Consider the following 55,461-nt stretch of genomic DNA (forward strand, 5'->3'; position numbering starts at 1 on the left):
TGCGAAACGATTTCGCCGGCGGTGCTGAACCAGCGCCTGAAAGAACTGCAGGCCGCCCGCTTCGTCGAAAAAACGCCGCAGGGTTATGCGGCCACCAACCTTGGACTGAGCGTCCAGAAACAACTCGTGCCATTGCGCGAGATCGCGAACCTTTGGGCGAGAGCGCTGGAGAGTGAAGACCGCGCGCGCGTGCAAGGCTGACCAAGCCTCTATCGCAGACGCATCGTCAAATATTGCGGACGATTGGTCATTCCTGAATCGTCGCTGCGCCGGCACTCATGATTGGAGAAGCGTGCATGAGCACGCGTCATGAGGAAACGTGATGTCCAACGACAAACAGGGTCTGATCGCCACTGGCGCAGCATTGTTCACATTCGCGGCCAGTGCGGCCTTCAATCCCGCACCGGCGCAGGTCGTTGGATCCGACCAGGAAAATCCTCGACCCGTGAACATCTCCCTCACGAGCTTCAATCTCACGCCTGATGCTCTGCATTTGAAAGCTGGTCAGCCCATCCTTCTTCGCATCGCGAACGACAGCGGCCTTGCACATGATTTGACTGCTCCGGAGTTCTTCCGTGCCGCGGCGATGCGCCCGGTCGACGCAGAGCGCTTTGTCGGCGGAAAGATCGCGCTCGCTCCGCATCAGAACGTGGTGGTTGCGATGATTCCCACGGCAGGCCGCTTCCCGATGAAATGCAGCCACGCGTTCCACAGAATGCTCGGAATGAGCGGAACAATCCTGGTGGATTCATAAACTCCGCGCGCAAAGACGCGCCCCTCTAACCCGACATCATGTCCTTCTCGAGCCGCGCGCGCTGCGCGCCGGCAGAGCTGTTCTTGCGCGTATTCCCTCGTCCTCCTGGAGAATCCCAATGCCGTCCAAATTCAATCTTTCATTGCTCGCCACCGCAAGCGCCTTCGCTCTGGCGGCTGCCTCGCCAGCCACCGCCGGCCCTACCGCGACTTGTGTCGTGGGCGCAGGAGCCAACTCGACCGAATGCGGCGTTAATTCAGCGGCGGGCGGAGCCGGCGCTACGGCGGCGGGTGACACTGCCAATGCAAGCGGCGATGCTTCGACCGCGCTCGGGGCCAACTCGGCTTCGGCGGGCTCTTCATCCACCGCTGTTGGCGACGGTTCCGTAGCATCCCAGGACAATACGACAGTCGTCGGCGCGAATTCCGATGCCGCAGGCCTGGACAGCACCGTTGTCGGCGAGAATTCCGCTGCGAAGGGCGATGAATCGACTGCTGTCGGAAGATCCGCTGACGCATCGGGCTCGTCATCGACGGTACTCGGCGCCAACTCGGCTGCATCCGGCGACAGCTCGACGGCGCTCGGCGCTTCGTCGAACGCAACCGCCATTGGTAGCACGTCGGTGGGTGTCAGCTCAGCGGCCTCCGGGGATAATTCGACGGCCGTTGGCATCAACGCGAACGCTTCCGGTCTGACGTCCGTTGCCGTTGGTGACAACACCGTTGCCACCAACGAAGACTCGGTCGCTGTCGGTGACCAAGCGAAGGCAACCGCCTTTCACTCCACAGCAATCGGTGGAGAATCGATCGCGTCGGGTGCCGGTTCGCAGGCATTCGGCTGGAGAGCGGACGCGCTCGGTTCGCAGTCCGTTGCTGTAGGTAACCAGACAGTCGCCTCGGGTGTGAACGCTTCCGCGCTAGGCAACGGCGCCCTCGCGTCTGGAACAAATGCTAGTGCTCTTGGACGGCTCTCGGTTGCCAGCGGCGCCCACACCACTGCCGTTGGGACTGGTGCTCAGGCGACCGGCGATGCTTCTACAGCGATCGGCGACTCCGCACTCGCTTCCGGCGTCAATGCGACTGCCGCGGGACAGAACGCGAAAGCTTCGGGCGCAAGCTCATCCGCGTTCGGCATTAATGCCGTTGCTTCCGGCCTGACCTCGATCGCGCTCGGCGACAATACGCAGGCCACCAACGAGGATTCGGTTGCCCTTGGCGATCAGGCACAGGCGACGGCATTCCACTCTACCGCCGTCGGCGGGGAGTCGATCGCCTCAGGTGCAGGAGCGCAGGCGTTCGGCTGGAGAGCGGATGCGCTTGGCACACAGTCGGTCGCGGTCGGAAACCAGACGCAGGCGACCGGCAACGCATCGGTCGGGCTCGGCAACCTTGCTCAGGCGACCGGGTTGAACTCTACCGCGCTCGGCAACAGCTCGGTGGCCAACTCAGTGAACGCGACTGCTATGGGCCAAAATTCCCATGCCACCGCCGCCGGTGCGACCGCGCTCGGTGCCCAGGCCAATGCCACGTTCGTCGGTTCAACTGCGGTCGGCGCCGGAGCGAACACCACCGCTGCCAACCAGGTGACGCTTGGCGGTGGTGGAAGCTCGGTTCGCATCGGCGACGCCGCCGCCAGCACCGCGGCACAGGACACCGCTTCGACCAATCTTGCAACGATGGACGCGAATGGTGTTCTTGGCCGCGGCAATATCAGCCTGGCAAGCATCGGCGCCCTGCAGAACTCGTTCGCAACCGCGGAAGGGCAGATCGGTCTGCTGTTCGACTTGAGCAAGCAGAACCAAAAAGACATCCGCCAGGCCGACGAGGGCGTCGCAATGGCGATGGCGATGGAAACTCCGGCGATCCCCTCGGGAGCGCGTTACGCGATCTCGGGCGGCGTTGGTTACTTCAAGAATAAGATGGCGCTGGCCACGGCCATTTCTGCGGCCGTGGGTGAGATGTCGCAGGTGTCGGCCGGCGTTTCGTACGGCTTTGACAGCCAGAAGCTCGGTGCGCGCGCCGGCTTCCAGTTCGCGTTCAAGTAATCCCGAAAGGATCTCGCCGGTTGTTCCTCTCCGGCGGGATCTTGTGGAGGCCCCGCCGGCAGCAGTACCCCCTCGCCGGCGGGGTTTCCTTTGTTTCAAGCCGTCCCCCGGGAACCCCGTCGGTAATCAAAGCCGGCGGGATTCTTGGCTCACCGCCAATGGCGGGAATGGATCGAAAGCTGCCATTGCGTGGGTCCGCTTTGGCTGGAAAAGCGGACATAGAACCGAGCCTCGGTTCAGTGCGGCAAAATGAAGGACAAAGCGCCGGACAGCAGATAATCCCCAATCGATAGGGTGAGCAGGATGCTGCTGCTGAGCCTAGCCTGGCGACCAATCATGTGGAGGCTGACAGCTTCGCCGCTTCCTTCTTGCAATCGTAAGGCTGGTCGGGATCCTTGAAGCAGAAGTCCGGCCAGTGCCCGCTCTTGGTCCAGTAGTCCACGAGCCCCATCCGCTTCGCAACGGCCATGAACCGCGGATCCTGCCGGAATTTGCGCAGGGCAGGGCGAAATACCACCCCCGCGAGCATACTGATGTCTTCGCCAGGCGCGACCTGGGCAATCATGTCATAGATTCCATTTTCCCGATGAAGTTCGCCGTAAGCTTGGGCGTGGCCCGCCACATCCTCACCGTGAACGCCCCGCCGCTTGTGCAGTCTGTCGAGTGCATCGATGAACCGATCGATGCTGGTCGTTGTCGGGTCTGCCCGCGCGAGATAATACAACTGCGCAATCGGGGGGCTTTTCTTGAAGTCTTCCGTGTTCAGCAGCGCCTTGGGATCGCCGAACCGTAGCTGAAAACGGTCCCCTATGTCCTTCAGCATTCCAGTACCGGCCCATAGACTCTCCGCGCGCTGCAATTGCTCCCGGGCAGCCTCGATGCGGCCAGAATAAGCGAGGGCCAAAACGTAATTTCCGAGGGCAAAGGGGGACGTAGGGTCCAACTGGGTAGCTTGCTGCGCATCGGCAATGGCCTCGTCCAGTCGACCGACGGTCGCCAGTTCCGACGAGCGATAGTCCAAGACCGGGGCGCTCTCCGGATTGTTGGCGTGAGCTTCATCGAGGAGTTGGAGCACCTCGCCATACTCCCGTGTCGGCAGCAGTTGCGATTGGGCGATCGCGATTTCGGGCATCTTCGGATCGAGCTGCCGCGCCCGTTTGATGTCTTGTTGTAGTTGCCGCCGTCTCGCGCTCGTGAGATCCTGCAAGGCGGACGGATCAGCACTTTCGGCGAGCAGCAAATTTGCCCAGCCACGTTTGAACTCCGGCGCGTCTTTGACCACTTGGCGCAGGCCCACCGACGTTCCTTCGTCTGGTCCAGTTTGGGAACAGCCCGTTATATACAGTTTCAACGTCTCTCGCCGAAGGGCCTTGCCGCCGCCAGGCTTCAGCCCTTCGCCGGCGCAAGTGATGGCGCGCGCGGCGGTCAGGGACGCTTGCTGCTGAATATCCGTCGTGGGCCGTCGGGGAAAGTCGAAGCCACGGAGCCACAACACGCTGCTGTCCTTGCCGTCGAGGAGCCTGAGCGTCGCTTTGACCTGGCTAGCTGAACTCGCATCCGCGAGCTGGATTATTAGGTCGGTTCGCTGCGCGGCGTCACCGCCGGCAACAAGTTGCCACTTGCCGGAGCCCGCATCGTCAAGCTCGCCCAGCTTCGACGAGACGGACTGTGCCAGGGCTCGCGAGGCCGCCGAACTGTCTGCGGTGCTAATCGATACGGTTGGGACGGCCGCGGATGTCCGCTCCCAAGGGTGACCAATAAGTAACCCGACGCTGACGAGAAACAGTCCGACGGCGACACCAATGATTGCGGATGTGTTGAGCGCCCGTCCGCTGCGCCGCCGCACGGGAAGAGTTCGGACTGCCGCTGGAATGCCCGGCTCTTTCGTTTGGCGCTCGATCGCGTCGAGGATGTCGGCGAGGCGAGGGGCTTTGCCGCGCCCCGACCAGCGCCCAAGGTCGATCGATTGGAACTGGCGAAAGCCGAGCGGCGGCCGGGTACCGCCAAGCGACAGGGGCACTAGGCGGCCTTTGTCGCGGCCCGAGCCAGCCTCGTCGCGTACCCAAGGGCTTTCGACCGACGAATTCGTCCACAGGACCACGACAGCATCGGCCTTGTCGAGCGCCTGCTCGATTTCCTTGGCAAATTGGGAACCTCCGCCGATGTGCTTGTCCCACCAAACGGAATGGCCCGCCTTTTCGAGCGCTGCGGCTAAGGGGCGGGCTTGCGCGCTGTCGTCACGGTCGTAACTCAGGAACAAGTTGGCCATGCGCAGCCCCCCGGGAAGGCAATGCTGCCCTTAAACTGCTGCGTGGGCAACTAATCCAAGACCAAGTGCCAGTAGAGCAACCTACACGCACCAATCAGTCACGGCTAATGGCCGGAATGGGTCGAAAGCAGACATCCGCCCTCCAAGCCGAATGGAACATATTTGGAGATCATGGGTCCGAAGCTGCACGAGGACTGTTGACGCGCTGTGTCGGACCCCAAAAAGCGCGCTGAGCGGCGAGAGCAGCACACGGCAGAGATCGAGGCAAGCCAGGATATCCTTCGGAAAAGCATCGCGGAGACTGAGCGTCTTGTCGGAGAATCCGATGCGATGCTGCGACGTCACCGCCAAGAATGCGACGACGATGATGCCTAGATTATCGATCCCACAGTCTGCCCGTCCTTGAGCACGTCGCAGATCGGGCAGTCTTCACTATCGGCAGCTCTTTGCACCGCCTCCCTGTCCGATGCAGCGAGTACGTCTTTCTTTTTGACGACAGCACCCCCCGGCCGAGTGAGCTTGTTGATGCGGTACAGTTTCACATAGCCCTCCCGAGTCCCAGCGGCCCCGACCCAAGCACCAATGTTACCCGACAGCAATGCAGAATGACCAGTTTGGGTGGAAGTCCGCGAATGTCTTCAAGGGGTGGAGAGCAGACATCGGACCTCCGGGCTTTCATTGATATTTTAGACTAAGGCATTAACGCAGTCATTTGCTCAGAATTGCGTTACGGAGCCTGTCGCGTGCCTTCACTGTCTACGGCTGGTCGAGCCGCAGCTCGTCCACCGCTGCGCGACTTGGCCATTGTCATCGCTGCCGCGTTAGCAATCCTCTCGCCCGAACTCGTGACTGGCCTGACCGTCACCGACAATTTTCGTTTCAATTTGTTGTGGCCACAACAGTTCGCGGAGCTCTTTCGCGGAGGTCTTTTGTATCCGCGGTGGCTTCCGTCGTCGTGGCACGGGCTCGGAAGCCCCAACTTTTACTTCTATCCTCCTTTATTCTTCTGGGTAACAGCGGTCGTCGATAGTGCAACCGGCGGCACGCTTCCTGCGGAGCGCTTTGTTCCGTTTGCTTCGCTTGTCATTCTTATCGCATCGGGCCTTTCAATGCGCTGCTGGCTGCTCACCAAAGTGAGCTCGCGACGCGCAAGCGTAGGTGCGATCGCCTACATGCTTGCACCCTATCATCTCTACGATCTTTACGGGCGCGGAGCGTTGGCGGAGGCCAGCGCCTATGCATCTGTGCCGGTCATCATGCTCGCACTTGCGCGACTGGGCGATAATCGAACCGCATATCTGCCAGTATTGGCGATTGGCTATTGCGCATTGCTGTTGTCGAATTTGCCAGCCGCGTTGCTCGCCAGTGTGTTCCTGATTCCAGCCTATGTCCTGTTTGTTGCGGGAAGAAGCGCTTCACCTTTCCGGTTTGTCACTCAGGCGCTCATCGGTGGCATTCTGGGGCTATCGCTTGCTGCGATCTATCTCGTGCCGGCGATAATGCTGCTCCCTTATGTTTCATCCCAGGCGCTGAGCGGGAGCTTCTACCGGCCCGAGAACTGGTTCTTCTGGCACCTACATGCTGGAACGATGGCGGGACGGATGTATCTCATCGTCCCGATCTGCGTCGCTGCATCGTTGCTCGCCGGGGCCACGATAGTGGGGGCTCGCTTCGGCCGCGCGCATCGGGAACCGTTCTTTTGGGCAGGCCTAACACTGATCCTTGTCGCGGTGATCGCCGGCCTAGTTCCATGCATCTGGAAGCTTCCCGGATTGAGGTTCGTTCAGTTTCCGTGGCGCATGCTGTTCATCGTCGAATTTGCCGTGGTGACTATGCTGCCCATGGGAGTGAGCAAGCCAAGGAACATTCTAGTCCTCGCCGGCTTGGCGACCCTTGGCTTCGCTTACGCCGTGCTCGGCTTCATCGCTTCGCACATGATCGGGCGAACCTGGGATCACCGACCACAAATCGCGGCCGAAATTCGCTCTGGGTTTCTCGACGCACCAGAATATCTGCCAGCTGGAACTCGGATCGAACAAGGACAAGGCCCGGATGATGTCCGTATCGGACTGCCGAGACTGCCATTCGTCGCTGCAGCTGAAAATGGGGCGCGACTAGCGGTCTCTGAAGGCAAAGACGGGGGTTTGGCCGTTAAGGTCGACAGCCCCGCCCCGACACGACTGACACTCCGACGATCCTATTTTCCTCATTGGCAGCTTCACGACGGGCGGGGCCAGGTGGTGCCGATTACGCCGGAACGTCGCATGAGGGTCGTAACCTTCGTGGTTCCGGCTGGAGCGTCCAGCTTCCGCCTCAAGGTCGGCCCGGCGCCCTACGAGAGAGCCGGTGAGCTGATCACCTTGGCGGCAACCGCCTGTCTCATGCTGACGCTCGCAACTCTTCGAATGCGGAACGGTCCGAAACTGCGGCCGGCCCGGATTGAGAGCAGGAGCTCTAATCTTCGCAATGGGTCGATGCAGACCCTCCGCTAATGGCAGCTTTGGGTGGTAAGCTGACATTGGGTGTCGCGCGCCTCCAGGTCGCTAACTTTGTTCGTGCTTTATTTTTTGTAGCTCCATAAAATAACTTGAATCGTTCATTTATTGGAGTTACATAAATCCATGCCCACAGAGTGGGATGAAGCGAAGAACGAGGCGAATTTTGCTAAGCACGGTTTGTGGTTCGAGAGCTTCGAAGGATTCGACGCCGAGCCGGTAGTGTTGATCGATAGCCGTAAGGATTATGGCGAGGTGCGCTTTCGTGCGTTTGGACGGATTGATGGGGAAGCCCATTCAATCGCTTACACGATCCGCGGGGGCAATTTGCGGCTAATCAGCTTTCGCCGTGCGCACGAGAAGGAGGTGAGTCGCTATGAGTGACAAGAAGCTGATCGATCGCAAAGCGAGGAAGGAAGATCTCGACAATCCAGAGTGGACGACCGGGGACTTCGCGCGTGCTCGCCCGGCGTCTGAAATCCATGGACGCTCGATCGCGAGTAGCCTTGTGCGCAAGCGCGGGCGCCCACCGAAGCCGGATGACGAGCGCAAGAAGCAGGTGACCTTGCGCCTGTCGCAAGACGTCCTGTCAGCAGCGCGAGAGACGGGTTCTGGTTGGCAGGCGAGAGTTGATGATGTCCTTCGCGCCGCCTTCACGCGAAATCGCACTGTATCCATGGCGGACCTTGGGGCCGCGATCGTCGAGAGCACTAAGGGCGATAGCCGGCGCAAAACTCCGCGGGCGAGTCCTCACGAAGCTGTTCGCACTAGTAACGAGCCCCATCGAAACAACCACAAAAAGCGCGCCTGAAGTATATCGAACCCCGCTAATGGCAGGAATGGGTCGAAAGCAGACCTAAGCGGCTAATGTCTGGAATGGTTATCCGCTAGATGAGCAGACACTCGGTCGGTACGCCCGAACGGTGGCTGTCATGAACCCTATGCCGTTCATGGTCTTCGACCCGGGACCGGCGCCAGATTGTGCTTTTGCCAGACACACCCGTGACACGATCGATCGGCAGTTACCGTGCCGGGAGGGCGGATGCTGGCAGGGGTCGAAAGAAGCTTATGATCGAGCGCCTTTCAAAAAGCCCACTGGCAGCGGAGTTCCCTAGCGTCAGCTTTGGGTCGAAGATTGCCACACTAGCGGTCGAGCAGCTTGATACGCTCGGCCAGCCTCCGGTCGAGGAGGTCGAACAGCTCGAGGCGGGTAAGATAGACGTCGACGGTCGATCGGTGTTGGCTCAGCTCACGTTCGAGCGACGGGTCGGCGCGCAGCCTCTCAGCGGTTCTCGTGGCCAGGACGGGCTCGATTGCGATCGGGCAGGTCGCGGGGAGGACCACGGTGACGCCGTCTCTTTTGATGATGTCGCCGCAATTCTTGCGGATGTCCTGCTGAATCGAGTCCGGGATCATCTCGCGCACATGGTCGCGATACCGCGTCTCCATCGCGCGAGTGTTGATGGTACTATAATCGAAGGTCATCAGCCGAGTGAGTGTCTGGCGGATCTGCGGATCCGGAATCTTGCGCAAATCGCTTGCGCCGAACACCAAAGCCCAGCTCGCGCCATTATTGTTGAACCCGAGAATTTGGCTCGCTTGGTAAGCGGCGATAACGAAATCCGCGTCGCTGACCTTCGGGTCGCGACGCCATCCGGCAAACGCGACTTCGGCATAACGGCCGGCGCTTGCGTAATAATGCCGGGCGCTGCTTGAAAAGGCTTCGAGCTGGTCGAGCTCAGGCTCTAGCTGGAGCAAAGTTTGCCGGGTCTCGTTGCGCTCTGATCGTTCTTGGTTCCAGTTGGCGACCCAAATGCCGATGAACACGCCGATGATGACGATCGCGAGTTCGATCGCAATCGCCAGCCAATCCTGCGCCCGAAGTCTGGCCACGGCGCGCTTGAAAATCATCGAGCTGCCCCTTCTAACCCCGGATCATCGCTTCCTTCGCTAGTGTCTGCAATGGGTCGAAAACCGATGCTTCGCTAATGGCAGGAATGGGTCGAAAGCGTACACTCCTGGACTACTGTGGTAAGCGCTCGTGTCGGCAGAGCCTCAGCGGAGGTCAAGCAATGAAAAATCACATATCCCCGGATCATATTCTGCAGATTGGCTTTGGTTTTTGGGCCTCAAAAACATTGCTCAGCGCTGTAGAGCTTGCAGTCTTCTCACAGCTCGCAGACAGTCCAAAATCCGGGCCGGAACTCCAGAGAACCTTGGGTCTGCATCCCCGCGCCACCTTCGATTTTCTGGATACGCTCGTTGCCCTTGGACTGCTGGAACGAGAAGGCTCTGGCGAGACCGCGCGCTATGCCAATACGCCGGCGACAGCTCTGTTCCTCGTCAAGTCTAGCCCCCAATACCTTGGCGGAATCCTCGAGATGGCAAATGCACGTCTGTACCGGTTCTGGGCCGACCTCACGACAGCGCTCCAGACCGGGCTGCCACAGAACGAGATCAAAGAAACCGGCAAGTCGATGTTTGAAGCCGTATACGCCGATCCTGCGCGTCTGGAGCAGTTCATGGAGGCAATGAGCGGTATCTCGATGGGTAATTTCATCGCCTTCGCTGAAAAGTTTGACTTCTCCAACTACAAGACCTTGGCAGACATTGGCGGCGCGACGGGCCAGTTGTCGACGATTGTCGCCGCGCGCCATCCGCATCTGCGCTGCCAGAGTTGCGATCTTCCCGAAGTTCAGCCGATTGCGGAACGCCGGGTGCGCGCGCAAAATCTCGATGGTCGAGTGACAGCCCAGACGATCGACTTTTTCGCTGATGAGTTCCCCAAAGCAGACATCATCACGATGGGAATGATCCTACATGATTGGAACCTCGAAAATAAGAAAATGCTGATCGCCAAAGCCTTCCGTGCCTTGCCACCAGGCGGAGCTTTTGTCGCAATCGAGAACATCATCGACAACGAGCGTTGCAAAAATGCCTTCGGCCTAATGATGTCCCTGAATATGCTCATAGAGTTTGGTGAGGCTTTCGACTTTACGGGCGCGCAGTTCGCCACGTGGTGCCAAGAGGCTGGCTTTAGTCGCTGCGAGATTATCCCACTTGCCGGCCCGGCCAGCGCCGCGGTCGCTTACAAATAGCATTGCGATTACGATCTGGGTCAGATCGTGTGCCGGTCAATGTCTGCTTTGGGTCGAAAGCAGACGTTCGAGTAACGGCCCGTTTGCGTGGAAAGCGGACCTAATACCGAGGTTGATCTGGGCGTCAGACAACCTTGTGTGCGATGCTGTTTTAGCGCAGCTTGAACCGCGCGGGAGCTGCCGATGGCAAGCGTCTTCTTGAGCTATAATCGCTACGACGACGGTAAAGCACGACGCATGGCAAGGGCCATGGAAAAGGCCGGCCATTCCGTTTGGTGGGACCTGCATGTGCGAGGTGGAGCGCAATTCTCGAAGGCCATCGAGGATGCTCTCCAAGCTGCCGACGTCGTGGTCGTGCTTTGGTCCAAGAGTTCCGTCGATTCCGCGTGGGTTCGGGACGAAGCTGCCGCGGGACGAGACAGTGGGCGTCTGATTCCGCTCTCGCTTGACGGCACCTCGCCGCCTTTGGGCTTCCGCCAATTTCAGACATTGAACTTTTCGAGATGGACCGGAAGCGGAAGAGCGATCGAGTTTCAAACGCTTCTGGCAGCCATCGGGGCCTTCGAGTCAAACAAAGACAAAAGAAACTTAGAGGCCCACCCTCCGCCTACAGCGGGGCACCATATCGATCTGCGGCAATCTTGGCTCATCGCAGTCACTGTCGCCGTCTTGGTCGTGGTATTCGGCCTCTCGCTGGCATTCTGGCGGCCCTGGAACCGGCCGGGACCTGCGGTTGTGGCCGTTCGTGCTTCTGCTCAGGATGCCGCATCGCAAGCCCTCGCGCGCGACCTCGCCGTCCAGCTGGGCTCGCTTCGTTCAGTACTCTCGAACTCAATGCAATTAGCAAATCCCAACTCCAGAAAGTCGGAGAGACCGGATCTCATCTTTCAAACCGCGGCGCTCGCGACTGGCGAGGGCGCCAACCTGGTGCTTTCTAATGCCAAAGATGAGGTGCTTTGGTCGAAGCAATTCGACGATCCCAAGACCGACGCTGCAGATCGCCGTCAACAAATTGCGTACGCAGCAGCCGGTGTCTTACGCTGTGCTCTTCAGGAGTCCTCGGGCAAATACGGTCGCCTTCCGAGCGACATGCGCCAGGCGTACCTCGACGCCTGCGCCGCATTTGCGGATATCAACTGGGATACGCGGTCACTGATCCAGCCCTTGCGTCATGTGACCGAGGCAGCGCCCAACTTTCGGCCAGCCTGGGCGAAGTTATTGATGGCTGAAATCGGCGCTGCGAGTTTCCCGGATAATGTCAACGCAGCCGATACGAAGCGGGCTCTTCGTCTAGACCTCATTCGTGCGCGCAAGCTCTTTCCTGACATGGCAGAAGCTACCGTGGCCGAGTACCGGGCGGCTTCCAATCCAGGCTTCTCGGATGGCATCGCCCTGCTCGACAAGGCAAAGGCGCAAGATCCTGACAATCCCGACGTGCTGACGGAGCACTCGCTTCTCATGGTGTCCGTCGGACGGATCGCAGATTCACTCGATGATCTTCAGCGCGCCGCGCAGCTTGATCCTCTATCCCCCGTTACCCAGTCATTCCTGATCAGGGGGCTGGCCTATGCCGGACGCACCGGAGAAGCGAGGGCAGCCTTGACGCGCGCGGAACAGCTCTGGCCTGGGACGGACACTGTTAGGCAGGCGAAGGGCACTATTGATCTTAGGTATGGCGATTTCGAAAAGGTGCTGCACGAAAATGGCGATTACGAACTTCCGGGAATGGCTCTGTATGTGGCCGCACGAAAGAACCCGACCGATGCGAACGTGGCGCAATTCATGGATTTTCTCTCCAAGAGCCGCGGCGACAGCGACCGTCTATCCTTTGGCATCCAGGGGCTGGGAGAGATGAATCGCGTCAAAGAGATCTATGATCTTCTTGCTGCCGCGCCAGTCGAAACCGCCTTGAAGACTAACACCTACGTGCTCTTCCGGCCTTGGCTCGCCAGAGCGCGAAGTGACCCGCGTTTCATGACGATCGCCGAGCGCCTCGGCCTGATGAGCTACTGGCAGGACTCCGGCCACTGGCCAGACTTCTGTTCGGATCCGGGGCTCGGATACGACTGCAAGGCCCAGGCCGCGAAGGTCCGCGCTAGCTCTCAGGCGTCGTAATGATCGGGCAGCTTTGGATGGAAAGCTGACACAACCGCTCCACTGCTTGCAATCTTTTCCCGTTGAGCGGTCGATGGCGCCTCGCTGAATGCTCGAACGGAAGAGGGGGTCCGCTGAAACCAGCGGACCCCTCCTAAACGAGACCTAAGAGGCTCAGGGGGCAACTCCCAGCCGGTTATGCCTCGCTTAGCGCGAACAGCGACCGGCAGTTGCGATCAAGCGATCTGCAGCAGCCCTTGTTTCCGGCGGCGACGAATGGCCATGCCGATGCCGCCGAAGCCGACAAGCATCAGTGCCCAGGTCGCGGGCTCAGGAACCGATCCGCTGTCGAAGAGATCAACGTGCGAAATGCCGGGATTGTTAAAATATAGGCTCAGGTCGAACGTGCCAGATGTGAACCCGTCCGGGTTATAGAAGAGCTGGTAAGTGTTGTGGCACTCAGTGCAGTTCAACCCGGAGCCGCCGTTGAAAATCCCGAAGAAGTGGGCGATTTCCGAGCCAGTGTAATTGTAGGTCAAGATCTCGCCAGAAAGGCTGTCGGTGAAACCGGTTGTGCTGCCCGTCCCGTCAAGCCCGAGTATCCCCGGAGAACCGGGGACCGGAGTTCCGTTAGGTCCTACTTGAGTGAGCGTACCGCTCATCGCGGTGAAGCCGGCCGCGTAACAGGTGGTGATAGGTCCGCCGGTGCACTGGTTGCCGCTGAATGTTCCCACCAGTGTGATTGTCGCTTGTGCGGGAACGCTCGGAACCGCGGTAGCAGCTGCACCAACCAGTGCCATCATTAGGAGGCGTCGCATAACTGTTCCCTTCCGTTACTCTGAAGGGGGTTTGCCAGCACTTCGAATAGGGTGACCGGCGCGCCCTTGCCACATGTCCTTGTTGCTCATCAGCAACGAGGACTTTGCCGCTTTTTCAGCCGGTTAACCGACTCGGCCGAAGTGTTGTAAACTCTTTGTTAACCATAATCTACGGGGTGCGTAGCGATCCAAAGAGACAGCCTTGGGACGAAAGCTGACGTTAGCCTGCTATCCGCGCAGCAATTGCAAAGAGTGTCGGCAAAGCGACGACGCCTGCCGCCACCCGCAGAGATTTGCGCAAGATAACCGCGCCACTCTCTCTCAGCTCGCCTGATACCAGCACCATCGCCAGCGCCGCGCCGGTAATTGTCCAGATGTGATAGCGCATGCCTGTCGCAACGCCGAAAATCAGATATCCCGACCCGTACAACGTGGCCGAGGCGGCTATCGCAATCACGGGGGCGCTGAGCTCGGCCCAAACCGCGGTCACGAACGCGGCGAGCCCGACCGTGATCCAGAAAGCTGGCCAGCCGATTGGTGTTAATGCGGTAAAGTCGGCGATTGCCGTAATCGCAGACAGGACAGCGTTCTGGCGTACTCGGTACCCCCATGGGTTGGGGACCGATTGCGACCAGGCGGGGAACTTCGGGTTTTCACCCACCAGGAACCAGGTCGAGACATTGAAATGCGTCAGGCGATGCTCCGCGTAAGCGAGCGGATGGTCACGTATTGCCTTGAGCCACACCAACCTCGCATCGAATTCGTCGTTGTCGATCCTGGCCTGGAAGGCATCGAAACTAAGCGGGCAGGGCGTCTTAGCCCAGCTCGAGTAGCCGTCCCACTGGTGAGCGTCATAGCAGCGCCGATTGACGGCGACTGGATTAGTCACCCCGATGTCGGGAAAGACGCTCACACCGCTATGCTCAGTAATGCCCCCGAGGTCGAAGATGATCAGCGACAGCTCAGCGTCTGTCTTCTCGGCCTGCACCAGCGCGTTGACGACGGGTCCAACGAGCAAAAATGGAACGGCCGCGCATAGCGCCGACAGGAACAACCTGAGCTTCGTTTTCGTCAGGAACCGCGGGAGAGCAGCAAGGGCAAGTGGTACGCAGGCGACAAAGGCATTGATGCGCAGTGCTGCGGCAAGCAGCAGAGCGACCAGGACACCGCCGGAGAGCGCCAGGCGAGAGACGCGATCGCTTGCAATTCCGCGCCAAAGCAAGAGCCCTGATGCGCATCCAAGCAACCCCGCCATCAGGCAATCTTTGGTGATCGTTCCGGTCAGCGCCAGCGGTATCGGAAGCCAGCCGGCGCAGGCCACCACCACCGCCAGGACTGGGCGTCCGCGCCTGTACGCCCATGATGCGATAAGGCCGATTGCGAGCCAGTAGAAAACGAGCTGGAGCAGCAACATCGGCGCCGGTCCGGGCTCAATGAACATGAGCCGCCGCCAGACCCATGCCATCAATGGCGGGTGCCAGTCTTCATAGGCGTTGTCGACCGCCTGCTGATATTGCCAGCGGGCGTCGTCGATCATGATTCCGGGCCAGTAGCCGTACGCAATGAGACCGAAGCCGACGATCACGATCCCGAAGATCGCCGCAAGGCAAACGCGGCGCGACACCATCGAACGCCGTGGGAATGGCTTCATAGGCGTCTACCAGCCAAACGAATTGATACGGTGCAGGTTCTTCACCCCAGCGCTGCATTTCGCAGCGCGGATTAAAGAAGGACGCTTTTTGGGCATCATTCGCTCCTTCACTGATTTGTATCCATCCGTACGGGTTTCCGGGACCCCGAATAGATGTCGATTTGCATTTCCGGGGCGTCGATTAGCTCATTCAGGTGATGGCAGGAACGGCTCGAGGCGGCCGCTTCCGCGAATGTCTGGAATTACTGTGCACCAGAGGCGTGAGCGCTTCCAAGGTCTGGAATGGGTGGAAAGCGGACATTCGACATTGCACCAGATGGATGAGAAGGCTTGTCCTCCGACGCGGAGGATTGGCCTTTGACAATTTCACGGCGAGCTTTTGTGGCCGGTGCAATCGTCTCGGCCATGCCCTTTCGCGCCTCGGTGCGAGCGGCGCCGCCCGCGACGAGAGTAGTCTTGCTTGGCACGAAGGGCGGGCCGACCCCTTCAGCCTTTCGCGCACCCGCGTCCGTTGCGATCGTGACGGGCGGACGGCTTTACCTAATAGATTGTCCGAACGGAGTGGCTGGACAGCTGGCCAAGGCGGCGATCAGATTGGATCAGCTGTCGCACGTCTTCGTCACTCACAATCATTCTGACCATGTCGTGGATGCCGGGAGCCTGCTTGTGCTGGCCTGGGGGTCTGGCCTCAAATCATCAGTGACGCTGCACGGACCCCCTCCGCTGAGGCAGATTGTCGACCTGTCGCTTGCCGCATCAAGCTACGACATTGCGGTGCGCACGAGAGAGGAAGGGCGTCCGCCACTCCTTCCGTTGATCCAGGTTCAAGAGCGAACCGCCGCGGGACTGGTCCATCAAGACGGGCAAGTCAGGGTGACCAGTGCCGCTGTTGACCATTACACAGTCAAGCCCGCATTCGCCTATCGGTTCGAGACGCCGACCCGATCCGTCGTAATATCAGGCGATACAACATACAGTGAAAATCTCGTCAGGCTTGCGCGCGGCGCGGACCTGCTCATCCACGAGGCGATGTACCTTCCCGGCGTCGACCAGCTTGCAGGCGACAATGCCAGCCTCAAGCAACATTTGTTCCGCAGCCATTCGACAACGGAACAGGTCGGTCTAGTGGCCGCGCGTGCCGGCGTGAAAAAACTGGTCCTATCTCATCTCGTTCCGGCTTTTCCCTCGATCACGGATGACATGTGGCTTGAAGGTGTGCGCAAGAACTTCAGTGGCGAAGCGATCGTGGGACGCGATCTTCAGGAGGTCTGAACCGTAAGGGCGTTCAACTGTCTGCTTCGGGTCGAAAGCAGACGGCAGCCTTGGTTCGAAAAGGAGAGCCTCAGGCTAATCTTTGAACATAGTCTCGGATCGCGTCCCTGCGCGCAATCGCTGCACGGCCGGCGGGCGTGCGGTTGAGGTAGTTAAGCTGCCCCCAAAGCGCGAAGTCGCAAAGGTAAGGCTTGTCACCGAGGACGTAAGGACCAGGCGCCAAGAGCCGCTCCATGGCCTCGAGATTCCGCTCGAGGTCGCGCTGCACGTGCGCTGGACTCTTGCGTGATGTTCCCTGGCTACGAAGCTGGTTGAGGATTCGACGCAAATAGAAGCGATAAGCCACCTTGCCCTTGAACGTGTTCCCGAACACGCCCGCGATTGGCTTACGTCCTTCCGCTTCGAACCAGCGGTAGTAAAGGCCAATGAAGTAGAGCGATTCATCGGCCCACTCCTCGATGGCATGGACGAGGCCGCGCTCGCGGGAATCGGTAGGAAGCAGCGGGGGCTCGGGAAAGCGCTGGTCGAGTGCAAGAGCGATATCGGTGGAATCCGTGATGAAGATGCCATCGATCTCGACTGCAGGCACCTTGCCAGTCCCGCGTCGCCTGAGCGTGCCGCGTGCCCGGAGCGGGTTCACGCTTTCATAGGTCAGTTGCTTGTAATCCAGGATTGCCCGCACCTTCATGCAGAAGGGTGAATAGGGCCAGTCGTAGAAGACGATCTTGCAGCTCGCTCCCATACGAAACGATTCTGACGATTTGATGAGTGAACCGCAATCCAGGCTCTGGCTGCAAAACCGACATCAGGACGAGTGTCGGGCCTTTCCTAGCTCAGCGAGGCAGGTGTTCCTTGCACGTCGCAACGCCGGGCTTCTGACGGCCTTTACGGCCGGCAAAACGACCCTGAAATATGCGCGTGTCTCTTGGCTCGTCGGCTCAATCATCGGATAGCTGCAAGCAATTCGCCACGAGGGCTTGCGGGTGACGAGACCCAGGACTCCGGACGGGTTCTTCGGCAAAGCCTTGGCAACGGCAATGCGTAGCGCTTCTGCTGTTCCGGCATCCGTTCCCGGTTCCAATTTCGGTACCAGTGCCAGCCACCGGGCAGCTCCTGATGCTATTCCATCGAGCACATTGTCATAGTCACCAAAACCCGAGCGAGTGTGATTAGGCGCGGCATTGGCGAGTTTGTCGACAGCTCGCCTGGCGCCGTATCTTTCGATCAGCCGCTCCACCGTCCTGGGAGTAATTGCGGGCGCTGCTTGGCTCGCCAATAGCACAGCGCTCAGGAGCGTAATCAACAATGCCAGCCTCGCGCTGTCGGACCCGAGCGGGAGTGATGATGCCCAGTTCGTCCAAAGTCTGCAATTGCGGGTCGTTGAACTGTCGCAGTTCGCCGTTTAGCGCGGCCTTGTGAAACCCAAGCTTCTCACCACCATCGGCGATTATTCATGGAGGCTCTTTGCCAGCGATGCGCTCGCCGGCATCACCGTCGCGCTGGTCCCTCTTCCCTTGAGCATCGCCATCGCGATCGCCTCGGGTGCCACGCCGAGGGCAGGGTTGGTCACGGCTATCATTGGCGGCTTTCTCATCTCGCTTCTCGGCGGAAGCCGGGTTCAGATCGGCGGTCCGACCGGCGCATTCATCGTCGTCGTGGCCGGCGTCACCGAGCAATATGGCTTTGACGGACTGCTGATCGCCACGTTGCTCGCTGGGATCATCCTCGTCGCGGGAGGGCTAGTGAGGGCAGGGCGGTTCATTGCCCTCGTTCCAGAGCCGGTCATCGAAGGGTTCACCGTTGGGATCGCACTGATCATCGCGGTCAGCCAGTTGAAGGACCTGTTCGGAATGTCGGCTGCGCACGTTTCGGCCGATCTCGTGCATGGCTTGCCTGCGCTGTGGAGCGCAAGGAGCAGCATCAACCCCTATGCGCTCGCAGTCGGCTTTGCCTCGATCGCGGGCATCGCCTTGCTCCGGCGCTTCCTGCCATGGTTTCCAGGTTCCCTGCTGGTCATTGCCGCCGCCTCCGCGGCCGTCGCGCTGGTGCCTCTTCCCGTAGATACGATCTACTCGCGGTTCGGTGCGCTCCCCGGCGGACTGCCGGCCCCTTCTATTCCTCACGTCAGCATTGCAAGGATCAGCGAACTCCTGCCGTCGGCTTTCGTGATCGCGTTCCTCGCAGCAGTGGAATCGCTTCTTTCCGCGATCGTTGCGGATCGCATGATCGGGGGGAAGCACAGGTCCGGCGCAGAGCTTCTCGCACAGGGTGCCGCGAATATCGTCTCACCGCTCTTCGGGGGCCTGCCCGCAACGGGCGCGATCGCGCGGACGGCGACCAATGTGCGCGCGGGCGGGCGCACGCCCGTTGCCGGGATCGTGCACGCTCTTGCGATCCTTGTCTTTACTCTCGCTGCCTCCTCAATCGCGAACTATCTCGCAATGCCCGCGCTCGCCGCCTTGCTGATCGTCACGGCATGGCTGATGAGCGAGCCGACCCGCTGGAAGGAGCGCATGCGACTGCGGGCCGACGATCGCGCGCTGTTTTTCATGACGATGATTTTGACGGTGGTCAGCAATCTCACGATCGCCATCGCGGTCGGCACGGGTGCCGGCCTGGCGTTGCGGGTCTTGCGAAAGGACGTCGAACCGGAGGAGTGGACTCCGGCGGATCGCTCGAAGCTCTAGAAAAGCCGCGTTCGGCTCGCGCCGACCATCCCTTAGTCCACCACGCTTTCTTTCCGCCGTCCGCGGTCAGTTCGCTCAGCTGACCGGCTTCAACCTGGCGCCAAAGCCCCAATCGTCGTCGCGAGCGGGGGTCATGTCGGTCAGTCCGCCCGGCCCCACGGTCAGGAGATCGGCATGGCCGAAGCCCTTTGAATAATCGAGGATCGTGATGACCTCCGGGTTGGCACGCATTATCGCCGAATGGCCGGGCTCCGGCCGCTCGAGCTTTTGAAGGCCCGGGTGCCGCTCGAGCAGCAGCTTGACGGCGCGCTGGCGCTGCTGGGGATCGCGCACCTCGGACGCTCGCGCGGCGATCGAGACTGCCCTGATTGTCGAGGGGTCGTGGAAGTCGCGGCCGATGACCAGCGACACGCGATCATCGCGCTCAATGTTGGCGAACTTCTGGCTCTGCCGCGACACGATGAAGTAGAGGAGGATGTCCTCGTTGGCGTAGCTGACCATCGTCGTCTGTGGCCAGCCATCCGGGCGCAGAGTCGAGATCGCCATCAGCCGGTTGTCCTGGAGGATGTCGATCGCCTTCTGCTTCATCAGACTTCTCCGGGCGCTGTTCAGGAGAGCGCGCCTACTCCTTCGCGGCGATCCCCATATGCTCGCGGTCGAAAACCTCGACCGTGGCGGGATTGTTGCGCTCCAGCTTTCCGGGCCGGACCTGCGGTCTCAATCCCATCAGCATCTGGACGACGGGCGCTGCTCGGGGGATGTTTCTCGTCTGGGTCATCTTAAGACTCCTTGACCGGACAGTCACTGGTTTGGCGCAGCGGCTCGGTCGGTACCATAAGGAGACCTACTTAGTGACATGGCGTGCAAGGCCGTGGATGTTGAACTCGAGGGGAAGTTTCGGATGGAACAGCCTGCGATCACAATCCTCAATTCGAACAGGATCATGACAATCGCCACCGTCCGCCCCGACGGTTGGCCGCAGACCACGATGGTCGGCTATGCGAACGAGGGCTGGCGCATCTATTTCCTGATTTACCGGTCCAGCCAGAAGTTCGAGAACATCAGCAAGGACAACAGGGTTTCGGTCTCGGTCGGGCACGAGCCCGGCTCCTTGCGCGACATCAAGGCGGTCTATGCCGGCTGCAATGCCGAAGAAGTCACCGATCTTGCGGAGAAGAATCTTGCCTGGAAGCTCCTTGCCGAGCGGCATCCCAACCTCACCGACCTTGCACCGCCCGGCAAGGACGAAGTCGCGACCATGCGGGCAGACTGCAAGCATGTGTCAATGCTCGATTACAGCCAGGGCCTCGGGCACACGGAAGCGCTGACGCTTTAGCTGGCGCCGGAACCCGGCCAGGGCCTTGGCCTCGTTCCGATAGCGGGCATCTGGCTGGAGGCCTTAGGAAGTATGGCTTCGAAGGCGGCCGCATGCGGTTACGCGGCAGCCGATTAACATCCGTTCACTACACCTGCGTTCAAACGATGTGTTATGCGTCGCACTTGCCGCCGTGCGAACGGACGGTGGCGATCACGGATTAAGGGGGCGCCGTGGTTCGCAGTGCGTGGCTTTTGCCGAGCCTGGTCTTCTTGCTCATCTGGTGGGTCGCCGAGCCCGCATCCGCACAAGGCGGCCCTCCAGGGCAGCCTGCTTCGACCTCGTCAGCTGCGCCCGACCCGGCGGCGCCTCAGGGGATCGCCGAGATCGTGATCACGGCACGCAAGCGGCTTGAACCGGCGCAGCGCGTTCCGATCAGCGTTTCGGTGCTCAACAGCCAGACGCTCGCGACCAAGGGCATCAAGGACCTTTTCCAGGCCGTGACCCTGGTCCCGGGAGCCGTGTTTTCGCGGGCCCCGGACGATGGTCTCGCGCTGACGTTCAGGGGGCTTGGAACCGCCGCCCGCTCGCAGGCCTTCGAGCAATCGATCGCCGTTTTCACGGACGGTGTATTCTTGGGGAAGGGCCGTCTCTACTCGATCGGCCTGTTCGACCTGGACCGCATCGAATTCATCCAGGGAACGCAATCGACGCTGGTCGGCAAGAACGCGAGCCTCGGGGCGATCAGCATCATCAGCCGCCAGCCAGGCGACAGATTGTCTTTTGAAGGAAGGGCTGGCTACGAGCTCGCCGACGGCGGCTACCAGCTCGATGCCGCGAGCGACCTTCCCCTCGCTCGCGAAGCGTCGCTGCGCCTTGCTGCGCATTACAATGATCTCAACGGCTGGGTGCGCAACGACATCACTGGCCACAAGGGGCCCGAGCACAAGGATCTTGGGCTTCGCGCGACGTTGCGCGCTGACCTTAGCGACCGTCTCAAGGTGGGCGCGGCCTACCAATATTCGGACAACCGGCAGATCGGCGCCAGTTATCAACTCGTGGGCGGCGATCTTCCGCCGATCTATGGTGATCACCGGCTCGACGACCACACGTCTCAATTCACTCTTGCTACGCCCAGCGGCGAAACGGTGCACCGGACGCGCTCGCACGTCGCTTCCCTGAAAGCGGAGCTCCAGATCGGCACGCACACGCTGGTCTCGCAAAGCGCTTACGTCGCGTACCGGCTGCACAACCTCGACGATTTCGATTTTTCGCCCGACGACAGCAACAATTTCGATCGGCACGAGAAGTATCACCAGTTCACGCAGGAAATCCGCATCCAGTCACCGCCTGGCGGCCGTTTCGACTATATGGCGGGACTGTTTTTCCTGAAGAGCCACTGGAATTCGCTCGAAACGCAAGATTGGCATGTCGCGGGATTTCCGCCGGTCGGCGCGCCGGGACCCGGCCAGCTGTTCAATGGTCCGTTCGGAAATGATTTCATCCAGGACCTGACGGCCTATTCGGCCTTCGGCTCGGGAACCTTGCACCTCTCGAAGGCGCTGCGCCTCACCGGCGGATTGCGCTACACGCGCGAGACCAAGCATGTGCTGTTCGGCCGAACGGCCTTGCCGCCTTTCACGGTGTGGAACACGATTGCAAACCCGCCCTTCGATCCGACGCCGCTCAGGCACCGGTCGAGGTTCCTCGACGGCAACGTCAGCCTCCAGTACGATATTGCCCGTAATGTCATGGCCTATGGCTCGTTCGGGCATGGCAGCAAATCCGGCGGCTATGTCGAGACGAACACGATTGCCGTACCCCCGCCGCTTCTGGTCAATGGAAAGGTGCCGCCCGGCCTCGTTGCCGCTGGCGCGCTCGTCAAGGACGAGAAGGTCAAGAGCTTTGAACTGGGGATCAAGTCGAACCTGTTCTCAAGGCGGGTGCGGCTCAACCTTGCGGCGTTCTGGACGCAGAGCGGGACCTTTCAGGACACGGTCTTCACCGGCGGCACACTGGGCTTCATAACCTTCAATGGTCCGGTCAGGAGCCACGGCGTCGAAGCCGACAGCACGTTTCTCCTGACCCCCCGGCTGCGCCTCGATGGAAGCATCACCTATGCGGATGCGACGGGGATCATTCAGCCGATCGATCCAGCAACTAACGCGCCTCAAATCGACGTGAGCGGCAATCCCGTCTTCCGCCGCTATCGCCGCTCGCAGGCGCCGAGGCTCATCTTCAACCTCGGTCCCAGTTACGATGCACCGCTCGATGCCAAGTACAATTGGCACATCGGCGCGAGCGTCCGCCACCGCAGCATGATGTTCAACCAGCGGCAGGAGCAGTTCCCCTCCAAGGCGCTCACAACGCTCGATCTCTGGGCCGGGATTGAAATGCGCAACGGTCGCTGGGGCATCGACCTCGTTGCCAGGAACGTGACCAATGCCATCTCCGAGGATTTTGCCAGTCCTTCGGTCGATCCCCGTTTCTCCGCTTATTACGGAAGCTATCTTGCCGGGCCCAATCCCCTCAGAACAGTGATGATCTCCGTTCATGCGAGTTATTGAGGGGCTCCGGGCGGACTTTCCGGTGCGGATGGCCCCCGAGTTTCTTGTATTGGAGCTTTGATGTAAGGACGCGGGCACGCGGTCGTGCGGGAGACAGCGTGCATGTCTGGCATCTCGGAATGGCTGGCAGGGCAGGGACTTGAGCGATACGCCCCGGCGTTCCACGAGGCGGAGATCGATGTCTCGACGCTCGACCTTCTCACCGACGAGGATCTTCGCGAACTAGGGATACCCCTCGGACCGCGCCGCAAGATCCTCGCCAGCCGGGAAGCTGCAGGATCCGCCGAGGCGAACGGCGAGCTGGCCGGCGAACGGCGGCAGATCACCGTCATGTTCGTGGACCTTGTCGGTTCGACAAACCTTTCGACCCGGGTCGATCCGGAAATCATGGGCGAACTCCTGGCGAGCTACAAGGCGGCGGTTGCCGAGGAGGTCGTCGAAGCCGGAGGAACCGTCGCCAAGTATCTGGGCGATGGGGTGCTCGCTTATTTTGGATGGCCCAAAGCGCGCGAGGATGCTGCAGAACGGGCGATCCATTGCGCGTTTGGAGTCCGGGATCGGGCGAGGCAGATCCGTGACCCTTCGGGCGAACCGCTCCAGTGTCGGACCGGGATCGCGACCGGACTGGTGGTCGTCGGCGGCACGACCGGCAGCGGCAACGCCCGGGAAGACACGGTGGCGGGCGAAGTCCTCAATCTTGCAGCAAGGCTTCAGGGTCTTGCCGAGCCTGGCGGCATCTGCGTCTCGCGGCGGGTGCATGAGCTTGTTGGCCAGCTGTTCGACTTCGAGTTTGCGGGCGAGCACGAGCTGAGGGGTTTCGACGAAAAGATTTCGGCCTGGAGCCCGCTTCGCGAAGCGCAGCACGCGAACCGCTTTGCGGCAAAGCGCGCGGTGAGGAGAAGCCTGGTCGGGCGCGACCGGGAACTGGCGATGCTCACTGAGCAATGGGCCGACGTGGTCGCGGGCGACGGACGGGCCGCCCTGATCCTGGGCGAAGCCGGCATCGGAAAATCGCGCCTGCTTGAGGAATTGCACGCAGCGATCGGGGAAGCGCCCCACGCGTTCGTTTCGTGGCAATGCTCCGCCTTTCACCAGACCAAGCCCTTGTACCCAGTCATCGAACGTATCACGCGGGCGGCCGAGATCGTCGACGGTGACGACGGGCCGGCACGCCTCGCCAAGCTGAGGACCTTGCTGGGTGCCGCCGACATGCCTGTTGAAAGCGCCCTCCCGCTTTTCGCCGAGCTGCTGTCGCTGCCGCCCGAGGCGGGCTATTCCCCGCTCGAACTAACCCCCGCTCAGCGCAGATCCGCGATGATCGGCGCGATTGGCGACTGGATCCGGCGGATTGCCGAGGAAAGGCCCATGCTCCTCAACCTCGAGGACGCGCACTGGGCGGACGCGACGACCCTTGAGGTCGCGAACCTCCTCATCAACGGACTGGCAGGTCTGCCGCTGATGGCCATCGTCACCGGGAGACCGGAATTCGCGGCGCCCTGGAGCGGACGAGCCAAGGTTACCGTCATCGGCCTTGATCGCCTGAACGACCGCGAATGCGAAAGCCTGATCCGCGAGATCATCAGCGCGGACGACGTCGCGGATGCGACGATCAGGCAGATTCTCGAACATAGCGACGGCAATCCGCTGTTCGTCGAGGAGCTGAGCGCGGCCTTCGCGCAATCTGGCACCAAGGCCCGCGCCGCCATCCCCGACACTCTCCAGGGTTCGCTGCTGGCTCGTCTCGATCAGCTCGGCGATGCCAAGCGCACGGCGCAGCTCTGCTCGGTCCTTGGACGACATTTCGCGCGACCGCTCCTCGCCCAGATTTACGAGGGCGCTCCCGCAATGCTCGACACCAACCTCTCGTTGCTGGTGGCCAATGACGTTCTCCATCCGCTCGGGCGTGCAAACGAGGGTCGCTATCAGTTCAAGCACGCGCTGCTGCGCGATGCCGCGTACGAAAGCCTGTTGCTGGCAGAACGGCGGCGGCTGCACGAACGGTGCGGACGGCAGCTCGAGCGCGAATTTCCCGAGGCAGTCGAAGCCGAGCCCGAGTTGCTCGCACATCACTTCCGGCAGGCGGGGCTGGCCTCTGAGGCTGCACACTATCTGGAACGCGGCGGAGACCGGGCGTCGGCGAGCGCCGGCTATATCGAGGCCATTGCAAGCTACCGCGACGCTCTGCAGCAATTGGGCGAGTTGCCCAAGGGCGAAGAGCGCGACCGCCGCGAACTGGGCATATTGCTGAAGCTCGGACCGGCGCTCACCATTATCGATGGCGCCCAGAGCGCCACCGTTCGGGACGTCTATGGCGCGGCCGAGAATCTCGGGCGCTCGGTCAATGACCTCGACGGGCGGTTCAAGGCGCTCTGGGGTCTCTGGTACAATTCGAACGTCGGGCGCGACTATTCGACCGCGAGCAAGTTTGCCGAGGAGCTGGTGCTGCTGAGCGAGCAGTCCCACGATGATGCGCACGTTCTCGAGGCGCTTCACTGCCGCTGGTCATCGGCGATGTTCCGCGGCGAATGCGCGGCCTCCATCAGTGACGCAAGGCGCGGGGTCGAGCTCTACCGCAAGGACGATCATCATCGCCTCGCCGCGATCTTCGGCGGTCACGACCCCGGCGTTTGCGCGCATGGTGTTGCAGGCTCGGCTCAGGTGACTGCGGGCCAGTTCGAGACTGCCATCCAGAATATCACGGATGCCGTTGCTCTTGCCGAGCATCTCGATCATCCGCACAGCATCGCGCACGCGCTGATGACCGGACTTTCCGTTGCTTCGGCAGCTGCCGACTACCGCCATTTGGAGAAGTGGGCGAAAGACCTCGAGCGGGTCGCCGAAACCTACAACTTCCCGCCGCAGCGCGCGGTTGCCGCGTTCTTCCTCGAGTGGGGCAAGGCGCAGAGAGGCCAGCTGGACATCGGGCAGCTGCGCTCGACCTTCAACCAGGTCGTTGCGATCGGCCCTCTGACACTGGTCTATGTCGCACTCTTTGCCGAGGAATTGCTGAAGGCCGGAGAAGCCGCCGAAGCGCTCATGGTCATCGACCATTTCGTCGGCACATTGAAATTCCCGTTCGGTTATTTCCTGCCTGACGTCTACCGCGTCCGCGGCGAATGCCTGGCTGCGCTTGGCCGGACTGACGAAGCGATTGCCGAACTGGAACATGCGGGGCAGATGGCCAGCGACCAGGGATCGGAACTCTTCGCCTTGCGGGCCGCAATAGCCCGGGCCCGCTGCTGCGCGGACGGCGAGGAGAGAGCTTCGGCGATCATGGCAGTCGAGAAATCACTCGACATCATCGGGTCGACCCCCTGGCCGGAGATCACGGCTGCGCGCACTCTCGCCGCGGCGAGATAACCCTGGAAAAAGCCGGGTTTCGACGATCGGGCGTCCTGCGTTCTTGTCCAGAGGGGGAACGTCGGCCGCTCTAGTCGCCGCCAGGGCTCACGCGATGTGTCCACGGATCGTTACGGCTGCTGAACGCGTTAGCCCCCTTCAAATCTTGGAGCGAACTTGTGACCGACCTTGGTGAAAAGGCCCAATTCGGCATTGTGGGACTTGATGACATTACGGCCGGCGGGCTTGCCCGCGGCCGATTGTTCCTGCTCGAAGGCAGCCCCGGCACCGGCAAGACGACGATTGCGACCCAGTTCCTGATGGCGGGAGCTGCCGCGGGCGAGCGCGCGCTCTACATCACCCTCTCGGAAACCGAAGACGAACTGAGGGCAGGCGCGCAGTCGCACGGCTGGTCGCTAGAAGGCATCGACATTTTCGAGCTTGTCCCTCCTGAAAGCCTGCTCGACGAACAGCAACAGCAGAGCCTTCTTTATTCCTCCGACCTGGAGCTTGGAGAAACGACCAAGCGCATCTTCGAGGCTTTCGAGAGGGTGAAGCCGCAGCGCGTCGTTCTCGACAGCCTGTCCGAGATCCGGCTGCTGGCGCAGTCCTCGCTCCGCTATCGCCGCCAGATCCTGGCGCTGAAACACTATCTCGCGCGGAGCGGCGCGACCGTATTGATGCTCGATGATCTTTCAAGCGAAGCCAATGACAAGACGATGCACAGCATCGCGCACGGGGTCATTCGCCTCGAGGAACTGTTTCCCGAATATGGCGCCGAGCGGCGCCGGCTGCGGATCATCAAGTATCGCGGGCAATCCTACCGGGGGGGCCATCACGACATGGTCATCGAAACCGGCGGTGTACGGGTTTTTCCGCGTCTCGTTTCCGCCGAGCACCGCAAGCCGTTCGATCGGGAGATACTGAAAACGGAATCGCCCGAGCTCAATGCCCTGCTCGGGGGCGGGATCGACCGCGGGTCCAGCGTTCTCATCCTGGGGCCCGCAGGGACCGGAAAATCGCTGCTGGCGCTGACTTTCGTCGCCGGGGCCGTCAATCGCGGGGAGCGGGCAGCGATGTTCGTTTTCGACGAGGAACTCGGTCTTCTCATGGAACGGGCGAAGGGCCTCGGCATCGACCTTCAGAAGATGATCGACGACGAGCGCCTGGTGATCGAGCAGATCGACGCTGCCGAACTGACGCCCGGGGAGCTTTCGGAACGCGTGCGCCGCTGTGTCGAGGAGAATAACGCCCGAACCGTCGTGATCGACAGCCTCAACGGCTACCAGGCGTCCATGCCAGGCGAGCAGGCACTGGTTCTCCACATGCACGAGTTGCTTCAATATCTGAACCGCCGCGGAGCCTCGACCTTCCTGACGGTTGCCCAGCACGGCCTCGTCGGCGACATGAGGGCACCGGTCGACGTGACCTATCTTGCAGATACGGTCGTTCTTCTTCGATACTTCGAGGCGTTCGGGCGGGTGCGCCGCGCGATCTCGATCATCAAGAAGCGTACGGGCGCCCACGAGGACACGATCCGGGAGTATCGGATAGACAAGCGGGGAATTACGCTGGGCGAGCCGCTCATGGGCTTTCAAGGCGTGCTGCGCGGCGTTCCTGAACTCGTTGAGGATAAGCCCAGCCTGCTCGAGGCGTCTCCCAAATGAGCGGAGACGTCTCGGAGCGGGCACTGATCCTCGCTCCGAATGGCCGCGACGCGATCGTGGCCCGCGAAATGCTCGTCGAAGCCGGTATCCGGGGCGACGTCGTTGGAGGGGTCACCGAGTTCGTGAACGCGCTTGGCGCAGGGGCGGGCTGCGGTGTCATCACCGAGGAGGCGCTTGCAGCAACCGACCTCCACCCGCTGTCCGACTGGCTCGCCCGGCAACCCGAATGGTCGGATTTCCCCTTCATCCTCCTCACCCAGCGGGGCGGCGGGCTCGAGCGCAACCCGGCCGCGGGCCGGTATCTCGACCTTCTTGGCAACGTCACATTTCTCGAGCGCCCTTTTCACCCGACGACCTTCGTCAGCCTCGCGCAATCGGCGCTTCGCGGACGTCGGCGGCAATATGAGGCCCGAACGCGTCTCTACGAGCTGAACAAGCTTGCGACCGATCTCGAACTGCGCGTCGAACAGCGCACCGCCGAGCACGAAGCGGCGGTGACGCAGCTTCACGAGGCGCAGAAAATCGAAACGCTGGGCCAGTTGACGGGCGGCGTCGCCCATGACTTCAACAACCTCCTCACGCCCATTACCGGCGCGCTCGACCTGCTGCATCGCCAATATGGGGACAGCGATCCCCGGACGGGCCGTCTCCTTTCGAACGCGTTGCAGGCAGCTGACCGGGCAAGGACATTGGTTCAGCGGCTACTGGGTTTTGCAAGGCGCCAGTCGCTCCGGACCGAACCCGTCGACCTCGTTGCGCTGCTCACCGGAATGCGCGATCTCGTCTCGAGCTCGATCGGCCCCACGATCCAGCTGCAGCTTCGCTGCGAAGCAGACCTACCGCCGGCTCTGGTCGATCCCAACCAGCTCGAGCTTGCGATCCTCAACCTTTGCGTGAACGCTCGCGACGCGATGCCGCAAGGCGGTCAGCTGACGATCCTTGCCGAGGGGGCAGCGGTAGGACCGATGTCGTCTCCAAGGATCAAGCCCGGCTTTTACCTGCGACTATCGGTTATCGACGCCGGCGTCGGCATGGACGCCGACACGCTGGTGCGTGCGATCGAGCCGTTTTACTCGACCAAGGAGACCGGCCGGGGAACGGGCCTTGGCCTTTCCATGGTGCATGGTCTTGCAGCTCAGCTCGGCGGCGGCTTTCACCTCACCAGCGCGCCTGGAGAAGGGACCCGCGTCGATCTCTACCTGCCGGTCGCCGACAAGGGCATTGCAAGCACCCAGCGGGTCGCGAGCGAACCCCCGCGAAGTGTTGGCCGGCGTCTAAAGATCATGCTGATCGACGACGAGGACCTTGTCCGGATCGCCACTGCCGAGTTGATGCGGGACCTTGGCCACGAGGTCACCGAGGCGAAAGGCGCGGTCGAAGGACTGGCGCTCCTGCGCGGCGGGCTCGATGTCAACGTCGTCGTCACGGATTACATGATGCCCGGCATCGACGGGGGCGAACTTGCGCGGCGGGTAAGCGCGAGCCATCCCGACGTCCGTATCCTCCTCATTACGGGCTATACGGGTCCTGCCGACGACGTGCTTCACCTTGCCCGGCTGTCCAAGCCTTTCGGACAGGCCGAACTCGCATCGGCGCTCGCATCGCTGTTCGCCGATGACGACAAGATCGTGCGGCTTCATGGCCGCAGGGGTCCGGATCCTATCTAGTTCGGGAATTTTGTGGGGTCGGCACCGGCGCTAACCGGCATCGGCAAGGCGATCCTCCTCGCCGACAAGAGCAGAAAGCAGCAGCGTTACGGCCGGATCGGCGATACCCCGGTGGGAGGAAAGCCAGAAGGAGCCGATCCCGGCCCCTTCCTTCAGGGCGACGAACTGAACGCCTGGAAAGCGTACGTTCGCGAGCGTCGAGCTCACGATCGAGACGCCAAGGCCGCTTGCGACCAGCGCGAGCATTGATCCCCAGTCGTTGGTGCGCTGCGTGACCCTGGGCTCAAATCCGGATGCCTTGCACAGGGAAGCGATCATCCGGTGCCACTGCGGGGCTATGAACTCGTCGCTGGTGACGAATGTCCGCTTGGCGAGAGCTGCAATCGAAAGCTCGCCCTCGGAGCCTGCCGGGTCGCCCTCGGCCAATGCAACAACGAGGCTGTCGCGATCGAACAGCTGGTTCCTGACCCCGGTCCTGTTGCGTGCCTCACGGCTGACGATAAGGTCGTATTGCCCGGCTTCAAAACCTGCCCAGAGATTCGTCGATTGAGTCGTATGCAGCTGGAGTTGGACCAGTGGGTAACGTTCGCGGAATGACTTCAGGATACGCGGCAGCCTCGTCATCATCGACACGGGCGCATATCCCAAGCGAACGGTGCCACGGCGACCGGCAGCCGCATCTTCGGCACGCGCGAGCGCGACGTCGAGTTCGCCGAGGGCATTGCGCGCGGCCTTGACCAGGAGCTCGCCTGCCGGGGTGAGCCTGATCTGGGGGCGCCGGAAGAAGATCTGGTAGCCGACGATGTCCTCCACGCGGCGGACGACCTGGCTGATCCTTGGCTGGCTGACATTGAGCCGTTCGGCCGCGCGTCCGAAATGACACTCCTCGGCGATCGTCAGCAGCGGGGGAAGTTCGGGAAGGAGAGCGGAAGGGAGCGTCATAAGCTTATACTAATGACGGCGGAAGGAGATTAGAATAGGTTTTGACCCCCGCGGAACTAGGTTTCTGCCCCATGAGCTTTTCTTTCAAGGCGCTTGGAGCCCGCCGCCGCGCCGCTGCTGCCGAAAACTCGACTGGCGTTGAGAGTGACGCGCGGGGGAGCGACGCCGCCGAGCCTTCATCGAGAAGACCGGAGGGCTCCGAACTGAGGCTCGTGATGGAGAAGCTCGCTGGCCTCGAGCGCGTTCTTCATGAGCTGAAACAATCATTGTCGCCCAACTCCCCGGAAGGTTTTGGCACTGGCCATGGGGTCGACGACGCCAAGGTCAGGCGGATCATCCGGGCGCGGAGGATCCGTGAGCAGCAGCTTGGACCCGAACTCTTCGCCGATCCGGCGTGGGACTTGCTGCTCGAGGCCTTCGCCGCGGATCTTCGCCACGAATGGCTGACGGTTTCCCACTTGTGCCGGGCCTCGCGCATGCCCGAGACGACGGCTCTGCGGTGGATCAAGCTTCTCGAGAAAGAGGGTTGGCTCAAGGAAGCGCAGTCCCCCGATGGCCGCAAGTGGATGGAACTGACCCTCCAGGGCTCGAGCAAGCTCAGGCGCTATTTCGACGCTATCGGTCCGGCCTCGTTCCTCATATAGGGCTCCGCCAACTCGCGGTATCAACAACCTTTCCTCGACGTGGGGTTGCTCACTTGGCGCCGAAGCGGTGGATGATCCTCGCCTGGGTCGCAATTCTATCGATCATTATCGGGCTATCCGCGGTCTACGGAGGACGAAATTGCGAGGTCTCGAAGAGCGGTCCATTCGATCAGCTGTTGCAGGGGCACAAATATGTCCCGACGCGTGCTGGGAAGTTCGCCTGCAGAGAGGTGAATTGGCGTCCGAGCAACCGGGGCTGAACCACCCCATTCGCCACTGTCGCTGATTTTCACCGGCGATGCGTGAGGGCCAGCCCCGCTGCACAAGCGGTGTCAGGGCTATCGGCTCCTGCAAGAGGCGAGTAGGGCCCGGCGATGCTGCATCCCCAGATACCCACTGCCCTTGCCGAAGCATTCGACCAGCGCGGATACAAGGAACTCACTCAAGTCCAATCGGCAGTGATTGCTGAAGAGGCAGACGGCCGTGACCTGATCGTCTCTTCGAGGACCGGTTCGGGCAAGACGGTCGCCTTTGGCCTCGCAATGGCGCCGGCACTTCTGGAAGGCGAAACCGCCCGGATCACGAGGGCTCCCCTTGCCTTGATCATCACTCCGACGCGGGAGCTTGCGATCCAGGTGAGCAAAGAGCTCCAGTGGCTGTATGCAAATACCGGCGTGCATGTGGTCACCTGCGTCGGGGGAATGGATCCGATGAAGGAGCGGCGCGCGCTCTCGCGCGGGGCGCACATCGTCGTCGGCACGCCCGGTCGTCTGAGAGACCACCTAGAGCGCGGCGCACTCGACCTTTCATCACTGCGCGTTGCCGTCCTCGACGAAGGGGACGAGATGCTGGACATGGGCTTTCGAGAGGAACTGGAAGAGATCCTCGATGCGACACCCCGAACCCGCCGAACATTGCTCTTCTCTGCAACGATGCCGCGCCCGATCGTCGCACTGGCCAAACGCTACCAGAAAGACGCCCTTCGCATCGAGACACTCGGCGACAGGGAAGCGCATCAGGATATCGCGTACCAGGCCGTCGCGGTGCCACCCACCGACATTGAGCATGCGGTGGTCAATCTCCTTCGCTTCCACGAGGCCGAAACGGCGATCCTGTTCTGCGCCACGCGCGATGCCGTGCGGCGCTTGCATGCGAGCCTGACGGAACGCGGATTCGATGCCGTTGCCCTCTCCGGCGAGCACAGCCAGAACGAGCGCAATCAGGCCCTGCAGGCGCTACGCGATCAGCGCGCGCGGGTGTGCGTTGCGACCGACGTTGCAGCGCGCGGTATCGATCTTCCATCGGTGTCGCTGGTCGTCCATGTCGAGCTTCCGCGCGATGCCGAAGCGCTTCAGCATCGCTCCGGCCGGACCGGCCGTGCCGGGCGCAAGGGCACTGCGGTGCTGATTGTTCCTTACCAGCGCCGCAAGAGGGTGGAGGCGATGTTGAAGGGCGCCAGGATAGACGCGCAGTGGATCTCTGTTCCGACTGCGGCTGCAATCCGGACGAAGGACCGTGAACGCTTGCTGGCAATGCTATCCGAGCCGGTGAAGCTTGATGACGAGGACCGCGAACTTGCAGCGCAGCTGATGGAGAAACTTTCAGCGGAGGACATCGTCGCGGCCCTGATCCGGTCGCTCCGAGCCGAATTGCCGGCCCCGGAGGACATTCTGGTGACCGGCCGCAGAGACGAGCGGGCTTCGGAAGGGGGCCATCGCGGCGGCTTCGAGGACGCAACCTGGTTTCGCCTCAATGCAGGTCGCCGCCACAATGCCGATCCGCGCTGGCTCCTGCCTCTCATCTGCCGCTACGGCCATGTCACGAGGGCCGAGATCGGTGCCATCCGTCTTGCCGCCAACGAGAGCTACTTTCAGGTGAGCGAACGAGCGACGGCTGGCTTCATCAAGGCGCTTCGCCGCGCTGCCATCGCGCCGGAGGATCAGGGCCTCGTGATCGAGCTGGCCGAGCCGCGGGAGGGGAAGTCCGCCTATCGCCCGGAGCGGGCGCACGAGAAGCCCAATCCAAAGAAGGTGCGCCATGCGAGAAAGGGCCAGTTTTGATGTCTGCCGTTCGATCGCGCCCAACCGGAACGAAATGCGAAATTAGAAATGCATCTCTGAGGGCTTGGATGAGGTCCTTTTCGAAGGATTTCTGCGAGGGGTCTTTCCGTACTGCTGGGGACCGTATCTTCGATTTTTCGGGCCGACACTAGGTCGGCTCCGACGCGATGCGTACTCCATCCGATTGATTTAAATGGTAAAATCCGAAACGGACGAAAGGTTAGTCATCGTTTCAAGGACCATCCTTAGTCAGTGCATTGAAATGACAGGGACAACAAAGTGTCGGACGGCCGGCTGGGTCAAGCGAGCAGACAGGCTGCCGGTCCATCTGACAGGCATGCTCCACCTCAGCGACGGCAGGAAGATCGGAGTTGTGGTCACCGACATGTCCGCCGAGGGCTGCAAGGTGAGCGCGCATCATCTCCTGCCGATCGGCGCGATCGTGCAGCTGCTGATGCCAGGGCAGGACCTGATGCCGGCAAGCATTCGCTGGTCGATGCTCGGCAAGGCAGGGCTCTTCTTTCTATAGGGTAGCGAACCTGGAGATTGCCCGGACCGGTGGCCGCGTCCTATTCGATTTCTTCGAGCGGGAAAAAGAGCCGCTCGTGGCGCGAGGTCATGTGCCTCACCCGGGTCTCATATTGTTCGGCCATTAGCTGGTGAGCAACGCGCGCCCGCGAATCCCGCACCTGAAGGGCGGCGGTTCTCTCCTGCGAAGCACGCAGGAGGAAGTAGCTAAGGTCGCTCGTCACTGCGGCCCCGGCAAGAAGAGAAGGATATGCCGATTGCGACTCACGGGGACGTCGTAACAGCTGCAGCCAACTAACAAAATGACCTATGTCAGCTTTCAACGGCGCATCGTTGCGGCGCTGCTCAGGCCTGGCGGCGCTCGGCCTCGAGCTGCGCAACGAGGCGCTTGCCCTCCCAGATTTCGCACTTTGATCCAAAGCCGGCTTTCTTCGTGCTTGCGACGGCGTCCTCGTCGCTCGCCGCCTTGACGAAATCAGCGCTCACCACATTTCGCTCCATGTCGAATGAGTAGACGCGGTAGATTTTTGAAAGCTTGGACACGTGCGCATACTCCTCGCCAGCGGGAGCACGAGCAACGTCTCTCGGTCACCGCTGCGCTGGAAGCCTTGCACGGTGATGCATCCCCCTTACGCGCCGTCAGCTGAATCCAGGAATAACGTGGGTTATCGAAAGGCAGGGTCGAAAATTCTATCGACCGTCAGGTTCTTGTTCGCCTCGCTGGCGGAATACCGGCTTGCCATCGTTCGACAGCATTGCTGCCACCCATCTCGTACTCGGGAACTGGGTGAAGACCATCATCGACATCAAGGTCATCGGCACCGCGAGAAAGGCGCCGGGCAGACCCCAGAGCCAGCTCCAGAAGGCAAGGGAGAGAAGCGTTGCGACGGGATCGATATTCTGCGTGTGCGCCTGAAGGCGCGGATAGATGAGGTTGCCAACGATCGTCGCGACGACCTGGATGACGAGGAAGATCGTGATCGCCTGCCAGACCGTCTTGAACTGGATCAAGGCAAAGAGGCTCGGCGCGATCGACCCGACAGTGACGCCGATATTGGGGATGAACGTCAGCAGGAAGAAGATGACTGCCCAGAAGAGCACGTTGTCGAGGCCGACCGCCAGCATGACGGCGGTGGCCGCCGCGGTGAGAATGACGCCGGTGATCGTCTGCACCCAGACATAGGTCTCGATGTCGGCCGCAATGCGCGCGATCGTCGCCTTGATCGCGCTCGCCCGGGACGATGATCCTGCGGCTCGCTCAACCTTCTCGGCGATGCGTTTGCGGCCGGCGAGCATGAAGCCGAAGTAGACCACCATCAAAAGGAGGCCGGAGAAGAGTCCCTGCATTCCCGAGAGCAGGAACCCGGCGACATCGGCGACGGTCACCTTGCCTAGGATCGCGCTGATGTGGAGCGGCTCATGAAGGTGGAGCGAAAGGCCGAACTGGACCGAGATTTCATCCAGTCTCACGAGGAGCGCGGGTCCTTGCGCGACCATCTTGGCGGCGCCCTGCGCCATGATGAAGATGCCGGTGGACGCCGTCGCGATCACGACCAGTCCGGCAAGCAGCGACACGGCCCAGGCGGGAGCGGCGGACCAGCGGTTCTGGATGAAGCGGACAAGCGCGTTGACGAGGACCGCAAGGACGAAGGCAATGACGAACGGGATGATGATCGAAGCAAGGAAATAGAGGAGCGCGACGGCGGCCCCCATCCCGGTGACGATTTGCGCGACAGCAATGGTGCGGCTCTGAGGCATGTGGACCGGTTGAAATTAACTCCTGCGTCCTGAAAGTCGCGTGGAATCTCATTCCAGAGCCGCGGCGCAAGAACGCCTGGCTGGTGCGGCCAGGGAAAATCGCATCGTCATCGCCCTGGAAGGCAGTAATCCACAGATATACTCACCAGTTGATCCACAACTATCTCGTATGCACCCGCTTTTAGCGCTGGCGCAGGCGAAGAAGCTTGCTATGGTCTCTTTGTGCTTAGGAACTCGAAAGAGAACCCAAGCATGGAACCCCGGCAGCTTCGGTTGCCGGGGTTTACTCGTTTATGGGCAAGCTAAAGGCTCGCTTTCGACCCTTTCAGCCATCGAGCGCCCACGCTGTTTGAAGTGGTCTGCGCTCCCGCCCCACAAGATCGACAAGCTCTCTTACGGCGTCCGGTTGAACCAACTGGATATATTGTCGAGCCACCCATCACGAAAAACCGGCCACGGGTCTGCTTTCCCAGCGCAGGCGGACATCAGACGTCAGCAACCATGTCCACCGCGAGTGGTTCTTGCAGCGCCGACTGGGACGATCACGGTCGCGCCGGCGCAGTCAACCCGATGGGGGCCGCGGGCGACCATATTGGGAGGCTCATCATGACTATAGGCAAGACCTTGTTGCTGGCGGCCGTACTGGCCGCTGCACCATTTGCAGTCTCGGCTGCCAATGGCCAAAGCCAGCACCGCGATATGACCAACACGACCAACACGACCATGCAGCAGCAACAGCCCGACCGCGCGACGAGCGATCGCAGCCGGACCGGCATGCGCGACATGCGCGACCGCGATATGCGCGATCAGCACATGCGCGACCGCGATCACCGGGACATGCGTCATTATGGCTGGCGCCGCGGGCACCACTACGGCTGGCGGCATTGCACGATGAGGTGGCATCACCATCGCCGCGTCCGCGTCTGCCGCTAAGGCGCTAAGCCTAAGGAGCCCGCTCGCGTCGGCATGATGCGAGCGGGCGAACGCCTACGCATCCGCAAGGACGCTTGGTGAGGAAAGCTGCTGCGATCCGCTGCAGCGCCCAGGGGCGGAATATTTGCACCTCACCTGCATCACCCTGGTTCTGCAAATGCGGAGTGCGGCTAACGTCCGCTTTCTGGCGGAGAGACCGACGAGCGCCGAGAAACGAAATACCGCTGCAGTGCAGCGCGTCCTGCTGAGAACGGCAGCTAGGAACGGCAATGTCACGGAAGCGTTGCCGGAGGTGTTGATGCGAAAAAGGGGAGCTGACCAATGCACATCTCGAACCAGAGCCTATTGGTCATATTGCTGGTGGGCATCGTTGCCGGCTGGCTCGCCGGTCGCCTGGTTCGGGGAGCCGGTTTCGGAATCATCGGCGACCTTGTTGTTGGAATAGTTGGCGCATTTATTGGCAGTTGGTTGTTGCCCCGGCTTGGTATTCACCTTGGTAGCGGCATCGTCATGGCGATCGTCAACGCCACCATCGGAGCGATAATATTGCTCGTCATCGTGAGACTGATTGGAGGAGGAGGTGCTGGCTGGCGAAGGCGCTGGTAAGGCAGTCGCTGTCTTTCCTGCCGGGCGACAGTGCGTGGCCTCGCCTCGCTAAGCGATCAAATTGAGGTTTTTTTTCCGTCTTGCAGAGAAAATCTTCGCGGATGCCCTATGTGATCAAAGCCGAGATCAAGGATCCAAAATCCAGGGTCTTCGAATTTGCTGCCGCAAAGACGATGTATGGGGGAAGGCGCATCGGCGAGGGGGACATAGCGTTCCTGTTCGCGAGCGAGAATGAGGGCGGGTCAGGCCTCTTCGCCCGGACTATTGTGACCTACGCCGCGGCGGTCCCCAGGGTTCAAGGTGCAGCGAGGCAGACGCCGCGCATGGACGTGAGGGCCGAGCACACGGCGATCGCAAAGCGGCCGCTGGGACGTGCGGAGCTCAGGCACTTCAAAGCCTGGGATGACGGACGGGCCGAGACGGAGCTCAACTTCAAGCTTTACCGGCAGGCCACCAACAAGATCGTCGGAATTTCGGAGGAGACCGCGCGCTTCCTCGAAGGCTTCTTCTAGCAGCGCCTTTTCGGGATTCAGTCATGGCGTTAGCGGCAGTCCGTGCATCGGGGCGGCTGAACTTTCGCTCGGACAGGCTGACCGGAGTCTCAAGCCCGTTCTATCCTGACTTTCGACGAAAGAGGGGGATCATTATGCACCATATCGTGCGCGGCCTTGTACTTGCCTTCGCCGGCCTTTCGCTGAGTATTGTCGGATCATCGCTCGAAGCGCAGCAAAGTCCGCCCGATCCCTCGACGACGCAGGATTCCAGTCAGCCCGCAACATCGGTTCCCCCCGCCCCGCCGCCCCCAAGGGACGTTGCTCCGCTCCCGCCGCCGTTTCCGCCAATGCCAAGGTCGCGGCCAAGCCACCGATGGGTCGATGTCAGCGGACATCACGGTTCGCGCGCGCAGCATCACGCCAGGCAGGCGTCTCATCGCAAGGTCCACGCGTCCGAGCGGCGCTCGCGCGGGGCACATGCATCGCATCGGCGCGGGCATGCGGCTGCCAGCGCCGTGCAGCCTTCGGTCCGGCTCATGCGCCGCTGCCACAAGATGAGTTACACGCAGATCATGCGAAACGGCAGCTGCCGCGACCTGATGCGACAGGATCTTGCAGCAGCCACTCATCGTCATTCGGGACATTCGCATCCGCAACGAAGCAAGCCGCATCGTGCGCACACGGTACGCAAGCACCATCATGTGACGAGACATCGCAGCAGATAGGGGCGGCGTCAGTTCAGCGCAGTTTGGCGATCGTCAAACGGTCTGCCTTGGCGCGGTCCTTCACCGACTCCTCGCTTCGAGTGAGTGCCTTGGCGATGGCGCGCAGGGACATGCCTTTGCGGGCGAGCGTGTGAAGCTTCTGGATCTCGTCCTGCCGCCAAGGCTGCCGATGCCGCTCAAACCGCTCGCTCATGAATCTCCCCTTGGCTGATCGATAGCACAGGTTGGTAAGAGGGTGCCGGGTTTTCGGACAGGGGCCGCTTGCGGGCCAGCCTTCGGGCCGTCCCGGCGAGGAAGAAGTCTTCGTCCTCATGTCCAGAAAAAAGGCGGCGGCATCCCTCAAGACGCCGCCGCCATTCGTCTTTAGTCCTTGATGACAGACAGCTTCAGCGGCTTGTCCGCTGCCGCTGTCGTACCTCTACAATCCGCGTAGCGTCGTGCTGGTGGTGACCGTTCCCCCGGACGCGGTCAGCATGCTTGGTGCAAGCGAATAGGTGCGCCCGTTGGTCCCCTGGATGAGGACCCGCGTGATCACGCCGTTCGCGGTGACGACGCGGGTGACCGTGCCGACCTGCGCGCCGTTGCTGAACAACGGCATTCCGACGCTGACGCCGGTGAGCGTCGACGTCGCTCCGCCAGCAAGAACGCTGTGCGAGTTCGCATGCGCGATACCGGTCGCAGAAGCATGCAGCGGCCCCTGGCTGTTCAGCCGCCGCTGGCCGTTCGTTGCCATTGTGGTCGTGGTCGCAGTTGAGGCGCTGGCAAGAACGCTGTGCGAGTTCGCATGCGCAATACCGGTCGCCGACGCATGCAACGGACCCTGGCTGTTCAGCCGGCGCTGGCTGTTCATCGCCGTAGATGTCGTGGTTGTCGCGGCGGAGCCGCCAGCAAGGACGCTATGCGAGTTTGCATGAGCGATGCCCGTTGCGGACGCATGAGCAGGACCCTGGCTGGTGGCCCGTGCCTGGACATTCATCGGCGAGGCATTGATCCCGTTGAGGCGCGCCGTCGTGGAAAGGGTGCCGCCATTAAGGCTCAGCTTGCTTGCCGGAACCGCGTAGAGCCCGCCATTGGTACCCTGAACGATCACGACGGCCACTGAGCCGTTGCCCTTGGTTCGTATTTGCTGGACTGTGCCGACGGCCACTCCGTTCGAGAACAATGTAGTGCCAGTCGTGAGACCGCTCAGCGCGCCGCTGGAAACGGTCGTGGTCGAGCTGGTGCCGGCGAGAACACTGTTCTGATTGGCGTGGTCGATCCCCGTTTGCGAGGCATGCTGGAGCGCCCGACTGTTGATCCGCGACGCATCGCGGTTCTCAACGCCAACGCTATTTGCGTCTGCGCTCGTCCCACCCCGCAAGCCGACGTCACCGATGCCGCCAAGGCCGCCCATGCCGCGGCTGCCGGCATCCATGCCGCTGCCGCCGCCAAGACCGCCGCCATTGCCCATCAGGCCGCCGCGCCCTTCGCCGCCGCCGCCACCACCACCGCCTGGATGAGCGATCGCAGCTGCAGGAATCATCGCAGCGCCTGCAAGGGCGCAAATCATTACATTACGGATCATGATCGACCTCCGGTTTTCACTTGTATGAAACTACCCCAAGCGAAACGAGCAGGAAGACGCACGGTTCGTTAGATTACCTGAAGTTCATTGGTTAACGCCGAACCGAGCGGACGGGTCGACAGTTAGTTGGATCCTTTCGACCAGGTGAAACCCACCAAGATCGCTATGGGCCCAAAGGGCTAGGTGACGACCCTTCCGAAGGATAACTATCGGCGCCCGTCTGCCGGAGTTAATGGGCCACCGTGACAAGCCGGGGGAGCTTGTCAGGCCGGGTCGATAGGTCGTCGTTCCAACCGCTCGGGAACAGGACAGTGACCGCCAAAGTCAGCAACGGCTGCCCACGCCCACCACATCTGCTTGTCCGCGAGCGATTGCTTCAGGGCGGCCGGTCGCAGGCAATGATTGCTCGGGCGCTAGGCATGTCGGATGCGCGCCTCAGCATGCTTCTCAACGGCCGTTTTCGAATAACTCCAGAAACGGCCTTAAGACTTGCGCACGTCACCAATACGCCAGCTCGATATTGGCTGAAGTTGCAGATGGACTATGACCTGTTTCATGTCCGCAAGCGGCTCGGGCCTGAGCTGAAAAAACTAGGGTCGCTCGCGGCCTAGTTACGTCACCGGCGGCGCAGGATCGGCATCCGTCTCGCGACAGATGCTCGATGCTAGCCCGGGAACTTGAAGACGAAGCTGACGCCGGGATTACGCGTCGGCACGGGCTCCTGTTCGATCCTGACGCTGTGTGTGTTGCGGCCCAGCATGGGAGCAAGACCGACCCCCAAGTGCACATTGGGTGCAAGTTCATCCTGGGCAATCATCCCGTCATGGACCGGCGATGCGGAACTGAACTGCGGCATCGCGGAAATCGCAAAGCTGGGCGCTGGAGAAGACGCTGCGGTGTCCAGCTCAAGGCCCCGCGCATCCGCGGAAAACGAAACTACAAGCGGCACAGCGCCAGCCGCCGCAAGCCACACGCGCATCTATGTCCCTTCCCATACTTGCAAGGGTTCAACCGGCGCACTTCGCAATGAGTTCCAGAGAAGTGGGAGCGTTGCGGATCATTTGGGGACAGGTTGCCGCCATTCCCGTTGCGCACAGGCGAAACTGCGAGCAATCATCGAAAGATGCGGAAGCTCATATTGGAGACCGCCCGATGGCTCTTTGCGGGGCTTGCACTCATGTGCATCCTTGCCGTGTCGCTCCTCGATCTTCGAAGCGGACCTGCCCTTGCGCTCTTCGTCCTGTTCCTCCTTTTCGGCGCCCTTGCAGCACTCCTTTCGCTCCAGCTGCCGTTTCCAGGGTTTACCCGCAAGAGGTGGTGGTAGCGCCGAGGTGCCCGAGCTTCGGTGAGGGCGTCCGATCGAGAGCGCGTAACTGCGCCAGCTCCGGACGCGGCTAACGCGAGTTCCAGCTTGGTGAAACGAGCGACTTCGCGCTCGTGACTCCGAAGCTTGCTCAGAGGACTGTTACTGCCGCGCCATCGCAAAGCTTCCGAAGGCATATTGGAAACGGTCGAGGATCACGAGATCGCGAATGATCTGGATGACGTCGGGCGCTGCGACCACGACGAGGCCGCTCTTGCCCTTGGTCAACTGGTTGAGTTCGCCGCGCGGCGTCCGGTCCTCTCCCGGAAGGACCAACTCCTCCTTGATGTCGATCCCTGCTTGCTCAAGGTCGCCTCTCACGAGCGAGAGCAGCGGCTCGCGTCCAATAAGCAAAACCGGCTCATTGGTTCGCCGGATATATTCGATGTCGCGTTCACGAACCCGCGCGAACGCCTCCTTGCGCGGGAGGAGCTGCGGCAGCGGCCGCTCGAAGCGGACCGGCTCGATCGGCCTTGGCGCTGAACGGAAGAAGCAGGTCCGAAGCCGCGGGATCTTGGGATTGTCCTTGACGGTCTCGTGGTGGGGAAAACCGAGCTTTGCCATGAGGGCGATCGCGCTTTGGTGGGATAGCCAGACCGAGTTCGAATTTCCGATTCCCGAGCGAGGCCCCCGGCGAAGGCCGTCTCCCTGGCGTTCCGCGGTGTTTCCGGGCTCTGCGAAATCGATCACGTCGAGTTCGAGACCCTTGTAGTCGAGCTTGTACGCATTGCCGTATTTGGCGGCGAACTTGGACCTTTGCAGTTCCGCTTCGCTCCGCGGCGCATGACCGGTGTCGAGATAGACGAACAGCCTTGCGTTCTCCGCGCAGCGTTCAAGGCAGCTGACCGGGTCTTCGAGATGGTAGAGAATGCCCGCATTGAAGATGCCGTCCACGGGGCGGTAGGTCGAGGCGTCGTTGACGTTGCCGACCGAAAAGTGGGTCCGGTCGAAGCCCAGGATGGACTTGATGACCTCGGCCCTTCGGATCCCGTCCTCGCGTCCTTCGACGCCGTAAACGGTCGATCCCATCTGGGATATCTCGAAGGTCGTCGAGCCCTCGCTGCACCCCAGGTCGAGAAACGAGCAGTCGGCCCAGTCCCGGTCGCGCACGCGGTTGAAGTGGGTGAGAAATTCCAGCGCGCGGTCGCCCGTGATGTCGGTTGCGTGCTCGGGGTAGGGAGTCCCGTCCGGAAGAGCGACGCCGAGCTTGTTGTGGGAGATACCAAGATCATAGATCGCATCGACGCTTTTCTCGTCCGCAAGTACCACCTGGCTCGCTCCCCTTGTCGCTCAAATGCCTGAAACCCAAGGCCTATCGCGCGCCCCCTCGTTGCGCAACCGCGGCATTCCCAAGGGTAGGGGTGTCTTGCCCTGGCAGGCTCCAGGCCTAGGCGAGCTGTTCCTTCACCAGCAGCAATGCCGAGCGGATTTCCCTCCTGACGGAGCGGAGGCATTCGACATTGCGGGGCGAGGGGGCCGGCTCTGCGCGAAGCGCCCGCTCGACGAACCGGTCGGCGATCTGCAGTGCGTGGAGCACCTCGAGCAGGATGTTTCGCTCCCCGAAGGCGGGTCGGTGCCGCGCTCCCTCGCCAGCTCGGGATGGGAGCGGATCGTGTGCCACGGCTCTCACCGCGGGGACGAAGATGGCTGGCGCGATGCAAGGACCTGCGATGCGTGCATCGCACAAAGGATCGATCCGGAGATGATCAGGTCCGCCGCGCGCGGGCACCCTTTCACCGAACAGGCGGGGAGATTGGGCTTGTTCATGACGCGACGTCACCACGCTGGTAGGAGCGGTCGCTCCCTTCGATCGGCTATATCCGTCCTATCGTCTGCGGACCGGGACGAATACTGCCGTGCGTTAGTATTTTGGTTTGATTGGCACAGCTAGGCTCGCCTGGCACGGGCGGGCGGCCCTCCTTGTCTCAACGGGAAAGATTGCGCGGCGTGGACAGCATCTGGTTGCGTCGATTGTCGGAATTCGTCACCCCGACGGGGGACGAACTCGCCGCGCTCGAAGAAGCCAAGCAGTCCCGGCGGGAATACCGGCGCAACCAGTCGATCACGCTCGAGGGGAGCTGCGTCAGGGAAGTGTATTTTGTCGTCGAGGGATGGGTCGGGGGCGTGCTCGAAGTGAATTCCGGGCGCAAGCAGCTGGCGAAACTCTACCTGCCGGGCGATCTTGCGGGCCTTCCCAGTATCGCGTTCACCAATGCTGCCGAAGGACTGGTCGCGATTACCAGGGTGACGCTCGACGTCATTCCGCTCAACCGGCTGGCGCTTCTCTTCGAGCGGGCGCCGCGCCTTGGGCTGATGCTGTTCGTGACCTCGCAGCAAGAACGGGTAATGCTGATGGACCAGCTGGCGGTCGTGGGCCAATCGAGCGCGATCCAGAGAGTGGCCGCGCTCCTCGTCCACGTTTACCGCCGCCTCGGCGTGCTCTCCCCCGAGGGCGGCGATCTCATCGACTGGCCGCTCTCTCAGCAGCGCGTTGCACAGGGCGCCGGGCTTAGCGCAATCCACGTCAACAGGACCTTCCGCGAACTCATCCGAAGAGGCCTCATCGCGCGCGAAGGCAAGCGGATCCGCATCCTTGATATCGAGAGCCTCGTCGAACTGTCCGCTTTCCCCGAGCGGCGGACCTTGAAGGAGCCCCGCTGGCTTGCCTCGGCCTCCTCGAAGGGGTGAAGGCTTTCGCTCGCGCAGGCGACAGGCCGGAGCGGCTTACCAAGAATTCACTTAACCCCTGCGCCGCCTCATGGGACCAGTCCCATCCTTTAGCGTACAAAGAGGGTCCGATGGTCGAACCAGGCGATGCCAAGGAACTCATCGAAGAGGCAATCGAGGAAGCAGAGAAGGTCGATCACGCCGAGCGCCTGATCGAGAAGCGCTTCAGGAACCAGGTATCCATCCTCGTTGGACTGTTCGCGGTCCTCCTTGCGATCATTCACGTCGCCGCTGCGGGGAACGCCCGGGAAGGGGTCCTCAAGACCATCGAGGCGTCCGACACCTACAACTACATGCAGGCCAAGATCATTCGCGAGGCAATCCTCAAGACGGCGGCGAGGCAGCCCTCGCTCTCGCCCGATGTCAGAGCATCCATGCTGACGGACGCGCAGAAGCTGCGCAATCCAGACAAGGCAGGTCACGGGATCTTGCAGCTTCAGCCAAAGGCGGATCAGCTCCGCGACGAGGGGGAGCAAGCCTCCCGGAAAGGCGAATGGTATGAATTCGCCGAAACCGCGATGCAGGTCGCAATCGTCCTTCTCTCGATCGCGTTGGTTGCTCGTTCGTGGGCGATCGTCGCCGGCGCCGCCTCGCTTGCGGGCGCCGGGTTGCTAATAGCGCTCGCGACTGCTGGCGGTCTCCTCGCCTAGAGAGGATGGGGTTCTTCGCGTTCGTCGTTTGCGGCAAGGGGCGTGGTCAACGCCTCTTGATAAGCAATGCCGCTGGTCCATATTGATCTTATGGCCGAGCATCCTTCCTTCGAACGGTCTCAGCTGCACCCAGGTAGCAGCACCGCACGACTCTAGCGCCCTAGGCGTCCCGGCACCTATGGCCGGACAGGCGCGCGCTTAGGGTCTCCCAGCAGAACAGCGCTTCAACACTTCAAGAAGTGCATTTCCATTCAATTGGGCGAGCCGCTCTCGATCGCGGCGCGAATGTTTGCGCGCCGCTTGGGCGCTCGCCGGGAGAGAAGTCCTGTGGTTACACAGCGTTTCGCGGTCGAGTTCGATCGCCGCACCGTCGGGATCGCAGTGCGCGTTCCGGGCGGCTTCATGTTCTACGCATCCAGCGACGAATTCAATCAGATGGATGGCCGCCTGTTTCCCCGTGCCCGCGCGATCGAGCGCGAGCTCAAGAGGATCGCGAGGCGGCAAAGGCGGGTGGGGGCCCTCAAGGAGCCTGCACTTGCCTAACCGCTCCTTGCGGCACGCCAATCCATTCACGTTCATCGGAGTTCAAAGAAATGACTTATGTTTCCAAAAGCCAGGCGAGCGCCGCCGTACCGCTCCAGCCGCATGAAGTTGCGGATCTTCTTTCGCGCTATCCCAGCGTCTCGGGGGAGGAGGAGCGGCAGATACTGACATTCCTGCGCCGCGGGCGGCATCTCGATGTGGGTCTCCTGACCAGCAACGAGCGCCTCAGACCCAAGCTCGACGCCTTCTTCGAAGATCACAAGGCGCACTTCAAGCTCAAGTGGGCCGAGGGCGCCGCGGCCGTTGGCGGCATCGCAGCGCTGATCGCCATCCTGTGGCTCGTGTGGGAGGCCTTCGCATGACATCGCCAGTGAGCGGGCGGGCTCATCCGCCCTCACGCCGCCAATCGCCGCGGCCGCCCATCCACCTTCTCGCCGCCGAGTCCGATCTCGTCGCCGATCTTGCGATTGCGGCGGAGCACAGGCTCCCCCTCGTTGCTGCAATGCTCCTCGAAGAGATCGAGCGAGCCGAGCTTCATTCGGCCGGCGACATGCCGCCTGGCCACGTCAGGCTCAACAGCCTGGTGACCTTCTACGACGAGAAGTCGCGGCGCATGCGCGAGCTCCAGCTCGTCCTGCCGGCGATCGCCAATATCGCGGAGGGGCGGATTTCCGTCCTGACGCCGGTTGGAGCCGCCCTTTACGGACTTGGCGAAGGAGCATGCATCAGCTGGCCCGATCTCGACGGGAACGAACGCCCGATCAGGATCATGCGGGTTGATGCGCCGCCGGGCGAGAGCGGGATCCCTTCCAACTGAGCTCGCCCGTTTCCTGGTGGGGGCTCGTCGCCCAGGCGTATCCGATGGGCGTTTAAGAGCCCCCTCATTCCTCGATCGAGATCACGTAGCGGACCTCATCGCTCTTGAAGCCGACGATCGAGGGGCGGGAGACACCCGGCAATATCGCGACGTCGTAGAGTTCCCGGACCACGCCCTCGATCCGGACCCAGGCGCTCATGTCTCCGCGTTCAAGGTCGATGACCGCAAGTCCGCAGCGCGGCTCGGTGTCGCGTGACTGCAGTGCGTCATCGAGGGGTAGACCGGAGAAGGTCCTGTCGTCCCTCGAGAGTGAAAGCCCGATCACGGCGTGGTTGCCGACGAACGCCAGTCCGCGTGCATAGCCCGGGCAGAAAGCGACCGGTTGAAAGCTGCAGGACTTGAGATCGACGAAACCGAACTCGCCAGCGCCCGAATTCAGCACCCACAGGCGTTCCTTGCTGAGGCGGGGCGAGTGCGGCATCGAAAGACCGCTCGCGACAATTTCCCCGCTGGCGATGTCGATCAGGATGCCGCCGTCGACCCGGCGGTCCCGCCAGCCATCGCCGACATCGGAACGGGAGACGGCACTCGCGTAGCGTGGTTCGCCGTCCTCGACCGCAAAGCCGTTGAGGTGACAGCGGTCCTCGGGCGCGAGGCGGGAGACGAACGGGGGCTTCCACAGCGGCCTGAAGCTGTGCCCATCGGAAACCCCCGCAATGCAGGAAAAGAGGGTGTTGACGAAGATCGGCCGCCCGTCCGTTGCAAATGCGACGTCGTGGGTGTCGAGGTCGCCCGTTACCCACGCCGCGTGGGGCGCATAGAGCGCGTCGATCCCGCCGCTCGCGGCTTCGCCGCCCAGGAGCACATTGTCGAAACGGTGGATCTGATATTGAGTGGCGAGCGCGATCGTCCGCCCGTCCTTGCTGATCCCAAGGCCCATGCTGCGCGCAAACGTTCGCTCGAAGACCGATAGCCGGCCCTCTGGAGTGAGGCCGAGGAAAAACAGCTTGCCCGCCTGGTAGGTGGTGAAGGCGAGCGCGCTTCCGGTTGATTTCAGCCACTGCGGAAAATCGCGAGAACAGGTGAGCAGAAATTTCTCGTCACTGGGCTCATCGGTTACCAAAAATACTCTCCTGAAACGGGCGGCGCCCGCAGCGCTTATCCAAAGTAAAGGCCAAGACAGCTTAATCGGCTATATTAATACAGGATTCGGGGGTTGATGGTAAACGTGGTATAAACCCACGACTCTACAGGGGGCTATTACGATGTCCGCGCTAGTGGACCTCGCTGCACTTGGCACGCGCGATATGGCCGTCCAAGGCGATGCGACGAACGACCGTGCAGGTCTTAGCATTTCGGGCGCTGGCGATTTCAACGGCGACGGGTTCGCCGACTTCATCATCGGCGCCAAATACAACGACGTCGGCGGGACGGATTCGGGCAGTGCCTACGTAATCTACGGGCACGCCGGCGCTCTTGGATCCATCGATCTTAGCAACCTTTCCCCAAGCCAGGGCCTGAGGATCCAGGGGGATGCACCGGGTGATCTTGCGGGAATGTCCGTTTCTGGCGCGGGGGACGTCAACGGCGATGGTTTCGCGGACGTTGTGGTCGGCGGAGACCGGCTCGTTGGCCAGTTCGGCTATGGCGACACTCCGCTCGCCTACGTGGTATTCGGCAGATCGGCTCAGTCCGGGACGATCGACCTTACCGGCCTTTCGCCCGCGGACGGGTTCAAGATCACCGGTCCGTTCGAGTCGTCCTACTACCGCTTTGGTACGGTCAGCGTTTCCAAGGCCGGCGACGTCAACGGCGACGGCTTCGATGATATCATCATCGGCACCCAATATGGGGCTCCCGGGCACACCTACACGGGCGCGGCCTATGTCGTCTTTGGAAAGGCGGGCGGCTTCACCGATATCAATCTTGGAACGCTTGGAGCGGACCAGGGCTTTGTCATCAGGGGAGCGGCAACCGGCGATGAAGCGGGGACGAGCGTTTCGGCTGCGGGCGACATCAATGGCGATGGCTTTGCCGACATCATCATCGGCGCTCCTGGCTCGGATCTCGGCGGAACCAATGCCGGGGGTGCCTACGTAGTTTTCGGGAAGGCCGGCGGTTTCGGGACGATCACGCTTTCCGATCTTGCTCCCCCGACGGGCTTTGTGATCATGGGCGATGCCCCCAACGACAGGGCAGGCTCGAGCGTTTCGAGTGCCGGGGACGTCAATGGCGATGGTTATGACGACCTCATCATCGGTGCGCCCCTGAACGATTCCGGCGGAGCCGACGCGGGCGCTGCTTATGTGATCTTCGGCAAGCCAGGCGGCTTTGGCACGATCGACCTTTCGAACCTCGGCTCCGCAGGCTTCAAGATCCAGGGCGATGCGGCGGGCGACGAGGCCGGCTACAGCGTTGCCGGCGCGGGGGACGTCAATCACGATGGCTATGCCGACGTGATCATTGGCGCCATCTCCAACGACACAGGGCGGATGGATGCGGGCCGCGCCTACGTGATCTTCGGCAAGGCCGCCGGCTTTGGAACGGTCGACCTTACCAATCTTTCCCCGACGCAGGGCTTCATCATCCAGGGAGCAGCTGCCGCCGACTTTGCCGGATGGAGCGTTTCTGGAGCAGGAGATACCAACCGCGACGGGTTTGCCGACGTTGTCGTCGGAGCGCCCTTCAATGCCAGCGGCGGGCAAGCTGCCGGCGCTGGCTATCTGGTTCTAGGCACCGGCATATTGACCTCGCCGCTCGGCCACGCCGCCGACTTCAACGGCGACGGGCGCGATGACGTCCTGTGGCGAAGCGGCAGCGGGCGGGTGACCGACTGGCTTGGCCAGGCGAGCGGCGGCTTTGCCACAAATTTCGGGAGCGCCGACGCCAATGCCGGCCTCAACTGGCACGTAGCTGCGATGGATGACTTCAACGGCGATGGCCGCGGCGATCTCCTGTGGCGCAGCGCCAGCGGCGATGTGTTCGGCTGGCTGGGCCAGGCAAACGGGGGCTTCCTCAACAACTCCTCGAACTTCTACGTCAACGTGGATCCGAGCTGGCAGATCGCTGCAAGCGGCGACTTCAACGGCGATGGCCGCGGCGACCTCCTGTGGCGCGACGCTTCGGGCCGGGTAACCGATTGGCTCGGCCAGGCGAGCGGCGGGTTCGTCAGCAACTTTGCCAATGCCGACGCCGCCGCGGGCCTCGACTGGCATATCGCCGCGACCGGTGACTTCAACGGTGACAATCGCACGGACATCCTGTGGCGCAACGACAACGGCGACCTCTTCGATTGGCTGAGCCAGCCGGGCGGCGGCTTCCTCAGCAATTCGGTGAGTTCCTACGTCCACATCGACACGAGTTGGCAGGTGGTCGGAAGCGGCGATTTCAACGGTGATGGCCGCGACGACATCCTCTGGCGCGACAATACGGGCCGCGTCACCGACTGGCTCGGTCAGGCAAACGGCGGCTTTGTCACCAACTTTGCCAACGCGGACGCCAATGCGGGCCTTCGCTGGCAGATCGTCTCGACCGGTGATTTCAACGGCGACGGGCGCGACGACATCCTGTGGCGCAATGACAATGGTGATCTCACCGACTGGCTGGGCCAGGCAAACGGCGGTTTTTCGAGCAACGTCGGCAATGCTTATTACGGCGTCGACCACAGCTGGAACGTTGTCGGGATTGCCTGAGGCCTGCAACGCTTTGAAGCGGTTGTCCTCGCGCACTCATCCAGGAGACTAGGGGGTCGGGCGGGCGTCGCCACCGTTCGAAGCCAAGGTCATCAGGCAAGATCGAGCGCTGCACTCGCCTGGCGTCCAATGAGGATCATTGCGCCCTTCCGCCGTCGGTGCACCAATGTCACTGCTCCATTCACCATCTCGCTTAAGAGCGCTCTTGCAAATGCCTGCTTAAGCCCCTCGCCGCTCCCTCAAAGAGCGCGTTAAACAGGGGATTCTTGATGAAGACTGTTACCAAGCTTGCGGCTGCATTCGCGGTCGCAACGGCAACTTTAGCAACTCCGGCATTTGCCGATAAGCCGGTCGAGCTCAGCGCTTCGCAGCTCGGCGCGATCCAGGCCCGCCAGTACAATGTGTCTTCGGACGTCGCGTTCAAGGCGGCGATCTCGACCCTTCAGTCCATGGGCTACATGGATATCCAGGCCAGCAAGGATGCAGGCACCATCGAGGGCGTGACCGAGTCCAAGGCGAAGATCATCTACAATATCTTCTGGGGCTTCGGGAAAAAGAAGCTGACACAGAAGGCCGCCGTGCTCGTCGAAGATCATGGGCCCGCCGGAACGCTCGTGCGCCTGAATCTCTTGGTCGCGCAAACCAAGGCTCGCGGCATCTTCGGTCACTCGTTTTCGGACGGCCAGATGGTCAAGACCGCCGAGCCCTACAACGACTTTTTCGCAGCGCTCGATGCCGAGGTGAAGGACCGGGCGCTTCGCTATGTGCAGACGCCAAAGGCAGCTGCTGCTGCAGCGCAAGCAGCGGAGCCTGGCAGTCCGGCGCTGACCGCATCGCCCGCGCTCGCTAGCCCGGGAAGCCGATAGTCGAGAGACTCTAAAAGAACCGTTCAATTGCAGGGGAGGAGTGAGCGGCGATCGCCAAAGGCGCCGCCGCTCATTTTCCACAAGCCGGCAAATGACCAGGATCTGAGCCTCTATTGCGGGGCCTCGCCTGCAAGGTTGCCAGGCTCTTCGTCAGCGCTGCTGTTGGCGAGCGGAACGCCGGCGCGATCGGGCGTTTCCTTGGCCGCGTCCGGCTCCCGGACTTTCGGCATCTGCTCAGGAATGGCGACGGAACCGCCTTGCGTGCCGGTTCCGGCCCTTGCGCCATCGAGGCTGATCGAACTCGCCTCTGTCCCGGAGTTGAGGTTCACGGGCACGACCGCGCTCGTGGCCGCATCCATGTTCGCGTTATCCGCCGGGTAATTCTCATCGACGTTCACCGCGACAGATGGCGACGAGCGCAGGTCCATCAGCGTATAAAGGCTGCTCGCAGCGAGGAGGCCAAGGACCACCATCAGCGCCCAGTCGCGCCTTGGCTTATTGGGCCGCCGCGCCGGGAACAGCAGCCAGGCCGCGACTGAACATAATAGCAATGTTCCGATCGCGCCGTTGCGTTTGAACGTGACGATGGTGCTGCGGAGGTATTCGGTTCCTTGCGCGACGGTAGTCCCCTGCGGGCTCATCATGAGACCGATGGCCCAGGTAATGGCTGCAGCAAGAAGAAGGACGGCGCCCATGAACATCCGGGCGCGGCCGATGCCGCGGTTCTTCAAATCTGATCCCTCGTTCCATTGGGTAAGACTTCCGGGGGAAGACTTCAGAGGCGGCGCTGGTTCCCTCGATTAGCTCCCTGTGCCTTTTTGAGGAATGGGCGAGCCGCCTGAGCGCCGCCGTGCCGGTCTCGAAGCGCTCCGCTGATCCTTACTGCAGGGATGCAAGCTGGATCTGGGTTCGCGGATCGAGGTAGCTGATCATGATCGGCACGGGCTTGGGGAGGAGGATGCTCTCCTCGGGCGCCGAGACTGCGGGGGGATCCTTTCCAAGGAGCCAGCGCGCTAGCCTGTGCGCATCCTCGAGGCGGACGCAGCCATGGCTGAGGTTGCGCTCGTCCTGCGCGAACAATTCCTTCTTGGGAGTATCGTGAAGATAGATGCCGTCGCTGTTGGGAAGATCGAACTTGAACTGCCCGAGGGAATTTGCAGGCCCGGGCCGCTGGCGGACATAGATTTTGGCATTGCCGGCCGCGACGGTTTTCCAGTCAACGCTTTCCGGCGGAAGCACGCGCGCATCGGTCGCGAACGCCGAGACGACCTCATAGCCGTGCGACGTCAGGTACGAGGGACCCTCCTTCAGCACGCGCGCTGCGACGAGCGTCCGGGTGAGATCGGCGGGCACGTGCCAATAGGGGTTCAACGTCTCGTAATTGAGGACGCTCTTCAATTCGGGTGTCGGCGTTTCGGGCTTGCCCACGATCACCCGCATCGAATCCTGAACGCGGCCCTCGTCGATCATGTACAGGCGCGCCGAATTCGCATCCACGAGTATATAGCGACCGTGCACCGGGATTTGCGCGCCCGCCACCGATTCGACGTAGAGCTGCGGGGCGATCGTGCCCTCTATGGGTCCGAGACTCGGGTTGAGGAGGGCAAGTCCCAAAGCGCCTCCGCCAACCGCAAGGATTCCTGCAGCGGCGATCAAAAACCTGCGGTTGTGAGAGGAAATTGCTGTCATCGCTAATCCTCCAAGGCCGCATTTACCATGAAGCCTCGCGCGCCGACAGTGTTTGAAGAGGAGGGCCGGCGCCAGCGGCGCGCCGACAGCCCCTCAGCGTTGCTCCGTCACGGGTTCCTTGAGGAGCGGAATGAGCACTGCGTTGAGCGTCTGCAAATCAAAGGCGCCGGCCTTTGAGTAGCGGAGCACCCCTGAGCGATCGATCACGTAATTGGTGGGCAGGGCGTCCACGGCGTCGAACGGGCCGCCCTTCACCCGCTCGGCGGAAGGCACGGACATGACGGAGAACAGCTTTTTCAGCTTGAAGATCGGAAGATCGTCCTCCGTCGTGACGGCATAGATCCTCAGGGGATAATTGCGCCGGACAGCTTCCCTGTAATAGGTGTCGAGTAGCGGCAGTTCCGTCCGGCACGGGCCGCACCAGGTAGCCCAGAAGTTCAAGACGACCACCTGCCCTCGTAGGTCTGCGAGATGCACGTGCGTGCCGTCTACGAGCAGCAAATCGAAATTCGGTGCGGGCTTGCCGATCTTCAGGCTTGCTGCCGAACCCTGCGCGCCGAGCACAAGCATCGTGCATGCAGCCGCGAGCCTCAACATCGCTTTCATGTCTTCCCCCTTGCAGGCGGGATCGTGGTTGCAGAGGGTATGCACGTCAAGCCGAGACGCGGCCGAAATGGCGAGTTGCGCGCGCTCCTATTCGAAGGAAGGCGCCAGGAATTTGTAGAGTAGGACCGAGCCCCCGATGATCAGGGTCCAGAGGATGAGCGCGCTGCCGAGGATGACGCGTAAGCGAACGCCATAGGGCGCCTTGTCTTCTGCGAAGTCCTGTCCGGCATCTTCATTCGCTTGCGATAGGATGCGGGCCGCCAGCTCCTGAATGGGCAGCGCAGGCTCGGGCTTGGGAGAGCTCGCGGGCGGGCTGCGCAACAAGGCGGCGCTGATTGCGGCCTGGGAAATGGGCTGCTTGAACTCGCAGCCATAGAATTGACCGCTGTTCCAGACGACGAAGGCCTGCGTCACCCCGGCTTCGGGAAGATCGATCTCGAGAGGACCGACAGCCGAGAATTCCGGCGAAGTTTCGATCAGCATGCCCGTCGAGGAGACATCGTGGATCGTGATGGTCTCTCCACTCGCGTGGAGACTGGAGCCGAGGCTGATCTTTCGCCTTCGCCGCCCTCTCCGGTCTGCCGTGGACGCGATCTGCAGCCGGGCTTCAATTGGCATGAGCTTCCTCCCGCTCCGGAGGAATGGTTACGGAAAGTTAATGTCAGATTATATTTTGATCCATTTAGACGGCGGCTTCAGCCGCGCCAGCGCCTCCCGCCGCGGAAGACTGGTCCCTCATCTTGGTGTGCTCCTTTCGGAAACCTTCGCTCCTGGCGGCTGTTGTTTTGCTGCGAAGGAGCCAGCCGATGTCCGATTATCGCCCCGTCGTGAGCGTCGAGGAAACCATCGATGCTGCCCCCTCCAAGGTCTGGGAGACCGCTACGAAGAAGACCGGTGTCATGTTCATGGGGGCCGATGTCGAGACCGACTGGAAGGAAGGCCACCCGATCACCTTCAAGGGCAAATGGCAGGGAAAATCCTTCGAGGACAAGGGGAAGGTCGAGACCGTCGAGGAGGGAAGGAGGCTTGCCTTCACGCACTTCAGCCCGGCCTCAGGAAAGCAGGACGTGCCCGAGAACTACAACCTGGTCTCGATCGAACTTACGCCGCGAGGGGAAGGTACCGATGTCACGCTTACGCAATCGAAGCACGGGGACGCAGCCGAGCCCAGCCCGGAAATGGTTTCCGAGTTCGAGAAGAACTGGCGGATGATGCTCGGCAAGCTCAAGGAGACAGCCGAGCAACGTTGAGACGCCCGGTCGCCACAAGCTCCAGAATAGCTTCTTTCTTTTTCCCCCGATCGAACTCGAGCGAGCCCACGCTACGCGGGGACAGGCCCATCGTGCGCAAATTGCAGCGAGCCCCGAAAGGCACAGGGTTAGACCCGAGAATTAGCGTAACGATAATGGCGAGGTCACTAACTAGCTGGTGCAGGCCAACGGCAAATTCCACCAGCAATTTTGGAAATGCCCATTACCAGGTGGAAAACAGCTGGCACGTCCAGAATCCGATGATCCATTTGGTGTGATCGGATCTGCGCTTAAAGGTAATAGGGCTAAATGCGCGTTGCTCTTTTCGAGCCGGAAATTGCCGGAAATGTCGGGGCTGTCCTGCGGCTCGGGGCCTGCCTGGGTGCGGACATCGATCTGATCGAGCCCATGGGGTTTGACTGGGATGATCGAAGGGTTCGCCGGACTGCCATGGACTACATTGATCATGTCCGCGTTGCCCGTCACTCCGGTTTCGAAGCCTTCAGGGCGACGCTTGGTTCACAAAGACTGGTGCTGTTCACCACGAAGAGCCCGCACTCGGCCTACGATTTCCGCTTCGAGGCCGACGACGTGCTGCTCTTCGGTAAGGAAAGCGCAGGCGTTCCGCTCGCCGTTGCTGACACCTGTCATGCGCGAGTGCGCATTCCCATTCGGGCGGAAGTGCGCTCACTGAACCTCGCGACTTCAACTGCGCTCGCTCTTGGTGAAGCCTTGCGTCAAGCCGGCACTTTGCCAGTTTGAGCCCGTGCGCATTAGGCCAGAACCCTATCTCATGCTAAAAGGCCTCATCGGACGCGCCTATTCATGAGCAATCGTCCGCCTGAGAGACGAACCGTGCTCCCGCTTGCGTATGAGGAGCTCAGACGTGGATCTCAATTATCTCTACCATCGTCACCAGGTATCGCTGTTCATGGCAGCCAACGCCCGGTCAGAGGCGGCGCGCGGCGTGCACCGCGAACTTGCTGCACAGTACGCAGCACAGATAGCCGACGCCAAAACGCCCAGCCCAGCTCTAATAGCCGGCTGATGGATCCGCTTTCTCGCGGCGACGCTGCAGATCAGCTCCGCAGGCAGGCTTCATCCTGCCGGCGACTTGCAAGGCGCGCGCGAACGACGAATGGTTCGTCGGCACTGGTGATGGCGGCCGAGCAGTTCGATGATGACGCACGCCGCATCGATCCCCTCAACGAGAGCCAATGGCGCCCTTGAGCCGCATTTGGGTGAGTTTGCAGCCGCCTGCCGTTAC

Annotated in this window: 57 protein-coding genes (1 of these 57 running past the window's edge); 35 read left to right on the plus strand and 22 right to left on the minus strand. The window is 61.6% G+C overall.

Features of this window, described 5'->3' with window-relative positions:
- The 3 genes from V8192_RS04920 to V8192_RS04930 form a co-directional block, all read left to right on the plus strand.
- Positions 1-201, plus strand: the 3' portion of a protein-coding gene (locus tag V8192_RS04920) for a winged helix-turn-helix transcriptional regulator (protein ID WP_341631929.1). Its footprint begins 159 nt before the window's first position; 201 of the gene's 360 nt are visible here — the last part of the coding sequence; the start codon falls outside the window, past its left edge; its stop codon occupies positions 199-201.
- Between the two features lie 121 nt (positions 202-322).
- Positions 323-754, plus strand: a complete 432-nt coding sequence (locus V8192_RS04925; protein ID WP_341631930.1) for a hypothetical protein — start codon at positions 323-325, stop codon at positions 752-754.
- A 118-nt stretch (positions 755-872) separates the two neighbouring features.
- The gene (locus V8192_RS04930) at positions 873-2,798 is read left to right on the plus strand and encodes a YadA-like family protein (RefSeq protein WP_341631931.1); all 1,926 of its coding nucleotides are present in this window, start codon (positions 873-875) and stop codon (positions 2,796-2,798) included.
- A gap of 334 nt (positions 2,799-3,132) precedes the next feature.
- Here V8192_RS04930 and V8192_RS04935 read toward each other — a convergent pair whose 3' ends face one another.
- A complete protein-coding gene (locus tag V8192_RS04935; protein ID WP_341631932.1) occupies positions 3,133-5,067 on the minus strand; it encodes a TIR domain-containing protein in 1,935 nt (644 codons plus the stop codon).
- A 371-nt stretch (positions 5,068-5,438) separates the two neighbouring features.
- Entirely contained in the window at positions 5,439-5,609 is a 171-nt protein-coding gene (locus V8192_RS04940; RefSeq protein WP_341631933.1) for a hypothetical protein, read from the minus strand.
- A 255-nt stretch (positions 5,610-5,864) separates the two neighbouring features.
- Here V8192_RS04940 and V8192_RS04945 point away from each other — a divergent pair, with 255 nt between their 5' ends.
- From V8192_RS04945 to V8192_RS04955, 3 genes are all read left to right on the plus strand, one after another.
- A complete protein-coding gene (locus tag V8192_RS04945) occupies positions 5,865-7,559 on the plus strand; it encodes a putative glycosyltransferase family protein (RefSeq protein WP_341631934.1) in 1,695 nt (564 codons plus the stop codon).
- A 129-nt stretch (positions 7,560-7,688) separates the two neighbouring features.
- Complete coding sequence (locus V8192_RS04950; RefSeq protein WP_341631935.1) at positions 7,689-7,946, plus strand: BrnT family toxin; 258 nt, start codon at positions 7,689-7,691, stop codon at positions 7,944-7,946.
- Positions 7,939-8,373, plus strand: coding sequence for a BrnA antitoxin family protein (locus V8192_RS04955; RefSeq protein ID WP_341631936.1), 435 nt, complete (start codon positions 7,939-7,941; stop codon positions 8,371-8,373). Before V8192_RS04950 ends, V8192_RS04955 begins: the two co-directional genes overlap by 8 nt.
- Before the next feature lie 332 nt (positions 8,374-8,705).
- On the opposite strand, the gene V8192_RS04960 is transcribed toward V8192_RS04955, so the two are convergent.
- On the minus strand, positions 8,706-9,473 hold the full coding sequence (locus V8192_RS04960) for a hypothetical protein (protein ID WP_341631937.1): 768 nt from the start codon (positions 9,471-9,473) through the stop codon (positions 8,706-8,708).
- A gap of 161 nt (positions 9,474-9,634) precedes the next feature.
- Here V8192_RS04960 and V8192_RS04965 point away from each other — a divergent pair, with 161 nt between their 5' ends.
- Together V8192_RS04965 and V8192_RS04970 are read left to right on the plus strand one after the other, a co-directional pair.
- Complete coding sequence (locus V8192_RS04965) at positions 9,635-10,660, plus strand: class I SAM-dependent methyltransferase (protein ID WP_341631938.1); 1,026 nt, start codon at positions 9,635-9,637, stop codon at positions 10,658-10,660.
- Between the two features lie 183 nt (positions 10,661-10,843).
- Positions 10,844-12,775, plus strand: coding sequence for a TIR domain-containing protein (locus V8192_RS04970; RefSeq protein WP_341631939.1), 1,932 nt, complete (start codon positions 10,844-10,846; stop codon positions 12,773-12,775).
- A gap of 215 nt (positions 12,776-12,990) precedes the next feature.
- On the opposite strand, the gene V8192_RS04975 is transcribed toward V8192_RS04970, so the two are convergent.
- Positions 12,991-13,572 (minus strand): PEPxxWA-CTERM sorting domain-containing protein, encoded by a 582-nt coding sequence (locus tag V8192_RS04975; protein ID WP_341631940.1) that lies wholly within the window; start codon positions 13,570-13,572, stop codon positions 12,991-12,993.
- 220 nt (positions 13,573-13,792) lie between these two features.
- Positions 13,793-15,223, minus strand: coding sequence for a hypothetical protein (locus V8192_RS04980; RefSeq protein WP_341631941.1), 1,431 nt, complete (start codon positions 15,221-15,223; stop codon positions 13,793-13,795).
- A gap of 405 nt (positions 15,224-15,628) precedes the next feature.
- Between V8192_RS04980 and V8192_RS04985 the strand changes: the two genes are divergently transcribed.
- Positions 15,629-16,495: an MBL fold metallo-hydrolase gene (locus tag V8192_RS04985; protein WP_341632304.1), complete on the plus strand. Its 867-nt coding sequence runs from the start codon at positions 15,629-15,631 to the stop codon at positions 16,493-16,495.
- Between the two features lie 70 nt (positions 16,496-16,565).
- Here the strand turns inward: V8192_RS04985 and V8192_RS04990 are convergent, their stop codons facing one another.
- The gene (locus V8192_RS04990; protein ID WP_341631942.1) at positions 16,566-17,237 is read right to left on the minus strand and encodes a glutathione S-transferase family protein; all 672 of its coding nucleotides are present in this window, start codon (positions 17,235-17,237) and stop codon (positions 16,566-16,568) included.
- 673 nt (positions 17,238-17,910) lie between these two features.
- On the opposite strand from V8192_RS04990, the gene V8192_RS04995 reads away from it, so the two are divergent.
- Complete coding sequence (locus V8192_RS04995; protein WP_341631943.1) at positions 17,911-19,182, plus strand: SulP family inorganic anion transporter; 1,272 nt, start codon at positions 17,911-17,913, stop codon at positions 19,180-19,182.
- Between the two features lie 75 nt (positions 19,183-19,257).
- Here V8192_RS04995 and V8192_RS05000 read toward each other — a convergent pair whose 3' ends face one another.
- Positions 19,258-19,770 carry a pyridoxamine 5'-phosphate oxidase family protein gene (locus tag V8192_RS05000; protein WP_341631944.1) on the minus strand — a complete coding sequence of 171 codons (513 nt, stop codon included), beginning with the start codon at positions 19,768-19,770 and terminating at the stop codon, positions 19,258-19,260.
- 34 nt (positions 19,771-19,804) lie between these two features.
- On the minus strand, positions 19,805-19,960 hold the full coding sequence (locus V8192_RS05005) for a hypothetical protein (RefSeq protein ID WP_341631945.1): 156 nt from the start codon (positions 19,958-19,960) through the stop codon (positions 19,805-19,807).
- A gap of 78 nt (positions 19,961-20,038) precedes the next feature.
- Here V8192_RS05005 and V8192_RS05010 point away from each other — a divergent pair, with 78 nt between their 5' ends.
- The 5 genes from V8192_RS05010 (at position 20,039) to V8192_RS05030 (ending at position 29,737) form a co-directional block, all read left to right on the plus strand.
- Positions 20,039-20,518: a pyridoxamine 5'-phosphate oxidase family protein gene (locus V8192_RS05010; RefSeq protein WP_341631946.1), complete on the plus strand. Its 480-nt coding sequence runs from the start codon at positions 20,039-20,041 to the stop codon at positions 20,516-20,518.
- 212 nt (positions 20,519-20,730) lie between these two features.
- Complete coding sequence (locus V8192_RS05015; RefSeq protein ID WP_341631947.1) at positions 20,731-23,064, plus strand: TonB-dependent receptor; 2,334 nt, start codon at positions 20,731-20,733, stop codon at positions 23,062-23,064.
- Between the two features lie 102 nt (positions 23,065-23,166).
- Positions 23,167-26,424: an adenylate/guanylate cyclase domain-containing protein gene (locus V8192_RS05020; protein WP_341631948.1), complete on the plus strand. Its 3,258-nt coding sequence runs from the start codon at positions 23,167-23,169 to the stop codon at positions 26,422-26,424.
- A gap of 158 nt (positions 26,425-26,582) precedes the next feature.
- Positions 26,583-28,070, plus strand: a complete 1,488-nt coding sequence (locus V8192_RS05025) for an ATPase domain-containing protein (RefSeq protein WP_341631949.1) — start codon at positions 26,583-26,585, stop codon at positions 28,068-28,070.
- Positions 28,067-29,737, plus strand: coding sequence for an ATP-binding protein (locus V8192_RS05030; protein ID WP_341631950.1), 1,671 nt, complete (start codon positions 28,067-28,069; stop codon positions 29,735-29,737). Before V8192_RS05025 ends, V8192_RS05030 begins: the two co-directional genes overlap by 4 nt.
- Before the next feature lie 30 nt (positions 29,738-29,767).
- Here the strand turns inward: V8192_RS05030 and V8192_RS05035 are convergent, their stop codons facing one another.
- Entirely contained in the window at positions 29,768-30,679 is a 912-nt protein-coding gene (locus tag V8192_RS05035; RefSeq protein WP_341631951.1) for a LysR family transcriptional regulator, read from the minus strand.
- Positions 30,680-30,750: 71 nt separating this feature from the next.
- Here V8192_RS05035 and V8192_RS05040 point away from each other — a divergent pair, with 71 nt between their 5' ends.
- From V8192_RS05040 to V8192_RS05050, 3 genes are all read left to right on the plus strand, one after another.
- On the plus strand, positions 30,751-31,323 hold the full coding sequence (locus tag V8192_RS05040; protein ID WP_341631952.1) for a hypothetical protein: 573 nt from the start codon (positions 30,751-30,753) through the stop codon (positions 31,321-31,323).
- Between the two features lie 374 nt (positions 31,324-31,697).
- Entirely contained in the window at positions 31,698-33,383 is a 1,686-nt protein-coding gene (locus V8192_RS05045) for a DEAD/DEAH box helicase (RefSeq protein WP_341631953.1), read from the plus strand.
- Between the two features lie 262 nt (positions 33,384-33,645).
- A complete protein-coding gene (locus V8192_RS05050; protein ID WP_341631954.1) occupies positions 33,646-33,912 on the plus strand; it encodes a PilZ domain-containing protein in 267 nt (88 codons plus the stop codon).
- 40 nt (positions 33,913-33,952) lie between these two features.
- Here V8192_RS05050 and V8192_RS05055 read toward each other — a convergent pair whose 3' ends face one another.
- The 3 genes from V8192_RS05055 to V8192_RS05065 form a co-directional block, all read right to left on the minus strand.
- Positions 33,953-34,135 (minus strand): hypothetical protein, encoded by a 183-nt coding sequence (locus V8192_RS05055; protein WP_341631955.1) that lies wholly within the window; start codon positions 34,133-34,135, stop codon positions 33,953-33,955.
- 121 nt (positions 34,136-34,256) lie between these two features.
- A complete protein-coding gene (locus V8192_RS05060; protein WP_341631956.1) occupies positions 34,257-34,454 on the minus strand; it encodes a hypothetical protein in 198 nt (65 codons plus the stop codon).
- Between the two features lie 147 nt (positions 34,455-34,601).
- On the minus strand, positions 34,602-35,669 hold the full coding sequence (locus tag V8192_RS05065; RefSeq protein ID WP_341631957.1) for an AI-2E family transporter: 1,068 nt from the start codon (positions 35,667-35,669) through the stop codon (positions 34,602-34,604).
- Positions 35,670-36,170: 501 nt separating this feature from the next.
- Between V8192_RS05065 and V8192_RS05070 the strand changes: the two genes are divergently transcribed.
- From V8192_RS05070 to V8192_RS05085, 4 genes are all read left to right on the plus strand, one after another.
- Complete coding sequence (locus tag V8192_RS05070) at positions 36,171-36,602, plus strand: hypothetical protein (RefSeq protein WP_341631958.1); 432 nt, start codon at positions 36,171-36,173, stop codon at positions 36,600-36,602.
- A gap of 321 nt (positions 36,603-36,923) precedes the next feature.
- The gene (locus V8192_RS05075; protein WP_341631959.1) at positions 36,924-37,208 is read left to right on the plus strand and encodes a GlsB/YeaQ/YmgE family stress response membrane protein; all 285 of its coding nucleotides are present in this window, start codon (positions 36,924-36,926) and stop codon (positions 37,206-37,208) included.
- 110 nt (positions 37,209-37,318) lie between these two features.
- Complete coding sequence (locus tag V8192_RS05080) at positions 37,319-37,720, plus strand: hypothetical protein (protein ID WP_341631960.1); 402 nt, start codon at positions 37,319-37,321, stop codon at positions 37,718-37,720.
- Positions 37,721-37,854: 134 nt separating this feature from the next.
- Entirely contained in the window at positions 37,855-38,427 is a 573-nt protein-coding gene (locus V8192_RS05085; RefSeq protein ID WP_341631961.1) for a hypothetical protein, read from the plus strand.
- Positions 38,428-38,440: 13 nt separating this feature from the next.
- Here V8192_RS05085 and V8192_RS05090 read toward each other — a convergent pair whose 3' ends face one another.
- Positions 38,441-38,620, minus strand: a complete 180-nt coding sequence (locus V8192_RS05090; protein WP_341631962.1) for a hypothetical protein — start codon at positions 38,618-38,620, stop codon at positions 38,441-38,443.
- Positions 38,621-38,845: 225 nt separating this feature from the next.
- Positions 38,846-39,991: a hypothetical protein gene (locus tag V8192_RS05095; RefSeq protein ID WP_341631963.1), complete on the minus strand. Its 1,146-nt coding sequence runs from the start codon at positions 39,989-39,991 to the stop codon at positions 38,846-38,848.
- A gap of 311 nt (positions 39,992-40,302) precedes the next feature.
- On the opposite strand from V8192_RS05095, the gene V8192_RS05100 reads away from it, so the two are divergent.
- Complete coding sequence (locus tag V8192_RS05100; protein WP_341631964.1) at positions 40,303-40,602, plus strand: HigA family addiction module antitoxin; 300 nt, start codon at positions 40,303-40,305, stop codon at positions 40,600-40,602.
- Between the two features lie 53 nt (positions 40,603-40,655).
- Here V8192_RS05100 and V8192_RS05105 read toward each other — a convergent pair whose 3' ends face one another.
- Positions 40,656-40,940, minus strand: coding sequence for a hypothetical protein (locus V8192_RS05105; protein WP_341631965.1), 285 nt, complete (start codon positions 40,938-40,940; stop codon positions 40,656-40,658).
- Positions 40,941-41,114: 174 nt separating this feature from the next.
- On the opposite strand from V8192_RS05105, the gene V8192_RS05110 reads away from it, so the two are divergent.
- Positions 41,115-41,315, plus strand: a complete 201-nt coding sequence (locus V8192_RS05110; protein ID WP_341631966.1) for a hypothetical protein — start codon at positions 41,115-41,117, stop codon at positions 41,313-41,315.
- 141 nt (positions 41,316-41,456) lie between these two features.
- Here the strand turns inward: V8192_RS05110 and V8192_RS05115 are convergent, their stop codons facing one another.
- Both V8192_RS05115 and V8192_RS05120 read right to left on the minus strand, forming a co-directional pair.
- Positions 41,457-42,623, minus strand: coding sequence for a class I SAM-dependent methyltransferase (locus tag V8192_RS05115; protein WP_341631967.1), 1,167 nt, complete (start codon positions 42,621-42,623; stop codon positions 41,457-41,459).
- Positions 42,624-42,741: 118 nt separating this feature from the next.
- On the minus strand, positions 42,742-42,975 hold the full coding sequence (locus V8192_RS05120) for a hypothetical protein (protein WP_341631968.1): 234 nt from the start codon (positions 42,973-42,975) through the stop codon (positions 42,742-42,744).
- Between the two features lie 326 nt (positions 42,976-43,301).
- Between V8192_RS05120 and V8192_RS05125 the strand changes: the two genes are divergently transcribed.
- The 5 genes from V8192_RS05125 to V8192_RS05145 all read left to right on the plus strand — a co-directional run bounded on the left by V8192_RS05125 (position 43,302) and on the right by V8192_RS05145 (position 46,091).
- Positions 43,302-44,042, plus strand: coding sequence for a Crp/Fnr family transcriptional regulator (locus V8192_RS05125; RefSeq protein ID WP_341631969.1), 741 nt, complete (start codon positions 43,302-43,304; stop codon positions 44,040-44,042).
- A 110-nt stretch (positions 44,043-44,152) separates the two neighbouring features.
- Positions 44,153-44,731 (plus strand): DUF4337 family protein, encoded by a 579-nt coding sequence (locus V8192_RS05130; RefSeq protein ID WP_341631970.1) that lies wholly within the window; start codon positions 44,153-44,155, stop codon positions 44,729-44,731.
- A gap of 327 nt (positions 44,732-45,058) precedes the next feature.
- A complete protein-coding gene (locus tag V8192_RS05135; protein ID WP_341631971.1) occupies positions 45,059-45,274 on the plus strand; it encodes a hypothetical protein in 216 nt (71 codons plus the stop codon).
- 50 nt (positions 45,275-45,324) lie between these two features.
- The gene (locus V8192_RS05140; RefSeq protein WP_341631972.1) at positions 45,325-45,636 is read left to right on the plus strand and encodes a hypothetical protein; all 312 of its coding nucleotides are present in this window, start codon (positions 45,325-45,327) and stop codon (positions 45,634-45,636) included.
- Entirely contained in the window at positions 45,633-46,091 is a 459-nt protein-coding gene (locus tag V8192_RS05145) for a GreA/GreB family elongation factor (protein ID WP_341631973.1), read from the plus strand. Before V8192_RS05140 ends, V8192_RS05145 begins: the two co-directional genes overlap by 4 nt.
- A gap of 64 nt (positions 46,092-46,155) precedes the next feature.
- Here V8192_RS05145 and V8192_RS05150 read toward each other — a convergent pair whose 3' ends face one another.
- Positions 46,156-47,214: a TIGR03032 family protein gene (locus V8192_RS05150; RefSeq protein WP_341631974.1), complete on the minus strand. Its 1,059-nt coding sequence runs from the start codon at positions 47,212-47,214 to the stop codon at positions 46,156-46,158.
- A 142-nt stretch (positions 47,215-47,356) separates the two neighbouring features.
- Between V8192_RS05150 and V8192_RS05155 the strand changes: the two genes are divergently transcribed.
- Both V8192_RS05155 and V8192_RS05160 read left to right on the plus strand, forming a co-directional pair.
- The gene (locus tag V8192_RS05155; protein WP_341631975.1) at positions 47,357-49,783 is read left to right on the plus strand and encodes an FG-GAP-like repeat-containing protein; all 2,427 of its coding nucleotides are present in this window, start codon (positions 47,357-47,359) and stop codon (positions 49,781-49,783) included.
- Between the two features lie 269 nt (positions 49,784-50,052).
- The gene (locus V8192_RS05160; RefSeq protein WP_341631976.1) at positions 50,053-50,649 is read left to right on the plus strand and encodes a hypothetical protein; all 597 of its coding nucleotides are present in this window, start codon (positions 50,053-50,055) and stop codon (positions 50,647-50,649) included.
- A 110-nt stretch (positions 50,650-50,759) separates the two neighbouring features.
- On the opposite strand, the gene V8192_RS05165 is transcribed toward V8192_RS05160, so the two are convergent.
- From V8192_RS05165 to V8192_RS05180, 4 genes are all read right to left on the minus strand, one after another.
- Complete coding sequence (locus V8192_RS05165) at positions 50,760-51,380, minus strand: DMT family transporter (protein ID WP_341631977.1); 621 nt, start codon at positions 51,378-51,380, stop codon at positions 50,760-50,762.
- A 148-nt stretch (positions 51,381-51,528) separates the two neighbouring features.
- Positions 51,529-52,338 carry a L,D-transpeptidase family protein gene (locus tag V8192_RS05170; RefSeq protein ID WP_341631978.1) on the minus strand — a complete coding sequence of 270 codons (810 nt, stop codon included), beginning with the start codon at positions 52,336-52,338 and terminating at the stop codon, positions 51,529-51,531.
- A 93-nt stretch (positions 52,339-52,431) separates the two neighbouring features.
- A complete protein-coding gene (locus tag V8192_RS05175; RefSeq protein ID WP_341631979.1) occupies positions 52,432-52,944 on the minus strand; it encodes a TlpA family protein disulfide reductase in 513 nt (170 codons plus the stop codon).
- An 87-nt stretch (positions 52,945-53,031) separates the two neighbouring features.
- Entirely contained in the window at positions 53,032-53,562 is a 531-nt protein-coding gene (locus V8192_RS05180) for a PilZ domain-containing protein (RefSeq protein ID WP_341631980.1), read from the minus strand.
- Between the two features lie 188 nt (positions 53,563-53,750).
- Here V8192_RS05180 and V8192_RS05185 point away from each other — a divergent pair, with 188 nt between their 5' ends.
- The 4 genes from V8192_RS05185 to V8192_RS05200 all read left to right on the plus strand — a co-directional run bounded on the left by V8192_RS05185 (position 53,751) and on the right by V8192_RS05200 (position 55,424).
- Complete coding sequence (locus tag V8192_RS05185; protein ID WP_341631981.1) at positions 53,751-54,194, plus strand: SRPBCC family protein; 444 nt, start codon at positions 53,751-53,753, stop codon at positions 54,192-54,194.
- 309 nt (positions 54,195-54,503) lie between these two features.
- A complete protein-coding gene (locus V8192_RS05190; RefSeq protein ID WP_341631982.1) occupies positions 54,504-54,956 on the plus strand; it encodes a tRNA (cytidine(34)-2'-O)-methyltransferase in 453 nt (150 codons plus the stop codon).
- A gap of 124 nt (positions 54,957-55,080) precedes the next feature.
- A complete protein-coding gene (locus tag V8192_RS05195) occupies positions 55,081-55,242 on the plus strand; it encodes a hypothetical protein (RefSeq protein ID WP_341631983.1) in 162 nt (53 codons plus the stop codon).
- The gene (locus V8192_RS05200) at positions 55,242-55,424 is read left to right on the plus strand and encodes a hypothetical protein (RefSeq protein WP_341631984.1); all 183 of its coding nucleotides are present in this window, start codon (positions 55,242-55,244) and stop codon (positions 55,422-55,424) included. The genes V8192_RS05195 and V8192_RS05200 overlap by 1 nt, the downstream gene beginning before the upstream one ends.
- Positions 55,425-55,461 lie beyond the last annotated feature (37 nt).

The organism is Sphingomonas agri (genome assembly GCF_038148795.1).
Classification (GTDB): domain Bacteria; phylum Pseudomonadota; class Alphaproteobacteria; order Sphingomonadales; family Sphingomonadaceae; genus Sphingomicrobium; species Sphingomicrobium agri.

What these genes read in the sequence shown, in the direction of transcription:
- V8192_RS04925 (WP_341631930.1), top strand. Translation starts at nt 323, where the DNA reads ATGTCCAACGACAAACAGGGTCTGATCGCCACTGGCGCAGCATTGTTC.
- V8192_RS04930 (WP_341631931.1), top strand. Translation starts at nt 873, where the DNA reads ATGCCGTCCAAATTCAATCTTTCATTGCTCGCCACCGCAAGCGCCTTC.
- V8192_RS04935 (WP_341631932.1), bottom strand. Translation starts at nt 5,067, where the DNA reads ATGGCCAACTTGTTCCTGAGTTACGACCGTGACGACAGCGCGCAAGCC.
- V8192_RS04950 (WP_341631935.1), top strand. Translation starts at nt 7,689, where the DNA reads ATGCCCACAGAGTGGGATGAAGCGAAGAACGAGGCGAATTTTGCTAAG.
- V8192_RS04955 (WP_341631936.1), top strand. Translation starts at nt 7,939, where the DNA reads ATGAGTGACAAGAAGCTGATCGATCGCAAAGCGAGGAAGGAAGATCTC.
- V8192_RS04960 (WP_341631937.1), bottom strand. Translation starts at nt 9,473, where the DNA reads ATGATTTTCAAGCGCGCCGTGGCCAGACTTCGGGCGCAGGATTGGCTG.
- V8192_RS04965 (WP_341631938.1), top strand. Translation starts at nt 9,635, where the DNA reads ATGAAAAATCACATATCCCCGGATCATATTCTGCAGATTGGCTTTGGT.
- V8192_RS04970 (WP_341631939.1), top strand. Translation starts at nt 10,844, where the DNA reads ATGGCAAGCGTCTTCTTGAGCTATAATCGCTACGACGACGGTAAAGCA.
- V8192_RS04975 (WP_341631940.1), bottom strand. Translation starts at nt 13,572, where the DNA reads ATGCGACGCCTCCTAATGATGGCACTGGTTGGTGCAGCTGCTACCGCG.
- V8192_RS04980 (WP_341631941.1), bottom strand. Translation starts at nt 15,223, where the DNA reads ATGAAGCCATTCCCACGGCGTTCGATGGTGTCGCGCCGCGTTTGCCTT.
- V8192_RS04985 (WP_341632304.1), top strand. Translation starts at nt 15,629, where the DNA reads ATGCCCTTTCGCGCCTCGGTGCGAGCGGCGCCGCCCGCGACGAGAGTA.
- V8192_RS04990 (WP_341631942.1), bottom strand. Translation starts at nt 17,237, where the DNA reads ATGGGAGCGAGCTGCAAGATCGTCTTCTACGACTGGCCCTATTCACCC.
- V8192_RS05000 (WP_341631944.1), bottom strand. Translation starts at nt 19,770, where the DNA reads ATGAAGCAGAAGGCGATCGACATCCTCCAGGACAACCGGCTGATGGCG.
- V8192_RS05005 (WP_341631945.1), bottom strand. Translation starts at nt 19,960, where the DNA reads ATGACCCAGACGAGAAACATCCCCCGAGCAGCGCCCGTCGTCCAGATG.
- V8192_RS05010 (WP_341631946.1), top strand. Translation starts at nt 20,039, where the DNA reads ATGGCGTGCAAGGCCGTGGATGTTGAACTCGAGGGGAAGTTTCGGATG.
- V8192_RS05020 (WP_341631948.1), top strand. Translation starts at nt 23,167, where the DNA reads ATGTCTGGCATCTCGGAATGGCTGGCAGGGCAGGGACTTGAGCGATAC.
- V8192_RS05030 (WP_341631950.1), top strand. Translation starts at nt 28,067, where the DNA reads ATGAGCGGAGACGTCTCGGAGCGGGCACTGATCCTCGCTCCGAATGGC.
- V8192_RS05035 (WP_341631951.1), bottom strand. Translation starts at nt 30,679, where the DNA reads ATGACGCTCCCTTCCGCTCTCCTTCCCGAACTTCCCCCGCTGCTGACG.
- V8192_RS05040 (WP_341631952.1), top strand. Translation starts at nt 30,751, where the DNA reads ATGAGCTTTTCTTTCAAGGCGCTTGGAGCCCGCCGCCGCGCCGCTGCT.
- V8192_RS05045 (WP_341631953.1), top strand. Translation starts at nt 31,698, where the DNA reads ATGCTGCATCCCCAGATACCCACTGCCCTTGCCGAAGCATTCGACCAG.
- V8192_RS05050 (WP_341631954.1), top strand. Translation starts at nt 33,646, where the DNA reads ATGACAGGGACAACAAAGTGTCGGACGGCCGGCTGGGTCAAGCGAGCA.
- V8192_RS05065 (WP_341631957.1), bottom strand. Translation starts at nt 35,669, where the DNA reads ATGCCTCAGAGCCGCACCATTGCTGTCGCGCAAATCGTCACCGGGATG.
- V8192_RS05070 (WP_341631958.1), top strand. Translation starts at nt 36,171, where the DNA reads ATGTCCACCGCGAGTGGTTCTTGCAGCGCCGACTGGGACGATCACGGT.
- V8192_RS05075 (WP_341631959.1), top strand. Translation starts at nt 36,924, where the DNA reads ATGCACATCTCGAACCAGAGCCTATTGGTCATATTGCTGGTGGGCATC.
- V8192_RS05085 (WP_341631961.1), top strand. Translation starts at nt 37,855, where the DNA reads ATGCACCATATCGTGCGCGGCCTTGTACTTGCCTTCGCCGGCCTTTCG.
- V8192_RS05090 (WP_341631962.1), bottom strand. Translation starts at nt 38,620, where the DNA reads ATGAGCGAGCGGTTTGAGCGGCATCGGCAGCCTTGGCGGCAGGACGAG.
- V8192_RS05095 (WP_341631963.1), bottom strand. Translation starts at nt 39,991, where the DNA reads ATGATCCGTAATGTAATGATTTGCGCCCTTGCAGGCGCTGCGATGATT.
- V8192_RS05110 (WP_341631966.1), top strand. Translation starts at nt 41,115, where the DNA reads ATGCGGAAGCTCATATTGGAGACCGCCCGATGGCTCTTTGCGGGGCTT.
- V8192_RS05130 (WP_341631970.1), top strand. Translation starts at nt 44,153, where the DNA reads ATGGTCGAACCAGGCGATGCCAAGGAACTCATCGAAGAGGCAATCGAG.
- V8192_RS05140 (WP_341631972.1), top strand. Translation starts at nt 45,325, where the DNA reads ATGACTTATGTTTCCAAAAGCCAGGCGAGCGCCGCCGTACCGCTCCAG.
- V8192_RS05145 (WP_341631973.1), top strand. Translation starts at nt 45,633, where the DNA reads ATGACATCGCCAGTGAGCGGGCGGGCTCATCCGCCCTCACGCCGCCAA.
- V8192_RS05155 (WP_341631975.1), top strand. Translation starts at nt 47,357, where the DNA reads ATGTCCGCGCTAGTGGACCTCGCTGCACTTGGCACGCGCGATATGGCC.
- V8192_RS05160 (WP_341631976.1), top strand. Translation starts at nt 50,053, where the DNA reads ATGAAGACTGTTACCAAGCTTGCGGCTGCATTCGCGGTCGCAACGGCA.
- V8192_RS05170 (WP_341631978.1), bottom strand. Translation starts at nt 52,338, where the DNA reads ATGACAGCAATTTCCTCTCACAACCGCAGGTTTTTGATCGCCGCTGCA.
- V8192_RS05175 (WP_341631979.1), bottom strand. Translation starts at nt 52,944, where the DNA reads ATGAAAGCGATGTTGAGGCTCGCGGCTGCATGCACGATGCTTGTGCTC.
- V8192_RS05180 (WP_341631980.1), bottom strand. Translation starts at nt 53,562, where the DNA reads ATGCCAATTGAAGCCCGGCTGCAGATCGCGTCCACGGCAGACCGGAGA.
- V8192_RS05185 (WP_341631981.1), top strand. Translation starts at nt 53,751, where the DNA reads ATGTCCGATTATCGCCCCGTCGTGAGCGTCGAGGAAACCATCGATGCT.
- V8192_RS05190 (WP_341631982.1), top strand. Translation starts at nt 54,504, where the DNA reads ATGCGCGTTGCTCTTTTCGAGCCGGAAATTGCCGGAAATGTCGGGGCT.
- V8192_RS05200 (WP_341631984.1), top strand. Translation starts at nt 55,242, where the DNA reads ATGGATCCGCTTTCTCGCGGCGACGCTGCAGATCAGCTCCGCAGGCAG.